The organism is Solidesulfovibrio aerotolerans (assembly GCF_009856865.1).
Taxonomy (GTDB): Bacteria; Desulfobacterota; Desulfovibrionia; order Desulfovibrionales; family Desulfovibrionaceae; genus Solidesulfovibrio; species Solidesulfovibrio aerotolerans.
Window position 1 is genome coordinate 1 of the sequence record NZ_WVUD01000028.1, and the last position, 57,671, is coordinate 57,671.

General features: G+C 61.8%; 42 protein-coding genes, 1 tRNA gene and 1 pseudogene (1 of these 44 running past the window's edge). 18 read left to right on the forward strand and 26 right to left on the reverse strand.

Annotated elements, in window-relative coordinates:
* Window positions 1–84: 84 nt before the first annotated feature.
* The 7 genes and pseudogenes from GTA51_RS21275 to GTA51_RS14100 all read left to right on the forward strand — a co-directional run.
* A pseudogene (locus tag GTA51_RS21275) lies at window positions 85–330 on the forward strand (transposase); the annotation flags it as partial.
* Window positions 331–419: 89 nt separating this feature from the next.
* On the forward strand, window positions 420–734 hold the full coding sequence (locus GTA51_RS21505) for a transposase (RefSeq protein ID WP_369334278.1): 315 nt from the start codon (window positions 420–422) through the stop codon (window positions 732–734).
* Between the two features lie 714 nt (window positions 735–1,448).
* Window positions 1,449–2,243, forward strand: coding sequence for a hypothetical protein (locus tag GTA51_RS14080; protein ID WP_160962112.1), 795 nt, complete (start codon window positions 1,449–1,451; stop codon window positions 2,241–2,243).
* Between the two features lie 164 nt (window positions 2,244–2,407).
* Complete coding sequence (locus tag GTA51_RS14085; protein WP_160962114.1) at window positions 2,408–3,922, forward strand: CHASE2 domain-containing protein; 1,515 nt, start codon at window positions 2,408–2,410, stop codon at window positions 3,920–3,922.
* On the forward strand, window positions 3,919–4,800 hold the full coding sequence (locus GTA51_RS14090; RefSeq protein WP_160962116.1) for a FecR family protein: 882 nt from the start codon (window positions 3,919–3,921) through the stop codon (window positions 4,798–4,800). Before GTA51_RS14085 ends, GTA51_RS14090 begins: the two co-directional genes overlap by 4 nt.
* Window positions 4,801–4,899: 99 nt before the next feature.
* The gene (locus GTA51_RS14095; protein WP_160962118.1) at window positions 4,900–8,706 is read left to right on the forward strand and encodes a CHAT domain-containing protein; all 3,807 of its coding nucleotides are present in this window, start codon (window positions 4,900–4,902) and stop codon (window positions 8,704–8,706) included.
* Window positions 8,707–9,517: 811 nt separating this feature from the next.
* Complete coding sequence (locus tag GTA51_RS14100) at window positions 9,518–10,948, forward strand: MFS transporter (protein ID WP_246198146.1); 1,431 nt, start codon at window positions 9,518–9,520, stop codon at window positions 10,946–10,948.
* 58 nt (window positions 10,949–11,006) lie between these two features.
* Here the strand turns inward: GTA51_RS14100 and GTA51_RS14105 are convergent, their stop codons facing one another.
* From GTA51_RS14105 to GTA51_RS14115, 3 genes are all read right to left on the reverse strand, one after another.
* Window positions 11,007–12,533, reverse strand: a complete 1,527-nt coding sequence (locus GTA51_RS14105) for a class I adenylate-forming enzyme family protein (protein WP_160962122.1) — start codon at window positions 12,531–12,533, stop codon at window positions 11,007–11,009.
* Window positions 12,534–12,612: 79 nt separating this feature from the next.
* The gene (locus GTA51_RS14110) at window positions 12,613–13,116 is read right to left on the reverse strand and encodes a hypothetical protein (RefSeq protein ID WP_160962124.1); all 504 of its coding nucleotides are present in this window, start codon (window positions 13,114–13,116) and stop codon (window positions 12,613–12,615) included.
* A 362-nt stretch (window positions 13,117–13,478) separates the two neighbouring features.
* Entirely contained in the window at window positions 13,479–14,816 is a 1,338-nt protein-coding gene (locus GTA51_RS14115; protein ID WP_160962126.1) for a B12-binding domain-containing radical SAM protein, read from the reverse strand.
* A 562-nt stretch (window positions 14,817–15,378) separates the two neighbouring features.
* On the opposite strand from GTA51_RS14115, the gene GTA51_RS14120 reads away from it, so the two are divergent.
* Entirely contained in the window at window positions 15,379–17,001 is a 1,623-nt protein-coding gene (locus tag GTA51_RS14120) for a peptide chain release factor 3 (protein ID WP_160962128.1), read from the forward strand.
* 267 nt (window positions 17,002–17,268) lie between these two features.
* Here the strand turns inward: GTA51_RS14120 and GTA51_RS14125 are convergent, their stop codons facing one another.
* Window positions 17,269–19,677: an FAD-dependent oxidoreductase gene (locus tag GTA51_RS14125; protein ID WP_160962130.1), complete on the reverse strand. Its 2,409-nt coding sequence runs from the start codon at window positions 19,675–19,677 to the stop codon at window positions 17,269–17,271.
* A 352-nt stretch (window positions 19,678–20,029) separates the two neighbouring features.
* Here GTA51_RS14125 and GTA51_RS14130 point away from each other — a divergent pair, with 352 nt between their 5' ends.
* Entirely contained in the window at window positions 20,030–20,431 is a 402-nt protein-coding gene (locus tag GTA51_RS14130) for a Ros/MucR family transcriptional regulator (protein ID WP_160962132.1), read from the forward strand.
* 465 nt (window positions 20,432–20,896) lie between these two features.
* Here GTA51_RS14130 and GTA51_RS14135 read toward each other — a convergent pair whose 3' ends face one another.
* The 9 genes from GTA51_RS14135 to GTA51_RS21415 all read right to left on the reverse strand — a co-directional run bounded on the left by GTA51_RS14135 (window position 20,897) and on the right by GTA51_RS21415 (window position 36,465).
* Window positions 20,897–21,088, reverse strand: coding sequence for a hypothetical protein (locus GTA51_RS14135; protein WP_160962134.1), 192 nt, complete (start codon window positions 21,086–21,088; stop codon window positions 20,897–20,899).
* Between the two features lie 230 nt (window positions 21,089–21,318).
* Window positions 21,319–21,492 carry a Flp family type IVb pilin gene (locus GTA51_RS14140; RefSeq protein ID WP_160962136.1) on the reverse strand — a complete coding sequence of 58 codons (174 nt, stop codon included), beginning with the start codon at window positions 21,490–21,492 and terminating at the stop codon, window positions 21,319–21,321.
* A 569-nt stretch (window positions 21,493–22,061) separates the two neighbouring features.
* Entirely contained in the window at window positions 22,062–22,643 is a 582-nt protein-coding gene (locus tag GTA51_RS14145) for a hypothetical protein (protein ID WP_160962138.1), read from the reverse strand.
* Between the two features lie 128 nt (window positions 22,644–22,771).
* On the reverse strand, window positions 22,772–24,787 hold the full coding sequence (locus GTA51_RS14150) for an O-linked N-acetylglucosamine transferase, SPINDLY family protein (RefSeq protein WP_160962140.1): 2,016 nt from the start codon (window positions 24,785–24,787) through the stop codon (window positions 22,772–22,774).
* Between the two features lie 110 nt (window positions 24,788–24,897).
* Window positions 24,898–33,075 carry a beta strand repeat-containing protein gene (locus tag GTA51_RS14155; RefSeq protein ID WP_160962142.1) on the reverse strand — a complete coding sequence of 2,726 codons (8,178 nt, stop codon included), beginning with the start codon at window positions 33,073–33,075 and terminating at the stop codon, window positions 24,898–24,900.
* Between the two features lie 446 nt (window positions 33,076–33,521).
* Window positions 33,522–33,884, reverse strand: coding sequence for a hypothetical protein (locus tag GTA51_RS14160; protein ID WP_160962144.1), 363 nt, complete (start codon window positions 33,882–33,884; stop codon window positions 33,522–33,524).
* 144 nt (window positions 33,885–34,028) lie between these two features.
* Window positions 34,029–34,337: a Dabb family protein gene (locus GTA51_RS14165; RefSeq protein ID WP_160962146.1), complete on the reverse strand. Its 309-nt coding sequence runs from the start codon at window positions 34,335–34,337 to the stop codon at window positions 34,029–34,031.
* Between the two features lie 81 nt (window positions 34,338–34,418).
* Window positions 34,419–35,738 (reverse strand): hypothetical protein, encoded by a 1,320-nt coding sequence (locus tag GTA51_RS14170; RefSeq protein WP_160962148.1) that lies wholly within the window; start codon window positions 35,736–35,738, stop codon window positions 34,419–34,421.
* 523 nt (window positions 35,739–36,261) lie between these two features.
* Window positions 36,262–36,465 carry a Fic family protein gene (locus GTA51_RS21415; protein ID WP_160962150.1) on the reverse strand — a complete coding sequence of 68 codons (204 nt, stop codon included), beginning with the start codon at window positions 36,463–36,465 and terminating at the stop codon, window positions 36,262–36,264.
* 92 nt (window positions 36,466–36,557) lie between these two features.
* On the opposite strand from GTA51_RS21415, the gene GTA51_RS14180 reads away from it, so the two are divergent.
* Window positions 36,558–36,863 carry a hypothetical protein gene (locus GTA51_RS14180; protein WP_160962152.1) on the forward strand — a complete coding sequence of 102 codons (306 nt, stop codon included), beginning with the start codon at window positions 36,558–36,560 and terminating at the stop codon, window positions 36,861–36,863.
* 232 nt (window positions 36,864–37,095) lie between these two features.
* Here GTA51_RS14180 and GTA51_RS14185 read toward each other — a convergent pair.
* Window positions 37,096–37,171 (reverse strand) — tRNA-Phe (locus GTA51_RS14185).
* Window positions 37,172–37,316: 145 nt separating this feature from the next.
* Between GTA51_RS14185 and GTA51_RS14190 the strand changes: the two genes are divergently transcribed.
* Window positions 37,317–37,751 (forward strand): hypothetical protein, encoded by a 435-nt coding sequence (locus GTA51_RS14190; RefSeq protein ID WP_160962154.1) that lies wholly within the window; start codon window positions 37,317–37,319, stop codon window positions 37,749–37,751.
* A 24-nt stretch (window positions 37,752–37,775) separates the two neighbouring features.
* On the opposite strand, the gene GTA51_RS14195 is transcribed toward GTA51_RS14190, so the two are convergent.
* From GTA51_RS14195 to GTA51_RS14240, 10 genes are all read right to left on the reverse strand, one after another.
* A complete protein-coding gene (locus GTA51_RS14195; RefSeq protein WP_160962156.1) occupies window positions 37,776–38,177 on the reverse strand; it encodes a YraN family protein in 402 nt (133 codons plus the stop codon).
* 228 nt (window positions 38,178–38,405) lie between these two features.
* Window positions 38,406–39,038, reverse strand: coding sequence for a ribonuclease HII (gene rnhB / locus GTA51_RS14200; protein ID WP_160962158.1), 633 nt, complete (start codon window positions 39,036–39,038; stop codon window positions 38,406–38,408).
* A 104-nt stretch (window positions 39,039–39,142) separates the two neighbouring features.
* Window positions 39,143–39,493, reverse strand: coding sequence for a 50S ribosomal protein L19 (gene rplS, locus GTA51_RS14205; RefSeq protein ID WP_160962160.1), 351 nt, complete (start codon window positions 39,491–39,493; stop codon window positions 39,143–39,145).
* Window positions 39,494–39,570: 77 nt separating this feature from the next.
* Complete coding sequence (gene trmD, locus GTA51_RS14210) at window positions 39,571–40,848, reverse strand: tRNA (guanosine(37)-N1)-methyltransferase TrmD (RefSeq protein WP_160962162.1); 1,278 nt, start codon at window positions 40,846–40,848, stop codon at window positions 39,571–39,573.
* 344 nt (window positions 40,849–41,192) lie between these two features.
* Complete coding sequence (gene rimM, locus GTA51_RS14215; protein ID WP_160962164.1) at window positions 41,193–41,750, reverse strand: ribosome maturation factor RimM; 558 nt, start codon at window positions 41,748–41,750, stop codon at window positions 41,193–41,195.
* Window positions 41,751–41,796: 46 nt separating this feature from the next.
* Window positions 41,797–42,030 (reverse strand): KH domain-containing protein, encoded by a 234-nt coding sequence (locus GTA51_RS14220; protein ID WP_160962166.1) that lies wholly within the window; start codon window positions 42,028–42,030, stop codon window positions 41,797–41,799.
* Between the two features lie 149 nt (window positions 42,031–42,179).
* A complete protein-coding gene (gene rpsP / locus GTA51_RS14225) occupies window positions 42,180–42,419 on the reverse strand; it encodes a 30S ribosomal protein S16 (RefSeq protein ID WP_160962168.1) in 240 nt (79 codons plus the stop codon).
* A 65-nt stretch (window positions 42,420–42,484) separates the two neighbouring features.
* Window positions 42,485–44,014, reverse strand: coding sequence for a signal recognition particle protein (ffh, locus tag GTA51_RS14230; protein WP_160962170.1), 1,530 nt, complete (start codon window positions 44,012–44,014; stop codon window positions 42,485–42,487).
* Window positions 44,015–44,251: 237 nt separating this feature from the next.
* Window positions 44,252–44,842, reverse strand: coding sequence for a YkgJ family cysteine cluster protein (locus tag GTA51_RS14235; protein ID WP_160962172.1), 591 nt, complete (start codon window positions 44,840–44,842; stop codon window positions 44,252–44,254).
* Between the two features lie 134 nt (window positions 44,843–44,976).
* Window positions 44,977–46,161 carry a pyridoxal phosphate-dependent aminotransferase gene (locus tag GTA51_RS14240; protein ID WP_160962174.1) on the reverse strand — a complete coding sequence of 395 codons (1,185 nt, stop codon included), beginning with the start codon at window positions 46,159–46,161 and terminating at the stop codon, window positions 44,977–44,979.
* A gap of 249 nt (window positions 46,162–46,410) precedes the next feature.
* On the opposite strand from GTA51_RS14240, the gene GTA51_RS14245 reads away from it, so the two are divergent.
* The 3 genes from GTA51_RS14245 (at window position 46,411) to GTA51_RS14255 (ending at window position 50,915) form a co-directional block, all read left to right on the forward strand.
* Window positions 46,411–48,393, forward strand: a complete 1,983-nt coding sequence (locus tag GTA51_RS14245; protein ID WP_160962176.1) for a peptidase U32 family protein — start codon at window positions 46,411–46,413, stop codon at window positions 48,391–48,393.
* Window positions 48,393–49,610 carry a bifunctional nucleoside/nucleotide kinase/histidine phosphatase family protein gene (locus GTA51_RS14250; protein WP_160962178.1) on the forward strand — a complete coding sequence of 406 codons (1,218 nt, stop codon included), beginning with the start codon at window positions 48,393–48,395 and terminating at the stop codon, window positions 49,608–49,610. Before GTA51_RS14245 ends, GTA51_RS14250 begins: the two co-directional genes overlap by 1 nt.
* A 375-nt stretch (window positions 49,611–49,985) precedes the next feature.
* Window positions 49,986–50,915 (forward strand): hypothetical protein, encoded by a 930-nt coding sequence (locus GTA51_RS14255; RefSeq protein WP_160962180.1) that lies wholly within the window; start codon window positions 49,986–49,988, stop codon window positions 50,913–50,915.
* 98 nt (window positions 50,916–51,013) lie between these two features.
* On the opposite strand, the gene GTA51_RS14260 is transcribed toward GTA51_RS14255, so the two are convergent.
* Window positions 51,014–51,262 carry a hypothetical protein gene (locus tag GTA51_RS14260; RefSeq protein ID WP_246198147.1) on the reverse strand — a complete coding sequence of 83 codons (249 nt, stop codon included), beginning with the start codon at window positions 51,260–51,262 and terminating at the stop codon, window positions 51,014–51,016.
* Window positions 51,263–51,611: 349 nt separating this feature from the next.
* Here GTA51_RS14260 and gatB point away from each other — a divergent pair, with 349 nt between their 5' ends.
* From gatB to der, 4 genes are all read left to right on the forward strand, one after another.
* Window positions 51,612–53,042, forward strand: a complete 1,431-nt coding sequence (gatB, locus tag GTA51_RS14265) for an Asp-tRNA(Asn)/Glu-tRNA(Gln) amidotransferase subunit GatB (RefSeq protein ID WP_160962184.1) — start codon at window positions 51,612–51,614, stop codon at window positions 53,040–53,042.
* A 114-nt stretch (window positions 53,043–53,156) separates the two neighbouring features.
* A complete protein-coding gene (mtnA, locus tag GTA51_RS14270) occupies window positions 53,157–54,200 on the forward strand; it encodes an S-methyl-5-thioribose-1-phosphate isomerase (protein WP_160962185.1) in 1,044 nt (347 codons plus the stop codon).
* 33 nt (window positions 54,201–54,233) lie between these two features.
* On the forward strand, window positions 54,234–55,025 hold the full coding sequence (locus GTA51_RS14275) for a sulfide-dependent adenosine diphosphate thiazole synthase (protein ID WP_160962187.1): 792 nt from the start codon (window positions 54,234–54,236) through the stop codon (window positions 55,023–55,025).
* 316 nt (window positions 55,026–55,341) lie between these two features.
* Entirely contained in the window at window positions 55,342–56,670 is a 1,329-nt protein-coding gene (gene der / locus GTA51_RS14280) for a ribosome biogenesis GTPase Der (RefSeq protein WP_160962189.1), read from the forward strand.
* A gap of 203 nt (window positions 56,671–56,873) precedes the next feature.
* Here der and GTA51_RS14285 read toward each other — a convergent pair whose 3' ends face one another.
* Window positions 56,874–57,671 carry the 3' portion of a C39 family peptidase gene (locus GTA51_RS14285; RefSeq protein WP_160962191.1) on the reverse strand. 336 nt of this gene lie beyond the right edge of the window, so the window shows 798 of its 1,134 coding nt (coding positions 337–1,134); the start codon falls outside the window, past its right edge; it ends in the stop codon at window positions 56,874–56,876.

A 57,671-nucleotide genomic window follows, 5' to 3' on the forward strand; every position in this document is an offset into this window, starting at 1 on the left:
GTCGTTCACAGGAAGCCTCCGTCTGTTTGAACTTTGAGCGGTTCAAGCGATGGAGGCTTCCGATTCCCGGAACTGTCAAACTTTGTGAGTCCCCCGGCAGAGCCGGGGGTTTACTCGTTATTATTACTTCGCAAGAAGCTCCAATGGGTTGTCAACGCCGTTGGCAATCCTGCGTACCCGCCTCTGCCCATGTTTAAAATTCTCCTGCTGCAGCGCTGGTACAACCTCAGTGACGTGGCTGCGGAAGAATCTTTGTACGACCGCCTGTCCTTTGTCCGTTTTGTGGGCCTTTCCCTCGATCACGACGAAGTCCCCGATTCCTCAACCATTTGACGGTTTCGGCAAAGCCTGCTCGAGAAAAATGTGCTCAAGCGCCTCCAACGCAGGAATTTATAGACCTTCTAGACGAAATCGACCCTGTGCCAGGAGGTTGCATCTATGCGGACAAGGGGTACAGCAGCCAGTTGAACCGGCATGTGCTCCAGGCCCGAGGGCTTGCGGACGGCATCATGCACAAGGCCGCCCGCAACCGAGCGCTCAGCGCCGACGAGAAAGCGGCAAACCGTCTCATCAGCAGTGTCCGGGCAAAGGTGGAACGTGCCTTCGGCACGCTCAAACGGGGATATGGATTCTTCAGGACGCGCTACATGGGAATCCCCAAGGTCGAGTTGGAATTTCTGCTCAATGCCATGGCCTTCAACCTGAAAAAAGCAGTCCTCATGGCGGGAAGCTAAGGACAGGTGCGCCTGAAAGGCGGTGTCAGCCGCCTTCGGCAGAGAAAGCGTCACTGTGTGCGCCCAATTGATGGCGGAAAACCCGTTTTTGAGCTTGAAAAAAGGCCAACCCACCGACCTAAGGAAATTGTGCAACGGTCTCAATATGATGAAATAATACTGAATTCTCGAAAACAGCAGATCAGGTTGCACCGTTCTGTTTGGCAGGATGCTGGTGTGGAGTCCCATCACACCAACCCGAGTTAGCAATCCCACTCCCACACTCAGAAGCAAGCAAGAACAAATCAACCCATCTCACTGATGGCTAGAAAAATTCGGTCATTAACCATGCACTTTTTTATCAGAGTTTCAGTAATCATACGGCCAAGGTATTATATAGACAATTTCTTATAAATAAGGCAAAATAATTCTGCATATGATAAATTTCTAGGCGACCCGCCGGACTCCTGGGAAAGACTTCAATTATTCGCACTGGAGAGAGGGTAAATTTCGATGCAGTTTATTTTTTCAACCTACCAATGTTTTGCTATTTTTTTTGTCAAAAACCTAATTAGCCCTCCGCCACGGCATCTTAGTGGCGACAAAAAAAAGATAATTACATCGACACAAACCAGAATACAGTGTTTACCAAGCAACGTTGGCTCAAAGTTTATTTTTATATGTGCACTTTTTTTAATATTTTGCTACTTGTTTTCAGTAAAATCTACGCATTGCATGAACATAAAAGACTATATAAAAAACAATAAGAACAGTGACATATATCTAAGCAACAACAAACTCGTATTTTATGGCCTCACGCTAGCGTCAGAAAAAACAGACGAACCGATTGGAATGCAAAACACTTTGAAGGCTATGTACAAGGGAAAGACTATAGTCGACGATGACCTCATTTCAGGAGGAGTCGAAGATGCCGACGTTGAAGTTAATTTTCCAGCACCAGGGATGACAACTTTAATTGTGACACAATGGAACGGTGGTGTCTGGTGTTGCTGGGGATATCAAGTCTTTGTGAAGAACGGAGACAGCCTTGTGCATACGATATTTTTCCAAGAAAGGATGTCAGATCGACCTTTCGTCCAGGAACATGGGCGTCTGCGACTCTTTGATCACCGACTATTGCATTTCAATGCCAGCAACAAGGACAATTCAGTTTCTTTCGCTCCGGCCTACGCGCCCTGGCTGCCTCGATATGCTATTTTTGAGAACAACGCGTGGAGGGTTAATAACGAGGGAGAACTCGCCACTGAATATAAAAAGATGGAAGATAGTTTTACCGACACTGCCTCACTGCCAAACCAAGATCCATTCTCTCTTAAGCATTCCAATGCCTATGACGCCATCATGCGGACATTTTATTGTCTCATGGAAGGTGGTCCAGACGAGCGGTGTCACGATGTCATGAAAAAAGTCCTCAATGAAGACAACCGCTCTCTATTTAAGCCCTTGTGGGCCGGTGTTGTCGAGAAAGTCATGTGCTACAGGCCTATCCAATTTTCTACAGTCTACTGAACATGCCGCTTACCGCGTCGATGGGGCAATCCTCCCTCGCAGCACTGCTGCGCCACATCGATCGGAGCAAGGAATTCTCTCAGGTTATAGGAAAAACTAGCGCGGGTTTTGGTTCTGGCGCAGCACAGGCGAATGATGCCGGCACACACTGAAGAGGCTGTGAAATGGGTTTTCGATTCAATACAATTTTCAGCCTCGCCGTAATTCAGTCTTGGGTTGACCAAATTGAGAAGTGGTGCCTGTTACATTTCTGGTACCACTTGGCGTGTCGGTATCTCGGGCGATTCGTCCCGAAATCGATCAAAAATCGATGGAATAAGCTGAAAAATTTTCCAAAACTTATCCTCAAAAATCTCACGATAGGACTGTTCATCGCTATTCTCCTGCATGGCCTTCATGCTGCCGGCTTCCTGCGCAACAATCTCCGATGGGCCTTGGACTGGACCATGACCATAAACGCCGGAACGAACTACGGCGCAGGCGTCACTGCCGACAGCGCAAAAAAATTGTATACCTTCGTGAACATTGACGAGTCACTCTTCCAGGAGTGGGGGGAGCCCCTGTTCACGCCTAGGGACAAAGTCGCTGAACTGCTCAGCAACATAGTAGAGGGTGGGGCTGGGCTCGTCATTGTGGACATCGACCTCACACGACCAAGTCCCGATCCGCGCCAAGACGCTGCGCTGAGCAAGTATCTGGCGGAACCGCTAACAGCAGCAGCGGGAGCCAGACCGCCAGTTATTCTCGTTAAGTCTATGCGCAGATCGGGCTGGGGCAATACCGATTTGCCGCAGTTTCGCGAAAGCTTCCTCGACTCCGTCGTCTCCCAGACTCCAAACCTGTATTGGGCGTCGCCTATGTTTGCCGTGGATGAGGATCAACTCATCCGTTACTGGCGTCTCGTCGAATGTTCCACCACGGCGAAGGGGCCACAGGCTTTGCCCTCGGCCCAACTGCTCACCTACGCCCTGCTTACGCCAGGTGAGGCTCCTGGATCGACCTTGTACGGAATTCTTGACGCCCAGTTGGATAAGGTTAAGGGACTGTGCGTAACGAATGACGGCCGGGAAACCGCAGCCAAGGCTCTCGCCGTCGGAGCCTTGACGTTTCCGCTGCTCGAAAAAACTGTGGAAAACAGGATACTGTATTCCTTAAAACCCGACACGCCCTCTCCTACGGTTTCTGTCAACGACGCGGTGAAACCTGTATTGCTGTCCATACCCGCCCGGACGTTGCTTGACCCAGGCAGCGGGCAGCGCCTCCGTGACCTCCTTAAAGGCAGAATCGTCATTCTGGGCGGCAGCTACGCTGATAGCTTTGATACACATGCGACACCGATTGGAACCATGCCCGGATCCATGATTATCCTTAACGCGATCCGGTCGCTTTTCCTCTACGGTATCGTGCATGAGCCGTCCTTGTGGACGACTATTGCCGTCGAGGCCATCCTCATCGTCGTCATGACTACCAGTTTCATGCTGTTTCGGACCTTCGTGGGCATGCTATTGTCCTGCGCGTTCATCTTTGTGCTCCTCGTTCCGATCAGCATGGCCGTGCTGCGTTACGGCGTATGGTTGGACTTCGCTATGCCGCTGATCGCGGTCCAGCTCCACCATATGGCGGAGGAATTCGAGAAGAAACACGAAGAATACGAAAAAAAACTATGGAGTTTGCCATGATCCGCAGGACCACCCTCGTTCTTGTGTCCTTTATTTTATATCTCGCGCCAACCTGGGGGCTCGCCGGGAACGGTCCCGCCGGGGTCGTCGCCGCCATTGACGGCCAAGCCAAAGCGGTCCAGGTCACTCAGGGAAACGAAACATACACCCCGGGCATGGGCTTTCTCCTTTATGCCGGCGATCGCTTGGTCGTAGATGCGCCCGGGACGCGGGTCCAGGTCAGCCTTTTCGACGGACGCGCGCCGCTTGAGATTAACAAAGACAACGCCGCTATCCAGGGCGTCATCACAGCTGGCCAGGAACCACCTACTCAGCTTGAGAATCTTCTGCACTGGCTGGCCAAGCGACTGCCCCGAAAAGAAAAAACAACAACAGCCATGCTTGCTATACGCGGCGACGGCGAACTAACCCTGGCCGCTACGGGGCCGGGGGAGCAGCAGATCGTGGCCGGGAAGCGGGACTGGGTAGTGGCCTGGCACGGCGGCGACAAACCGTACGGCGTACGACTTTTGCGCTTGGAGGACGGCAGGCTGTCAGTAGTGTCGCAGCTTTCCGGCTTGAATGAGACACGGGTTGTTCTTCCGGGCGTAGCCGCCCTTCCCGGCCAATACCGGCTGGAAGTCACGGACAAGATGCAGCAGACCAACTTCGCCCTCATCGTAGTACCGGAATCGCTATGCCCAGGACTGCCAAGTGAGATTGCCACCGCCGCATTCCCAGCCGAATTCAAGAACCTGCTGTACATCGCTTGGCTTCAGGCAAAACCAGGATGGAAATTCGAGGCGATGCAGCAGGCCGCTCAGGCTTCCAGGACCGATCCCAACGCAGCCAGGATTCTGCGAGCGATGGAAGCGGGAACTGGAGATTTTTTCAAATAGTGACTGGCAGCACGCATGGATACCCGTGTGGATAACCAGTATTGGCTAAAATTGCCGTACAGTATCCGATTTTACTCTTTACCGATCAGGCGGAACTTCATGTTACGTACATATCCTAAATTGGCATTCGTCCTTTGCTGCTGGCTCTTGCCGGGGGTCGTCCAGGCATCTTCATGCCCCGAGGCGGATGCCGAGAAGAATACCGATAAGAAAATTCAACTCTACACGAAATGCATCGAATCAGGGAAGCTTTCCCCTTATCAGGCCAGCGATGCCTACTGTGAGCGGGGCTTTGTATACGGTAATTCGAAAATTCTCCCTAAGGCAATTGATGATTTTACAATGTGCATCAAAATGAGGCCAACCAACCCAACCGGCTACCTCAGCAGAGCAAGGGCGTACATCGGGATGGGAACGCCGGAAAAGGCAATACCAGATATCGACCTTTTGATGCTCGCAGCAGCCAACTCACCGCAGGTCGTAAGTGTACGTGGCGACATGCACAAGGCAATGAAACGCTATGACGACGCGATAACAGACTATACAAGATCAATTAAATTACAAAAAAATTCGAAAAGTGCAGATAAAATAGAAATTGCCGACACCTACCGAAAGAGGAGCATTTGCCATTCTGAGAAAAAAGACTGGACGAGTGCTCAACAGGATATAGATATTGCTATTTCATTGCGGCCGAATGATTCAAAATATTACAATACACGGGGAGTACTCTATTCAAATCAGCAAAACAATGATAAGGCCAAAGAAGATTTTCAGCAAGCTGTAAGGCTTGATCCTAACAACAAATCAGCTCAAGAGAATTTAGCACAACTAAATAAAAGTAAACCAAGTGAGATGGACAAGTTGATACGTATCGAGAAGGAATCATATGACCTTGTCCACAAAGGAGAGTACTCGCAAGCCATAGAAAAGTTGAAGCTAGCTATGGCGGACAGCGAAAAATTCTTTGGCGATAACCTGATGGGGTACAGTCATATTGTCGAGCTCCTGGCCGGAATGTACGACATGACGAGCCAACCCAATGCGTCTCTGCCATTGTATAAGACCTTGTTGCAGTACTATTCGGAACTCTATGGTCCAAACTCCTCGAAGGCAGCCCCATATATTGCCTCCTTGGCCGGGGTTTACGATGAGATTGGCGACGCCGAACAAGCCAGCAAATTCCGTAAGCGCGTCGTGGAAATTGAGGAAAAGTCCCCCGACCCGAGTCTTCAAAACTTGGCCGGCGAACTGCATAACTTGGCCATGAGCGAACTCATGAACAATGAGTTCGAAGCGGCCAAGAAACATCTGGACAAAGCCTACGCCCTCAAAAAGCGCATACTCGGTGACGACGATCTGGCGACAATCATCACGCAACTGGGTTATGCGGCGTATCACAAAGCCCTTGGCCAAGACGACCAAGCCGAGATGATTTTTCAGCAGCAACTTATCTTACTCAAGCAGTTGGACCCACAGCACAACGAATACATTGCCGAAGTCTACACGGATCTTGCTGACATTCGGGAACGAGCCGGCGATACTGAAAGCGCTGAACGCTACCTAAACCAATCCCTCAAAATACAGCAGCACGGCCGAGGAACGTCATCAACCGCTGTAGCCTCCGCACAACAAATTCTGGCCAATTTCAGCGCTAGGCGCGGAGATTACAAGACTGCCCTCGATCTGCTGCTTCGCTCCCAACGCATCACTGATGCCTTCATCGATCGGGTCATGGGTTTCACGACGGAGAGGCAGCAACTTCTTTTTCTTGCGGAGGAGCAAAGGGTGATGCAGTCACTTTTTAGCCTCGTGGCCCAAAAATTTGCCACGGACAAAGCTGCCATTCGCCAATGCTTCGACATCTGGCTCCGGCTTAAGGGCTTGGTTCTTGAAACACAAAAGCAGTTTCAAAACGCCATCCTTTCGTCAAAAGATCCGAAAATATCTCATATTTTTGATGAATTGCGGACAGTTCGGGCCAATATTTCCTATTCCATCTTCGCCGGTCCCAGCCAAGACCAGTCAAACGAAGAGCATCAAAAAAACCTCGATAGCCTTGAAGCCCGCAAACAAGCGCTTGAAGCGGAAATTGCCCAAAAAAGTCCCTCTGGATCGGCTGGTCTGAACCAGATTGTTGCGCAAAGCGACGTGATCTCCCGCCTTTTGCCCAAGGGATCGGTCATGATCGAGTTTGTCCGGACCACCCTCCCGTCCTTTGAACTCAAAACGAAGACAGCGCCAAATGAACCGCCTGCCCACTACCTTGCCTTCATCCTGCCGGCTGGCAATCCAGCCGGCCTCACGCTGGTCGACCTTGGCGAAGCCGCCCGCATTGAAACGGCCCAGGCAGAACTCAGGCGCATCCTGAGCCACCCCAGGGAGGCCCACCCCGATGACCCCGACACCGCCGAAGTCGTGACCAAGGCATCAAACGCGCTCTACAAGCTTGTTTTCTCCCCTTTGCGCCAGACTCTGGGAGAGGCGCGAAAAGTCTTTTTGTCACCCGATGGCGCGCTGAACCTCCTGCCCTTCGAAGTTCTCTCCGACGACGCGGGGCGTTTTCTCATCGAAGATTTCAGTTTTACCTACCTCGCAGCTGGCAGAGATGTGCTGCGTTTCGGCCGAAAAGGCGACAAGGGCGCTAAAAACCTCGTCATCGGCAACCCAGATTTCGATCTGGACGCAAAAACAAAGCAGAGCGTATTGCAAGATCTCAAACTTACGCGCGGGGCCGGACCGACTGATATGATGGCCTCCCGTGAACGGCGCGGACTCCACTTTTCGCCCCTCCCGGGAACCAAGCAGGAAATCGAGGCGATTCAGCAGATCCTTGGTTCGGACAATTCGGAATTCTACACTGGCAAGGCCGCAGTGGAGGAACTATTGATGAGCCGGAAGGCTCCCAACATCCTACATCTGGCCACTCACGGCTTTTTCCTCCCGGACCAAGATATGCCGCGAGCCACATCCGAGACCCCTGCTGAAAAGAAATTGCTGAAGGAAAGGGGAACGATATTCGAAAATCCACTGGTCCGTTCGGGCATTGCCTTAGCCGGAGCCAACGGATCCCTGACGGCCGACAAGTCCATGGCCGGGGATGGGCTGGTGACTGCGGAGAAGGTGTTAGGGCTTAACCTCCAGGGAACCAAATTGGTCGTACTGTCAGCCTGTGAAAGTGGCGTCGGCGAAATCCGTTCCGGAGAAGGGGTGTTCGGGCTGCGCCGAGCGTTTATGCAGGCCGGGGCAAAGAGCCAGATCATGAGCATGTGGCCGGTTCCAGACGCCCAGACCAAGGACTTAATGACCAATTTCTATACCCGGCTGCGGACCGATGCCGTAAATCCTGCTGTCGCCTTACGTCAGGCCACTCTGGATATGATGGAAGCGACTCGTAAACAGTATGGTCATGCCAATCCCTTTTTCTGGGGTGCATTCGTCTTTCTGGGTGACGATGGCTCAATTACTGCGCCTGCGTCCAAGGACGTACAGCTTGCCGCACCGCAGTCCGATACGGCGAGGACCTCCGTCGCACGGCACGAAGAGATTCGGCGGTTCATGGAGGACTTTTTCCAGGCCCGAGCCCTCAACGGCTCGGACAGAGCCCTGGATTTTTATGCGGACCAAGTGGACTTCTTCAACGTAGGCAAGGCAAACAAATCTATCATTAAAAAAAGTCTAGATTATTATACAAACCGCTGGCCAATACGCAATAGCAGTATAATTTCCATGTCAATCGACTTCAATCAGCAGAATAACACCTATGAAATTAAGATTTCATACGATTATTCTACAAAAAATAGCACCTTGCAGAAGCAAGGGACCGCTCACGACGCCTTCATCATCAAACAAAATGGACATAAATTTGGCATTGTATCTGAAAAAAACATATCAACCGACAGAAAATAAATTATTAAGCGCATATTATACAAATGATTTTATCCTAGTTACAAGGCAGGTACTTATTCGGCGTGAGCTCTCATAACGAGCCCTTAGAACCAACCCCGAGTTTGATCTTCAGGAGATCGCGCCCTCAGACACACTCATCACTCAGCGCAGTCCCTTCCACATTCATTTTCCGCAGAGGATACACAAAATGCGTCCCTCGTGTCCCATCTATCCCTGGAGTGATGGCCAAATCCCTACCGGATAACGCTGAAATATGATTGTCCAGCCCGTATAACCTCCGGATCTGGATAACTTTTGGAGAATCGGGAATGTCCCAGGGAGGATCGATTTTGTCCGGCCAGGCTTATCCATCTGCACGAAATATCAAATCATTTCAAAGGATACAGCCGGCCAGTGCGCTTTTGGGAGCAGGATGCCGGGTGTTCAAATCACCTCGCCCCGACCAATATATTTCAAGGGGACAGACCGTATTCGGCCTGCCCCCTTTTCTTTTAATGAAGCCCGATACTATCAGATCGGCATACGCCTTCCTGTTTAGCAGGCTGCAAAGACTCGGTCCAACCGCCTCCGTTATCCGCAAAACCCCGGAATACGTCTGCATCTCTTGCTGCTGGCCAGAGGCTCTGCTACCTTGCCTCATGTTCAATGCGCCACGCCGCTGCCGGGTGTGTCCGGCCCGTCAATGAGCGACCCTCATAGACCACCCCGGCTGACGGCCCGGGAGTGGCTTGTTTGCGCCGTTGCCGCCTGGGGCTTTCTCTTTGATAGCTACGAACTGCTTATGCTTCCGCTCATCGTACGCCCGGCGCTCATGGAACTGGGCGGCATCCGTCCCGGCTCGCCTGACTTCACGTTCTGGTTCGGAATGCTGTTTTACATCCCTGCCATAGCCGGCGGTGCCTTCGGGCTTCTTGGCGGCTACCTCGCCGACCGCTTTGGCAGGCAACGCATACTGACGGCAAGCATCCTGCTGTATGCGATCTCCTCGTTCCTGACAGGGTTCGCGACGACCTTGACCATGCTGCTTGTCCTGCGTTGCCTCGTTTTTATCGGCGTATGCGTGGAATTCGTGGCCGCTGTTGCCTGGCTGGCGGAATTTTTCCCCGAACCGCGGCGACGCGAGGCCGTCCTTGGAACCACCCAAGCGTTTTCCTCCGTCGGGGGACTCCTGGTGGCCCTGGCAGGAGGCGTTGCCTCCGCCTGGGCGGGCGGGCGCCCCATGGAGATCTTGGGCTGGTTCACCGTACCGCCGATGGCCTTGCCGCCAATCGGCCTCCCGGATTTTGTGTCGTTTCTCGGACACATTGACAATCCTCACGCCGATTGGCGCTATACGCTCATGTCCGGCCTGCTTCCTGCCCTGCCGCTTCTTGTGGTGCGGCCTTTTCTGCCGGAATCCCCGCCCTGGCTGGAAAAACGCCGCACCGGCCGCCTTGGCCGACCGAGCGTAGCCGCCCTGTTCTCCCCGAAGCTTTGGCGCACCACCTGCATAGTCACCGCCATGTTCACGCTGAGTTTCGCCGCCGCCTTTGGAGCCTTGCTGCAAGCCCCACAGATCGCGCCTGGGCTGCCCGAGACCCAGGCCGCTGTGGCCCAAGCCCAGGGTGAACGCCTTTGCGCTGAAAAACAGGCGTCGCTTCGTGCCCAGTGGATGGAAGCGGGATACCCCGAGGGGGAAATCGCGCAAAAGATACGCGCCGAAATGCGCCGCATCGCCGGCCCGGTGGAACAGGGAGTCGCGGCGCGCGTGACCACATTTCAGGAGATAGGGGGACTGAGCGGTCGGTGCGCCCTGGCAGTGCTGGCGGTATGGATCGTCAGCCGCAGGAGGCTGCTGCGGTTTTTCCTGATTCCGGCGACGGTTATTTTGCCGTTGACCTTCGCCTGGGCCGGGACCACAAGCCTGCCCGCCTTTGAAAGCGGTCTGTTTCTGGCAGGATTTTTTATTATCGGCCAGTTCAGCTTCTGGGGGAATTACCTCCCCCGTGTCTATCCACTGCACTTGCGGGGCACAGGGGAAAGCTTCGCGGCCAATGTCGGCGGACGCATGCTCGGATCGTGCTTCGCCGCCCTGACCCAATGGCTCGCCGCCGTCCTGCCCGTCGCCGCCGCCCATCCCGCCCGGGTCGCCTACGCCGCTGCCGCAGTCGCCTTCCTGGTCACCCTCGGCAATCTGATTGCCTCGCGCTGGCTGCCCGAGCCCGCCTCAGGGCTCCTGCCCGAGGACGCTCAAGATCTTTGAGGACGCGGCGACAGTCTCTCTGCATAAAACGCGAGAGCATACCTTGGCCGGCCCCGGCTCACCCCTCCCCGCGCACCCGACCAAGGTATGCCACAGCCAACGCCGTCAGCTTGGGCCGGTCGGTCTTGCCCCGGGGCGTCACCGGCCACTGCGCGATGGGCAGGCAAGCCACGGGCACCGACAGGGCATCCACCCTGTCGGCGAGGTACCGGAGCAGTGCTTCGGCCCCGGGATCGGGGCCGGTCGTTCGATAAAAGGCCACAGGAACCTGCCCGGCCTCGGCATCGGGCACCCCCACCACCACGGCCTCGGCCAGGCCCGGATACCCGGCCAGGACGTCGGCCACCAGGGCGGCGGCCACCTGGACGGCATGGCGCACGATGACGTCTACGCTGCGCCCCAGAAACCAGTAGTTGCCCTCGGCGTCGCGGCGCACGCAATCGCCCGTATCGTACCAGCCGGTTCCGATGGCCCGATGCGTGGCCATGGTGTCGTTGAAATAACCGGCCATCATGTTCGCCGAGGTGACGAGGAGGCGTCCGGGACTGCCCTCGGCAACGTCGCGCCCGGTGTCGTCCACAAGCCGCATGATCACATCGCCGACGGGCCTGCCCACACAGCCGGGCTTGTCCGTTTCGCTTGGCGCGACCACGGCCACAAGGCCTGTTTCGGTCAGGCCATACAGGTTGCAATATGGCCGCCCGGTGATTCGCCGGGCCGCTTCGTAGAGAGCTTGTCCCGGTGTGTCGCCGCCGCTGAGCCAAAACCGCAGCCGCGAATGGTCAACCATGGCGGCTCCCGGATCGGCAAAGAGCTTTCGGGCGTAACTGGGCATCACAAGGCAATACCCGGGGCGAACCTCCCCATAGAGATGCCAGAACGCGGCCGGGGCAGGCTGCTCGGCCAGCACGACGGTTCCGCCCTGGCGCAGCATGGCCAGCACCTGGAACACCAGGACCACCGGCCGGTCTGCAGGAAATACGGCCAAGGTCGTATCCTCGGCCGTGACGCCCAGGGTGCGGACAAAGGCTTCCACCCGTCGCGCCAGCCGCTCCTGGGTGTGGGCGACGGCCTTGGGCCTGCCGGTTGAGCCGGAGGTGTAAACGAGCAGACAGATCGGGTCCGGCACGGTGCTTCGGGGTGCAGGGAGGGTGGAACCATGGGCGAGAAAGGCGTCGTAGCCGACGGTTCCCGGTTCGGGCCGACCGAGGCAGACCGTGACGGCTAGCCGCTCCCGCGTCTCGGCCGGGATGGCGGCCCCCAGATCGGCGGCCATAACAAGGCCCCTGGCCCCAGTTTGCGCAATGATCGCAGCCTGCCGGGCCGGCGGCGCGTCCTGGGCAAGAGGCACAAGGACGAGTTCAGCCCGGCAGGCGGCCAGGATGACCGTGACAAGCTCGACGGAGTTCGGGAGCAGCACGGCAAGCCGGTCGCCCGGGGCAAGGCCGAGGCTTGAGAGCCAGGCGGCCAGCCTGCCGGCGTCTGCAACCAGTCGGGCATAGGTGACGTGACGCGGCCCGCAACACAGGGCCACGGCCTCGGGTCGCTGCGCTGCCGTGGCGGCGACCATGCGAAAAAGGGGCATGCAACACTCCCCGGCATGTTTCCATGCCCATCTGCCGCCGTCTCACCACAGAAGCCCTGACGACGCATGCACCGAAAGGCTACTTCGCCGGCAACTCCGCAGGATCGGCCTGGCCGCTTTTCCCTATAGTTTTGCGCAAGGTCTTGCTGTACGCAGCAGTCCTGGCTTCGCCGGTCTTGTTGTTGTATTTGAACTTGAACTCGATGTCGTTTGGCAAATCACACGTATACAGACTGGAATCGCCATCTTCTTTCACAACAATGGGAGTGCAAAAATTTGCCTTCATATCAGAAATGATTTCATTTTTATCCCTGCCGACAGCGCGAATAATCCTGGCGTAATATTTCCCATCGATAAAAGCATAGGCGATGGAGGGCGATGCCTTCTTATGCACCGGAAGGCGGCAGGTCCCAACATAATTATAGTAGGAAACGCCTTCTTTTTCCCCGTAAAATACGAAGTTTCCATCGTCGATATCGCTCAATTTCGCTCCGAAATCAAGTTTTCCACACTCAAAGGCTTGAGCGTTTGAGGAACACAGCGTAGCAAGAATAAAGAATGCAACAAAAATGAATGAACGCATAACCCCTCCACTGTTTGTTGGACTGGATACAGTTCACAACTCCGCGACATAACTACCACTCACCGACCAATATCCATTCAAAACTGGCCCAGTACAATATCCATACAAACATCTCAGCGTGGGAAGCATGACTCCAAACAAAGCCACAGCGTTCATGCCGCCGCATCGCTGGCAAAAAAAGAAGATACGATAACCGTATTTAAAAACATCGCATGGCTTGCGGTGACAGTCAACACAAGGGAGTGGCGCGCCAAGGATTGGGACGCAATCGACAAAGGTGGACACTTTTTCTCAGACGCCACGCAGCGATTGTCCGCGCTCGCTTTTACGGGGCCTGCTTTCGCCCGGGCGCAGACGCCGGATCAGACGACCCAGCGCGCCCACAAGGCACCCAACGCCCTGCTGCGCCGCCGCACTTTCAAGCCCAGGCGGGCGCGCCGGGTCAGCCAGAGCAATTCCCGGGAAGGCAATTCGCTCACGGGATACGGCGACCGGGCCACGTCGTAGGACGCCCAATCGACCTGCTCCAGTTGGTGGTGCCCGGCCCATTGCGCGTAGACCTCGGAGCCGGGCAGCGGGAAGCACGGGGTGAAGGTCAACTGATCTGCCGGCAGGGCATAGGCCCGGCGAACGGTTTCCCGCATGGCGGCCCGGCTCTCCCCCGGGAATCCGAGAATGAACCAGCCGGTGGCACCCATGCCTGCGCGCCGGGCTTCCCGCATCACGCGTTCATAGTCCAGGAAATCGGCTTTTTTGTTGATCATGCGCCGGGTTTCGGCGGCCGCGCTTTCCACGCCCATGTGCAGGCGGACGCACCCGGCGCTTCGCATCAAGGCGAGATGGGCCGCATCCAGATTATCCAGGCGCTCGAAGCTGTTGCAGTCCCATTCGATCTTGAGGCCGCGACGCATGATCTCCTGGCAAAACGCCTCGAGGTGCCTGGCGTCGGAGGTAAAACAGTTGTCCATGACGTGGAAGAGGGTGACCGCATACTCCTTGGCCAGACGCTCCATCTCATCAACCACCCGGCCGGGGCTTCGGCGGCGGATAATGCGGCCGTTGACGCGGTAGGCGCTGCAAAAGGTGCAACGCCCCGGGCAGCCCCGGGTCGTGACGATTGGGGCCGCCGCCCGCCAGCCGGTTGCGCGTCCCGGCCCGGCCGGGGCATACGCGCGCGGGTCGATCAACGCCCAGGCCGGATCGGGCAAGGCGTCCAGGTCCTTTATAAAAGTCGGCTCGTTGCACCGCACGCCCCCGCCCTCGCGCCAGATCAATCCCGGCGCGCCGGAACGTGCGCCGTCCGGCAGCGCATCCAGAAAATCAGACAGGACATGCTCCACCTCCCCGCGAAAGGCGTAGTCGCATTCTGGAAACTGCGACATGAGCTCGTCCGGCCGAGAGCAGGAAGGATGCGGCCCGCCCAGGATGACAACCGTTTCGGGCAGAATCCGGCGAATCAGCGCAATGGTTTTGCGGGCCGCCGCGACATCCTTGGTGAAGACCTTAAGCCCGCAAACGTCCGGCGAAAAATCCCGCAGCATCGCCGTGAACGCCCCTTCCCCCTCGCGCCTGTTCCAATCCCAGACGCGCGCGTCATGCCGCCCCGAGAGCGCCGACGCGATATGGCCCAGCCCAAGATCCGGCATACACGGCGCTTGTAACACATACGCCGCCAGCGGCTGGCTCAGGAAAACCTTCATGAAAGCACCTCCGCTCCCTTTGCCGCGTACTGTACATGAACCGGGATGATTTTCAACGGGGCACGAAGTGGTATCTTCTTTGCCCCCCGTCAACAGAGTGCGTGCCGCTCAAAAACGGCAGTTCGGGAGGCCAGGATTGGGGCACAGGCGATGTCCTGGCCGGGATCCGTTGCGGTGTGTCAATGCGCGGCTGCCGTCATCCGGCGTCTCTTGCGCGGTGTCTGGTATTGGCCCTGTTTTGACTGGGCCTGGACAGAGGCTTTGCTGTGGGCTAAGAGGCCACTTGTCGCATCCGAATGAAGATGCCGCGCGTCTGTTGACCCGCGGCATCTTCGCTGTGTTTGCCGTTGCGCCCAAGACCTCCGCTTTCCCCAGCTTGAGTTCCTGATGCCGGGCAACATGGCCACTCGCGCCTGCGAGCGTGCCGTATCGGCTGCACTGCGGCCCATATAGGTGCCCACTGCCGGCTAGCGGTGCTCCTTTGCGGCAGTCACCCAAATACTCGTGCCCTGAATGCGCCGACCCAAGGAGCAATGCCAGGGCAGTTCAAGGCAATTCCATTATGCAAAATGCACCTTTTCTGGCGGAAATAAAGCGGGAAACGGCCCGACGCCGCACCTTTGCCATCATCAGCCACCCCGACGCCGGCAAGACGACGCTCACGGAAAAGCTCCTGCTCTTTGGCGGGGCCATCGACATGGCCGGGGCCATCAAAGCCAAAAAAGACGGTCGGCACGCCACCTCGGACTGGATGGCCATTGAACGCGAGCGCGGCATTTCCGTGACCTCCTCGGTCATGAATTTCGACTTCAACGGCTATGCCATAAACCTGCTGGACACCCCGGGCCACCAGGACTTTTCCGAAGACACCTATCGCGTCCTCACCGCCGCAGACTCGGCCCTTATGGTCATCGACAGCGCCAAGGGCGTTGAGGTGCAGACCAAAAAGCTCATGGATGTCTGCCGGCTGCGCGACACGCCGATCATCACCTTTATCAACAAGCTCGACCGCGACGGCCGTTCTCCCCTGGAGCTTTTGGACGACATCGAACAAAGCCTGGGTATTGAAGCCGCGCCCTTGTCCTGGCCTATCGGCATGGGCAAGGAATTCAAGGGCGTTTACGATCTGCGCCAAGCCCATCTGCGTTTTTTTGATCCCCAAGCCGGCAAGGGCACCCGGCCCCGGGAGACCGTGGTCATCCAGGGCCTGGAAGACCCGTCGCTGGCTGAGCTTTTGGGAAATGACAGCGCCGCTGATCTGCGCCGCGACGTGGAACTGCTGGACGGGGCCGGCTACCCCTTTGTGATGGAGCACTACCTGACCGGGAAACAGACGCCTGTGTTTTTCGGCAGCGCCATCAACAATTTCGGCGTCAAGGAACTGCTGGAAGCTGTCGTTGACCTGGCCCCCGGGCCGCGTCCCCGCACCGCCAATCTGCGGGAAGTCTCCCCGCTGGAGGAGCAGTTCTCCGGTCTGGTCTTTAAGATTCAAGCCAATATGGACGCCGCCCACCGCGACCGGATAGCCTTTGTCCGTATCTGCTCCGGCCAGTTTAACCGGGGCATGAAGCTACGACATCATCGCCTGGGCAAGGACATAAAGACTTCCAGTGCCATCCTGTTTATGGCCCAGGAGCGCTGCGGCGTCGAGGAAGCCTGGCCCGGGGACATCATCGGCCTGCCCAACCACGGCACCCTCAATGTGGGCGACACGCTGACCACGGGCGAGCCCCTCCGGTTTCTCGGCATCCCGCACTTTGCGCCGGAACATTTTCGCCGGGTGTATCTGAAAAACCCGTTCAAAGCCAAGCAGTTGGAAAAAGGCCTGACGCAACTCTCCGAGGAAGGGGCCATCCAATTCTTCCGGCCCGTCAACGGGGGGGCCATGCTCCTTGGGGCTGTCGGGGCCTTGCAGTTCGAAGTGATCGCCCAGCGCCTGGCTTCGGAATATGCGGTGGACATTGACCTTCTCGGGACAACGTTTAACGCAGCCCGCTGGTTGTTTGCCGAGAGCAAAGAGCAGTTGGACAAGCTGACACGCGAGCATTCCGATGCCCTGGTCACCGACGCCGCCGGCCATCTGGTCATGCTGTTTACCAGCGCCTGGATGATGGAGCGCACCATCGAACTGTGGAAAGCCATCCGTTTCGAAGCCACCCGGGAGTGCGCGGAAACGACGGAGTAAGCCTTTCAAGCGAAACGCTGGCGGTTCATACCGCTCGCCGTCCAACTTGCCCGCCAAAACCACAAACCCTTGAAAAACTTCTCCCCTTCAGGGGGTCCGGGGGGATGATCCCCCCCGGCCGCCGGAGGCACTCTTCTGCCTTCCCTTCTCTTGCCCCTTCCACCGCCGCAGCAACGCCGTCCCCCTTTACCCCCTGCCTCCAGGTGGGATTCCAAAGGGCTCAGCCCTTTGGCCGCCGGAGGCTTCTTCTGCCTTCTCTTCGCTCCGTCACGCGCCGCGCGTGACGGGGCAGCGGCCGCACAGGATGCCGGCCCGCAGATCGTGGCGCGAGGGATCGGCCAGCAGCGCCCGGGCGGCCTGATATTTCTCGTTGTTCCAGAGTTGCGGCAAGGGGGTGGTGAAGACGTTGCCGAAATCCACCGACGGGTCGCGGGGATCGCGGCAGCAGGGGATCAACCCGCCGTCCCAGTTGATGTAGGCGGAGCGGTAGAGCCAGGAACAGCCCGGCGAGGCTTCGTGGTCGTGGGTCAGGGTCTGGCGCGGGAACATGGTGGAAAACCATTCGTCGGGCGCAGTGGCCGGGAAAAAGGGCCGGATAAAGCGCACCTGATCGACTCCAAGCGCGGTTGCCTTGGCCCGGGCGGCCTCAATTTCATGCTCGTTAAAGCCGGTCACGCAGTACTGCCAGTCGATAAAGGGCGTTTTGGAGCCGGCGGCTTGGCGGGCCGCGATGAGCGCCTTGAGATTTTCAAAGGCCAGATCGGCGTTGCCGCCGCGCATGAACCGTCCCGACGTATCAAAGGACACGCCGTGGCAGGAGAAAATAAGCACTTCCAGCCCCGAGGCCACGATACGCCGGGGCAGGTCCGGGTCACGGTGGTTTAAGTTGGAGGAGACGCCCACACCAATGTTTTGGTCTGTGGCGTAGCGGATCATCTCCAGCGTCTCGGGGAAAAGGAACGGTTCGCCGAAACCGTACATATTGATTTTAAACAGCGCATCGCCGCAGGAGTCGATAATCCCCCGAAACTGGTCAAAGGTCATGCGGCCAAAGGGTCGTTCGGTTGGCAACGGGGTGCGGCGGTCATCGTAGCAGTAGGCGCAGCGCAGATTGCAGATGTTGGTGGTCTCGATTTTAAGGATATAGGGTAGCGAATCAAGGACCGTGCGCTTTTGCAGACGATTTCGCTCGGCCTTGTAAAAATTGTACAGGCGCTTAAGCGTGGCGTGGCGCACAAAGGCCTGGGCGTGGCGTTTGAGGATTTTGAGCCGTTCGGTGGCGCCGGCTCCCTTGGTGGCCAGTCCGGTGTCGAGCAGGCCCGGTTTCCTGGTCGCCGGGGCGGCTTCGGGGCGGGGAACACCCAGAAGATGGTCGGCCATTTTAAGGCCCTGGGCGGCTGCGGCCGGGGTCAGGCAGAAATAGAACCCACCCTGCCGCCCGACGGCATGGAGATTGGCAATGGCGCGCACCGGGGCCACGGCCGCTTCCAACCGGGCTTCGTAGTCCAGCGGATAGACCGGCAACGCGGCCGGCAGGGTGACGACCATGGAGGCACGCAGGGCGCTGGCCGGATACAGTCCCAGCCGGGCCACATCGGCCACGGCCCGGGCAAGGGTCGTTTCTTCGGATTCGGACGCATCTTCCAGATTGATTTCCAGACACAGCCCTTCCCGGTCGGCCGGACCGCGCTCGCGAAAGATCGACTCGGGATAATAGATGCGGTTGGCTTCGATGGCCGGGTCCGGGTGGTAGGTATAGACAAAGGGGCGCGGCGTGCGCCCGGCCTGTGGGTTGCGGGCGTAGGTGAGCATGACCATGCGCATGGTCACGGTGGGAAGCGTTGGCGCCTTTGTACCCAGCGCGGTGGTCAAGGCGTTTAAGGGCGCGGTCCAGACGACATGGTCTGGCGTTAGAACGCGGTCGTCGGCCGTCAAAGTGGTTATGCGGCCGTTTTCCAGGGTCAGGGCAATGTGGCCCACGCCGGTTGCAATTTGCCCGCCGGCGGCTTCCAGGCGCTGGCGCAGGCTGGCCGGCACATCGCCCAGGCCCCCGGCCGGGTACCAGTAGCGCTGGCGCAGCTTGGCGATGGCCGAGAGCACCGCCGCCGCCTTGCCCCGGCGCTGGAAAGGCTCCTGGCGGTTGTCCACGGTGCGGTCCACCCGGGCCAGCCAGTGATGGTGTAACCCGGCCGGGGAGATAAGCGCCTTTTTGCTGAACAACTGGCGAAACAGCAGATCGTACAGGGCCGGCCCGCACTTTTCCGACAGCTCCAGTTCGGCCGATATAGGTTCCGGCGGCGGCGCGCCCCGACGCTTGAGTCCGGCCCGAAGGGCTTCAAACTTGTAGCGCCAGGGATAGCGGAAAAAGTCGAGATGATTGGGAAACTGCCACATCCGCCCGCCTGCGGCCACGGCAAAGGCAAAGGGGCGGCGGATGACCGGCCGGCCGGCGAGCAGGCCGCGCAAAAAGGTTTCGCCGGCACCGGGCGCGTCAAGAAAAAGGACATGCGGCCCAAGATCAAAGACCACGCCGTCAAGGGCCACCGAGCGCAAAAGGCCGCCGATTTCGGGTTCGCGCTCCAGCACCAGACAGGCCCGGCCGGCTTCGGCCAGCCGCACGGCGCAGGTCAACCCGGCGACGCCGCCGCCGACAATGACGATGGGGGTATTGCTCATGACGGTTATTCCTTGTGGCTAAGGAAATCTGAGCCATGGTGTCCCTGGCGTCGCGTTAAAAATGCGCTTTCCTGATCTCCCAGCAGGCCTTGCATCTACGGAAACGGCAGGCTCAAGTCAATCACCGCCACGGCTGCTCCCCGCCGCCAATGGGCGGCAACGCCCTTCATTGCCAGCGAAAACCCCACTCGCCGTCTCTACTGGCTCCCTGCTTTGGGGCTGGCGTTTAGAGGCACCGCATTGCCGGATTGTTTCTGGACTGTTTTGCAGGATGTGGTATAATAGCACTTGATTCCTACCGCGATAGTAGGTATAGTGCCAACTTCAATTTGATTTCATCACGAGGAAAACTATGGAAGATTATTTGCAGAGCGCCCTGGAAATTGTGAAGGCACAAGCCGGCTCGCGCCCCATGACCGAGGACGAGATTTTAAGCATGGTCAAATCCGTGGCCAGCGGCATTGCAGCCCTGACCACCGGCCAGCCCCTGCCCGGAAAAGAAGAGACTGCCGCTCCGATCATGGACCCCAAAAAGGCCATTAAGGAAGCATCCATCACTTGTCTTGAATGCGGCAAGTCCTTTAAGGTCATCACCCGGAAACATCTTGCTTCCCATGGGCTGACTGCCGAAGAATACCGGGCCAAGTACGGCTTTAAAAAGACCCAGGCCCTGGCTTGCAAGTCGCTGGCCAGAGAGCGCCGCGCCAAAATGAAGGATATGAAACTGTGGGAGCGCCGCAAAAAGGCTGAATAGCCCGTTGCGCTTCGACCATTGTGGCGTCGCGGCCTTTCGGGACCGACCCGGGCCGCCGCCACTGCCTGCGTTGAGCGCCTAGCCTGCGTCGCGTCCAAATCGCCGCAGCTGGTGCCGGACACCACCACTATCCCTTTTGTGTGCCCCTGCCGGCGGTCGTCTGCGCCGTTGCATCTTGCACCGGCCAGCCCCTGTCGACGCTGCCTTCGCTTGGGGTTCCTCCCCCAGGGCCGAGGCGCGGGGTGCATTCTTGGGCCGGTTATTTTCCCTGCAAAGGACCAGCGCGCCATGCCGACGCCTGGTCCTTTTTCCTTGGGTCCAGCCGTCCCGCGCCGCCGGACCCTGGCTGCGCCCAAGCAGATAGCACCAGCCTGTCGCCGGACCGTAAGTCGAATTGTGGGAGAATCTGGGAGAAAGAGGCCGGATTGCAGCCAACGGCCCCAGGAGAGAAGGGCATTAATGGCGCTAATCGATGTGAATTTCGACGTGTTTGAGCACTTCCTGCACGGCATAGGCGTCGTATGCGGTATCGGTCAAAAGCGCATTGAGCTCCATTGCCTCGGAATACTTTCCGTTTGCAATGAGAGCATCCAATGCGGCAGCGACAAACTGCTCAAAGGCGATGCCAACCTTGACATGCACCAGCGGTTTTTCCATGGCAGTGAGAGTACCACATTTTATAACCGCTGCAAGCAATCTTCCCCGGCCCGTTCGCCTGCGTAGCACTGTCAGGCAGGACACCGCCAGCCCCGACACGCGTGCGAACCCGCCGACTCTCCAAAATCTCTCCCGCCCGCCGATCACCCCTGCCCTGCCGGCACCGCATTCCTTATCAGGCCGCCACCCCGCCCGGAGACGGCCTGATGGACTCGCGACGCCGCATAGCGTCAGGAGGCGACGGTCAGCTTGGAGGCAACGTTTTCAAAAACAGTCTTCAGGTTGGCACCGATGCTGGTGACGGCGGCGATGATGACGGCAGCGATCAGTGCGGCCATAAGCCCGTATTCAACGGCCGTGGCACCTTCTTCGTCCCTGATAAACGTGGCGATGGTGGTCAACATGGTCTTTCTCTCCGGTGGCTAAATTTGTTGTGTGTCGCGTGCAGCCTCTTGCGGACTGTATTAGCAGCGACTGTGCCAAATCAGTTGGAGCCGATACTGCGCTTAAATAACAAGACAAAAAAGAATCACAGTCTTTGAGGGTTCCACAAATTGTGGTGTCCGTTGCGCGACAGTTCCATAGAATATCCGAAGCCAGTGCCACGGTTTTTGTCCAGTGGCCATTCCGGCGAGAACCGGGGCGGCCAGGCTCTTCGGACATGCCGTCCTGGCCCTGGGGATTGCGGTGGTCCCAGCAGGACCATGGTGGTGTGCGGTGGGGTGTCCGGTTGGACAGGTTCGCCCCGACGGATTGCTTGCACCACTGGTCAGGGCGCAGTGCGGCGGGTGCGGTGGGCGTGTCCGGTTGGACAGGTTCGTCCCGGCGGATCGCTTGCACCTCTGGCCAGGGTGCAGTGCGGCGGGTGTGGCGGGTGCGTTCGGTTGGACAGGTTCGCGGCGCAGCGAAGCGCTTCTCCGGTATCGGCCCGGCCGCCGTCGAGGCCCGTTTGAGCTGGCTTGCGCCTCGCTGCTCACTCTTTGCAGGCAAGGGAATCGACGAAGCGCTCTTCCTTAAAAATTTGCTTGCGACGCATATCGTGCAGCATGGATCGAACGAGCATCTTAAAAACGAGTCGTAAATCAGAACTTTCATACAACGTTGTTGCACCGCGTCGCAGCAACAGGCGATGTTCCCGTGACTTTTTCCATTGAAAGAAACGAACCCGTTTTGACTTCTCCTCACAAACAATCATGACATAATAAATTTCATCGTCAATGCGGATTTCCAGGCAATTTCGCTCGCCATCAGCCGCAACGAGCAAATTTATTTCCTCGTCTAGATACGTTGCCATTTCCTGGATTTTTTTGCGAAACACTGCAAGCTTTCGGGCTCCCGTCTGCGCCGGCAGCACGCAGGCCTGACTGGTTACGCAGCGCAGCCTGCGCATCTCTTCTGCGATCAGCCCCTTCACGTCGAATCGGAACGAATGTTTGAGCGCCGCCCGTTTTTCCTTGAATTCCGCAACACGCTCACTGCGCAAGTGGCGAAAAATATACCAATAAAAGACGATGCAGAGCGCAACAAAGGCACTGGCTTCAACAAGCTTTGTCATGCGCACCATCTGCTCCCCGGGGCCTCGTGTTGCGTCCCTTAAAAAATACGATAGTATTTATTAATAAAAATCCATGATTTTAGTATGTTTCCGACGAAACGCTCTGTGCTCTTTTCAAGGTCACGACACTAGGCGAACAAGGCCGGATCGGTGGCCAGACGGCGGTCCGGCGGGAAGGGACGCAGCCGATGGCGCGCGGCCAGCCGCTCAAGCCACCAGCCGTGGTAGTCCGCCCGGCCCTGCACTTCGCTCCCCTCGTGATCGGCCTGATTGCCGATTTCCAGATAGACGTCGAGATTGGCCAGATCCGGGCGCGGCAGCTCGCCCTGTTTACAGGCACGCCACATGTCCTGATACAGGGCCTCAAGGCCGCGCACAAGCTGCGGCATATCGAACAGAAGGCAGGACTCCCGCCCGCTGCGCAGTCGTTCCCGCAACGGTGCCAGGGACGCCCGGTCCTTGCCAAAAGCCACCGCCCGCTCCACGTATTCCTGCGCCGTTGCGCAGATCAGTTCTTCCAGCCCGGCCGCCCGCACCAGACTGCCGCACACCCGCGAGGCAAAGGACCGCCCGGAAAGCGTCAGGACCGGCACGCCGGACCACAAGGCATCCGAAGCCGTGGTGTGGGCGCCGTAGGGGGTCGTGTCCAGGAACAGATCCGCCAGGGGGTACCGGGCCAGATGGACCGGGTTGGCGGCTTTTTCCGCGAAAACAAGCCGCTGCGGATCGATCCCCTGCTGGGCGGCGTATTCGCGCAGACGCTTGGCGGTGGATTCGGCACTGGCCAACAGCCACAGGACACTGCCCGGGACGCTGGCGAGAATCTTTAACCACCGGTCAAAGGTGAAGCGGTGAATCTTGTGGCTGCCGTTAAAACAGCAATACACCATCCCCTCTTCGGGCAATCCCGCTTCGCTGCGGCTTGGCCGGTCGGCAGCAACGCTGCGGGTGCGATTGCTTGGCTGGTAGCATGGCAGGCGCACGACCTTTTCCGAATAATACACTTCATGGGTCTGCGGGATGATCCAGTCGTCGGCAATGAGATAGTGGTGGTAGGGGCTGGCCATGGTTCCGGGATAGCCCAGCCAGTTGACGATGACCGGCGCGGGGTGCAAGGCCACGAGCTGCAAGCGGGCGTCGCGGGTGTAGCCGTTGAGATCAACCAGTATCTGGATGCCGTCCTGGGCGATGCGCCGGGCTGCGGCCGCGTCGTCAAGGCCGCTTATGGCCACCCAGTGATCGGCCGTCTGCTGGAAATGCTGCTGGAGCGCATCCTGGGCTTCTATGCCGCAGTAATAGACAAAAACCTCGACCTGGCTGCGCTCGTGCAGTCCCAAAATCTCGGTCATGAGATAGCCCACGGCATGTTCGCGCAGATCCGAGGACAGATAGCCGATCCGCAGCGGGCCGTTATGGTCCCGGGCCAGCGGCCAGTCCGTCAGGGCCTCGGCCGGCGTACCGACGTCGCATTTGTTGTAATGATCCGCCAGGGCCAGCTGCCACAGCGGATCATCGGTATAGGCGGCGGCGGACAAAGGGGACATGCCCTTGAGCAAAACGCTGCGGTCCACGCGCTCCGAGGCCACCAACACCGGCCATTCGCCTTGCCGCTGGCGCAGGGCAACCAGGTGCTGCACGACTTCCCGTTGCGACCGGTCGAGTTCCAGGCTCTCGCGCAGCATGGCTTCGGCTGTCTCGTCCTGGTTGACAGCTTCAAGGGTCCGGGCGCTTTGGTTAAGCGCCGTGGTCTTGTGGGCCACGGCCGTGCCGGTGATTGCCGCCATTTTCGCCAGGGCCGCAGACCACTGGACAATGGCCGGGCCGATCTTGCCCTGGCGCTCGTAGATGCGTCCCAGATTGATATAGGCCGGCATGAAGTCCGGGGCCAACCCCACGGCCTGTTCCAGACACTGCTGGGCCGCCTCGAGCTTGCCGGCATCGGAAAGCACGACGGAATAATTAAATAAGACCGCGTACAGCAGGCCGTCCGCAGGATTGGCCCCGATCCAGGCCGCATAGGCCGCTTCGACGGAAGCCGCCTGCCCGCTGTTTTTAAATGTCTCCGCTGCCCGGATAAGATCCGGGACGCTCATATGCCCCACCATGGCCTGAATCAAGGCCGGCGACAAAACATCATTGGACATGGCGTCTCTTGCGTCCTTGCGGGTCTGTATCGGAACCGTGCGTCCCGGGTATTGTACTGCCGTGCGAGCGGCGTTTTGGCCGCCTGCTGTTTGTCACCGCTGCCAGCCTACTAGGCCAGGGCGCTGGCCAGCGCAGCCAGTTGTTGCGGAGTCATACCGGCCAATTGCGTCGTTGTAAACGCGTCGATCTGGCGACCGGTCAGGGCCTCAAGGCCTGTCGTGGACAGCGCGGCGATGCCGGTGGCGGCCAGGGCGGCAATGGTCGTTGTGGTCAGGCCGCCGAACTGGTTGGCCGTCAGCGCCGCCATCTGCGTTTGGCCCATGATTCCGATCTGGGTGGCGGTCAGGGCCCCGATCTGGGTGGAACCAAGGGCGCGCAACTGGGTGGAGGTCAGGCTCGTCAGCTCCGTGCCGGTCAGGCTGGCCACCTGGTCGGCGCTTAAGGAGGCAAGCTGGGTGGTGGTCAGGGCCATGGTCTGGGCGGCGTCAAGGGCGCGAATCTGCATCCGGCCCAGGCCGTCGATCTGGGTGGTGGTCAGAGCCGCCACCTGGGTGGTGGACAAGCTGGCAATAGCGGTGGTGGTCAGCGCGCCGACTTGACTTTCGGTCAACCCGGCAAACTGGGTGGCGGTCATCCGGTCGATCTGGCTGACGCTTAAGCCCGCGATGCCGTCTGCCGAGAGTGCGCCGATCTGGGCGGACGAAAGGGTGTCGAACTGGCTGGCGGTCAGGGAGGCTACCTGGGCGGCGGTCAAGCCGCTCATGGCCGTGGTCGTCAACAGCTTGACCTGGGCCGTGGTGAGGCTGGCAAGCTGGGTGGCGGACAGGCCGGCGATGCCGGTGGCCGAGAGGCTGGCAAACTGGGTGGTCGTCAGCGCCGCCAGCGCGGTGGTGGTCAGGCCGGCCACGGCGGCCGGGGAAAGGGCGGCAATTTCACTACTGGTCAGGGATGCCAGTTGGGTGGCGGCCAACGAGGCCATCTGGGTCGCGGTCAGACCAGCCACGGCGGTGGTGGACAGGGCCGTTATCTGGGTGGTCGACAGGGCGGCCAGCTGGCTGGCGGTCAAGGCCGCAGCCTGGCCGGAGGTCAGGCCGCCGAGTTCCGTGGCGGTCAGGGCCGCCACCTGGGTCGTGGCCAGCGCGACAACCTGATCGGAGGTCAGGCCGGCAATACCAGTGGCAGACAGACTCGCCACCTGGGTGGTGGTCAGAGCGGCCAACTGGGCCAAGGTCAGGGCACCGACTGCCGTAGCGGTCAGGCCGGCCATCTGGGTCTGGGTCAGGCGGGCCAACTGCGTCGTGGTCAGGCCGGCCACCTGGGTGGTGGTCAGGGCACCGATCTGGCTGGCGGTCAGGGCGGCCGACTGCTTGCTGGTCAGGGCGGCAAATTCCGTCGGCGTCAGACCCGTCACCGCCGTGGTCGCGAGATTGGAGATCTGGGTCGGGGTCAGGGCCGCCAACTGGGTTTCGGCCAACCCGGCAAGCTGGGTCGCGGTCAGGCCGCCGAGCTGGGCAGCGGTCAGGGCGGCCATCCGGGTCGCGGTCAGCGCGCCCATCTGGGTGGCGTCAAGGCTGCCGATCTGGGTGGCGGTCAGGCCGGCCCACTGGGTGGCGGTCAACCCGGCCAGGCGCGTGGCCCCAAGGGCTGCCACCTGGGTGGTGGTCAGCGCGCCCAGTTCGGCGGCGGTCAGGGTGGCGAACTGGGTCGGCGTCAGGGCGGCCAGCTGGGTTTCCGTCAGCCCCGGCACGGCGCTGGCCGACAGGGCCGCCATCTGGGTGGCCGAGAGCGCGGCCAGCTGGGTGGTGGACAGGGCGGCGAGCTGGGTGGCGGTCAGGCCGCCCAGTTCCGTGGTGGTCAGGACGCCCATCTGGGTGACGGTAAGGCCGGCCAGCTGGGTGGTGGTCAGCGCTGCGGCCTGGGTGGCGGTCAGGGCCGCCAACTGCCGGGTGGTCAGGCTGGATAATTGCGTGTCGGTCAGGCCGGCCACGGCAGCCGTACCCAGGGAGGCGATCTGGGTGCTGGAGAGCGCCCCGAGCTGGGTGGTGGCCAGCGCGGCCACGGCGGTGCCGGTCAGGCCGCCCAGTTGGTCGGCGGTCAGGGCGGCCAACTGGGTCTGGCTCAAGGCATTGATCTGGGCCGGGGTCAGGGCGGCCAGTTCGGTGGTGGTCAGCCCCTGGACCTGGGCCGGGGTCAGGCTGGCAATCTGGCCGGCCGAAAGCGCCCCGAGCTGGGTGGCGGACAGGGCACCGATCTGGCGGCTGGTGAGCTGGCGCACCTGGGTGGTGGACAAGGCGGCCAACTGGGTGGCGGTCAGGCCTTCGACGGCCGTGGTGGACAAAGCGGCCATCTGGGTGGCGTTAAAGGCCGCCAGTTGCTCCTGCCCAAGGACCGCGACCTGCGTTTCGGTCAGGCCGGAAATCTCCGTGGTGGTCAGCTGGCCGATCTGCTGCGTGGTCAGGGAACCAAGCTGGGTGGCCGAGAGCGCCCCGAACTGGGTAATGGTCAGGGCGGCCAGTTGCCGGGTGGTCAGCTGGGCCAATTCGGTGGTGGTCAGGCTGGCCACGGCCGTGGTGGACAGGGACGCGATCTGGGTGGTGGAAAGGGCCGCCAGCTGGCTGGCAGACAGGGACGCAATGGCCGTACCGGAGAGCGCGCCGACCTGGGTGGTGGACAGGGCCGCCAACTGGGTGGCGCTCAGGCTCCCGACCTGGGTCGTGGTCAGGGCCGCCAGACTGGTGGCGCTTAAGGCATTAAGCTGGGTGGCGGCCAGGCTGTCGATCTGGGCCGGGGTCAGGGCCGCCGTCTGGCTGGCGCTTAAGCTGCCAAGCTGGGTGGCGGTCAGGGCCGCGATCTGGGTCGGGGTCAGGCCGGCGATGCTGGTCGGCGTGAAGCCGTCCAGGCCCGCCACCGACAGGGCTGCCAACTGGCCGGGGGTCAGGGCGGCAAGCTGGGTCGCAGACAGGGCCGCCACCTGGGTGTCAGCCAGGCCGCTCATCTGATCGCTGCGCAAAGCCGCCATCTGGGTGGTGCTCAGGGCGGCCATCTGCCCTTCTGTCAAAGCCCCCATCTGGGTGGCGGTCAGCGCGCCAAACTGGGCGCTTGTCAGCGCCGCCAGCTCGGTCACGGTCAGGCCGGCCACGGCCGTGGCCGAGAGGGCTGCAATCTGCCCCGTGGTCAGGGCGGCAAACTGGCTTTCGCCCAGGGCGGCCATCTGGGTGGCGGTCAGCGAGGCCACGGCCGTGGTGGGCAGAGCCGCAATCTGGCTGGCGGACAGGGCCGCTATGGCCGTGCTCGTAAGCCCGGCCAGGGCCGTCCCGGACAGGGCCGCCATCTGGGTGGTGGACAGCGCGGCCAGCTGGGTGGCGGTTAGGGCCGCGGCCTGGCTCTCGGTCAGGCCCCGAATCTGCCCGGCGGTCAGGGCGGCCCACTGGGTCGTGCCCAGGGACGCGATCTGGCCGGTGGACAGGGCGCTTATCTGGCTGGCGGTCAGGGCGGCCAACTGCTGGGTGGACAGGCCGGCCAGGGCCGTGGCCGTCAGGCCGCTTATGGCCGTGGTGGACAGGGCGGCCAGTTGGGTCGTGGACAAGGCGGCGATCCGGGTCGCCGGCATGGCGGCGAGTTGGGTCGCGGTCAGGCTGGCGGCCTCGGCAGCGGACAGCGCGGCCAACTGGGTGGCAGACAGGGCCGCCAACTGGGTGGCGGAAAGGTCGCCGATCTGGGTGGCGCTCAAGCTTTTGATCTGGGTCGGGGTCAGGGCCGCCAACTGGGTCGTGGTCAGGACCGCGATCTGGCTGTCGGAGAGGGCACCAATTTCCGTGGTGGTCAAGGCTGCCACCTGGCTCGGGGACAGCGCCGCCGTCTGGCTGGTGGTCAACCCGGCCACGGCCGTGGCGGTCAGGGCCGCGATCTGGGTTGTGGCAAGACTTGCCAACTGGGTCAGGGACAAGGCTCCGATCTGGGCTCCGTCGAGGCCGGCCAGGGCCGTGACGGTCAGGGCGGCCAGTTGGCTAGCGCCAAGGGCCGACACCTGGCTGGGGGCCAGACCGCCCAGTTGCGTGGCTTGCAGGCTCGCGAGCTGGCTGGTGGACAAACCGGCCATCTGGGTCGCCGTCAATCCGCGCAGCGCCGTGGCAGACAGCGCCGCCATCTGCGTCTGGGTCAGGGCAGCCAACTGGGTCGGGGCCAACAGGCCGATTTCCGTGGCGCTTAAGCCCGCCACGGCCGTGGCGGTCAGGGAGGAAATCTGGCTGGCGCTTAAAGCGGCCAACTGGGTTTCGGACAGGGCGGCCACCACCGTGCTGGTCAGGCCCTTGACCTGGGTGGTGGTCAGGACGGCCAGTTGCTCCGGTGTCATCCCGGCCAGGGCCGTGGCGGTCAGGGCGGCAAACTGGACAGCGGTCAGGGAGGCCAGTTCGGTCACGGCCAGCTCAGCCATGTCCTCGCCGGTCAGGCCCCGTATCTGGGCGGCGGTCAGGGCGGCCAACTGGCCGGTGGAGAGCGCCCCCATCTGGGTTGCGTTCAGGGCGCTTATACCCGTGCTGCTGATGCTGCGGATCTGCGTGGTATTGAGGGCCGCAATCTGCGTCGTCTCCAGGGCGGCCAGGGCCGTGGCGGAAAGAGCGCCCACCTGGGCGGTGGTCAGGCCGCGCAACTGGGCGGCGGAAAGGCTGGCCAACTGCGTGGCCTCCAGGCCCGTCATGGCCGTGGCCGAGATGGTCGCGAGCTGGGTCGGGGTCAGGGCGGCCAGCTGGGTGGTGGAAAGCGCGCCAAGGGCGGTTGCCGTCAGGCTTTTTAATGCCGTGGCGGAAAGTGCGGCCACCTGGGCGGCGGAAAGGGCCGCAATCTGGCTGGCGTCAAGGCTGCCGGCCGCCGTGGTGCCGATTCCCCGCAACTGGGTGGCGGTCAGCGCGGCCAGTTGCTGGGCAGAGAGGCCATCCAGAGCCGTGGCGGTCAGGGCACCCACCTGGGTGGAGGTCAGCGCCGCCAGCTCCGTCAGGGTCAGTTCCGCGACGTCGGTGCTGGTCAGGCCGGAAATCTGGGTGTTGGTCAGCGCGGCCAGTTGCGTGGCGCTCAGAGCGGCCATCTGGGTCATGGTCAGGGCGCTTACCGCCGTGCTGGACAGGCTTTTCATCTGCCGCGTGGTCAGGGCGGCCAACTGGGTGACGGCCAGGGCCTCGGCGGCGGTGGCGGTCAGGTTCGCCAGCTGGGCGGCCGAAAGCCCGGCCAACTGGGCAACGCTTAAACCGGCCAGCAGCGTCGGGCTGGCGTCGTTTAACGCGGTGGTGTTTAACGCCGCAATCTGGTTGGCCGACAGCGCCGCCAACTGGGTGTCGGACAAGGCGGCCAGGGCTGTTGCCCCCAGGCCGGCCAGGGCAGTGGCGGTCAGGGCGGCGATTTGGCCTGTGCCCAGAGCTGCCAGGGCCGTAGTGGTCAGGGCGGCGGCCTGGGCAGCGGTCAGGCCCTGGAGCTGGGTGACGCTCAGGCTGGCGACCTGGGTGGCGGTCAGGGCAGCCACGGCCGTGCTGCCAAGGCCCGCGAGCTGGGTCTTGGAAAAAGCGGCCAGTTCGGTTGTGCTCAATTCACTGATGTCGTCTTCGGTCAGGCCCCGCAGTTGGGCGGCGGTCAGGGCGGCCAACTGGGTGGCGGACAGGGCGGCCATCTGGGTGGCGGCCAGGGCGCTTACCGCCGTGCTGGACAACCCCCGAATCTGGGTGGCGGAGAGGGCCGCCAGTTGTTCGGTGCTAAGGGCAGCCACGGCCGTGCCCGACAGCGCGCCGATCTGGGCCGCCGTCAGACGGGCAACCTGGGTGGCGGCGAGGCAGGCGGCCTGGGTTTCGCTCAAGGTGCGCAGCTGCGTGACGGTCAAAGCCGAAATTTGCGTGGTGGACAGCACAGCCAACTGGCTCGGAGTCAGGGCGGCGATCTGGACAGGGGAAAGCCCGGCGATGGCTGTTGCGGACAGCGACGGCAAAACCCCGAGAACCAGGGCGGCAAGCTGGGTCTCGCTTAACGCCCCGATGGCGGCGCTGCCCAGAGCCCGCATCTGCGTGGTGGTCAGGGCTGCCAACTGCTCTTCGGTCAATCCCTGGGCACCCGTGGCGGTCAGGGCGGCAATCTGGGTCGCTGTCAGGGCACCGAGCATGGTCACGGTCAGTTCACTGACGTCTGCACTGCCAAGGCCCCTGATCTGGGTGGTGGTCAGGGCCGCCAACTGGGTGGTGGACAGGGCGGAGAGCTGGGTGACGGTCAACTGGCTCAGGGCCGCGCTGCCAAGGCCCCGTATCTGGGTGATGGTCAGGGCGGCCAACTGGTCAGGGCGCAACGCCTCGACGGCGGTCAGGTTGAGCCCCGCGAGCTGGGTGGCGGTCAGGGCGCGCTGCTGGGTGGCGGTCAGGGCCGCAATCTGGGTTTCGTTGATGCCGGCCACCTGGGCGGCGGTGAGGGAAGCCATCTGGGTGGCGGTCAGGGCCGCAAACTGGGTGGCGGTCAGGCCGCTTATGCTGGCACTGGACAGCCCCTGGATCTGGGTGGGGGTCAAGGCGGCAAGCTGGTCGGCCGTCAGCGCCCCGAGCTGGGTGTCGGCCAGGGCGGCCACGGCGGCCTTGGTCAAGCCCTTGAGCTGACCGGCGGTCAGGGCGGCAAGCTGGGTTTCGGTGAAGCCGGCCACGGACGCAGCAGACAGGGCGGAAAGCTGCGTCGAGGTCAAGGCGGCCAGTCCGGCCAGCGACAGGTCGCCAAGGTCGGTGCTGGTCAGGCTCTTGAGCTGGGTGGTGGTCAGGGCGGCGACCTGGGCGGTGGTCAGTCCGTTAAACTGGGTGGCGCTGAGCTGGCTGACCGAGGCGGCATTGAGCCCTTTGATCTGGGTGGTGGTCAAAACGGCCAGTTCCGTGGCGGTCAGGGCGGCAACGGCCGTCGTGGTCAGGGCGCTGAGCTGGCTTGCGGACAGGGCCGCGACCTGGGTCGTGGCCAAGAGCGGCATCTGGTCTGCCGTCAATCCCTTGATCTGGGCAACGGTCAGACACTTGATCTGGTTGGTGGTCAGGGCCGCCAATTGGGTCTGGCTGAGGGAGCCGATGCTCGCGGCGGTCAACCCGGTCAGGGCGGTGGTGGTCAAGGCGGCCATCTGCGTAGGGGACAGTGCTGCGACCTGGGTCGCCGTCAGGGCCTGGGTGATGGCAATGGTCAACCCGGCAACCTGGGTGGTGGTCAGGGCGGCGAGCTGGTCCTCGCTAAAGCCCTTGGCGGCGGCGAAAGTCAGCGCCGCGATTTGCGTTGCGGCCAGGACCGCCAACCCGGTCAGGGTGATATCGCCGACATCCGCCGCGGTCAGGCCCTTTATCTGGGCAATGGTCAACGCCGCCACTTGCTCCGTCGTCAGGGCGGCAGTCTGGGCCTGGCCCAGACTGCTGATCCAGGTCGCGCCGACCGCCTGGATCTGGGTGGTGGAAAGCGAAGTAAGCTGCTCGGCGCTCAGGGCGCTTAAGGCCGCAACGGTCAGCGCCCCGAGTTGCGTCCCGGACAGGCTGGCGAGCTGGGTGGTGGTCAGCCCCGGAATCTGATCGCCCGTCAGGCCCCGCATCTGGGCGGTGGACAGCGCCGCCAACTGGGTGGCGGCCAGGCTGGCCAACTGGCTCTCGGTCAGGGCGCTGATCGAGGCGACGTTTAACCCCTTCATCTGGGCAACGGTCAGAGCGGATATCTGGGTCGGCTGGAGTTGCTTCACCTGGGTCGCGCTCAAGCCGCTGATCTGGGCGGCGCTTAAGGCCGCAAGTTGCGTCAGGCCCAGGCTGGCAAGCTGCTCCTCGCTCAATCCTTTGATCTGGGCGACGGTTAAAGCCGCCATCTGCGTCGGCGCAAGGGCGGCCGTCTGCTCGCTGGAAAAAGCCGCTATCCTGGCGCTGGGAATACCTCTGATCTGGGCGGCGCTCAGGGCGCCTATCTGCGTCGGAGCCAGGGCGGCGAGCTGCTCGCTGGAAAAAGCCGCCATATGGGCAATGGTCAGGCCTTGGATCTGGGTGGTGGACAACGCCTGGATCTGGGTCGTGGTCAGGTTGGCAATCTGCGCTTGCGTCAGTTCGCCGATGTCGGCGCTGGTCAGGCCGGCCAGTTGGGTGGTGCTCAAGGCGGCAATTTCGTCCGCACTGAAAACCGCGATCTGGGTCTTGGTCAGGGCGGAAAACTGGGCCGCGCTGAAATAGACGAGCTGATCAATGGTCAAAGCGGCGGCCTGGGCCGTTGTCAGGGCTGCCACCTGGGTCGTGGCCAGGGCCTGGACCTGTGACCCCATCAGTGTCGCAAAGTCTGCCGCCTGCAAGCTGCGAAGGGCAGTGGTCGTCAGGCTCGCAAGAGCTTCCGGGCTGTATGATGCAACTGTGGCGGCAAGCACGATGGCGACCCCCTTGCGGCTTATGTGGCGGTAATCTCGCGCTTCCCCGACCGATCCGGCAGCCGGCCGGGGTGTCTCCAGGCCTTTTCTCGGCGGCCTGCCCGGTCGGGACGAACAGGAAAAAATTTCCCCATTCGCTCCGCGCTACCGTGATAAGGCAATATGTACGCCAACATTCGCCAGTCATTGGGGGAAAGTGGAATAATCATAACAATCCGGCCGAGGGGACGAAAAGAAAAGCCGCGCCCCGGCCCGGTCGGGCCGGCAGGCGCGGCAATGGCGTCACAGACGGGGGGGCAGGGCGTGGCCGGCGGCGTGTTACCGCCCGCTGCCCTCCCCCGCTGCGTTTAAATCGACGTGTCGGCCCGCGCCACCGCTTCCAACCAGCGCAACAGCATCTGCCCCAGGCGGTCGAACAGCCAGGCAAGGGCGCAAAGGATGCCCGTAAACGCAAGCAGCGGGAGCCTTATACAAAAAATATAGACGGTGTTGAGCACGATGTAGTGCGGCGGCAGCAGATATTCGTAGGCACCCGGGTACAGCCCGGCGAGGCTGCTGTCCGGCAGCGCGCCGTGGCGGATGAGTCCATACAGCGAGAAGCCGACGCACAGGATGAGGGCGAGCCCGAGCCCGCCCAGGAGGCACACCCTGGCGGCAAGAAGCAGTGTCCCGAGGACGGCGCTGGTGAAGCGGAGCATGGAGCGCAGCATAACGGCAAATGCCGGCCAGGGCCAGGGGGACGCTGGCGCAAAGACGGTGGCGCCGTGACGCTGGCGCGGCCGAAACGGCGCACGCCAGCGGTCGGCACCGGGCGCGTATCCCCTCGCCCGATGCCGCCGAAAGGACCACCCGGCCTAGGACTCGAAATCCACCACCCGGCGTTCTGACACAATCTTCTTCACAAATTCAACGACTTCGAGGTGCAAGGGATGGCCGGCGTAGGCGCTTAGGTCTTCCTTGGAGGCAAAGGTCGTGTAGAGCACGATGTCGGTCGGCGGCACGGAGGCGAACAGTTCCTGGCCAACGGCGACCCGCATGTCCAGCACCTGCGGCAGCTTGGCCGGCAGGGCCAGGAGGCGGGCCTTCATTTCCGCCGCATTGGCGGCCTTGTCGTTGCCTTCGGCCGTGTCTTTGAGGGTCCACATGACGATATGCGTGATCATACCAGTCTCTCCTTGTTCGTTTGCGCCATCCTAGCCGGATTGCGGCCGGGAAGCCAGGGCTGCCGGCCGGGGCCGCTGCCCTTATTGGTTGCCGGGGAGCAGGCGCAGCCGGATAGAGTCCCGCAAGAGGCGTTGCTCGTCCGGCTCAATGTCCGCCGGGAGCCGGGCCTTTTCGCAATAAACCCCGGCTGCGCCGCACTGTCCGGCCAGATCCAGCCGGTCCACGGGACGGGCGCTCACAAGTTGCGCCGCCCAGGACTCCTGAGGGTCCCATTGCAGCTCGCGCACCTGGGGCTGCCAGAAATCCCCGGGCGTGAGCACCAGGGCCTGGGCAACAACCAGGACCAGACTGACGGCCAGGGCGGCCCGGCCAGCCCACCCCCAGCCCACCCGTTTGAGCCAGACCAGCCCGCAGGCCACCAAACACAGCACCAGGGGGAAATAATACCAGGAGAATCGGGCCTCTTCACATTGATAAAAAAAGAGCAGCCCGACCAAAAGCCCTGTTGCGGCCGCCAGAAAGCGGCTGGCTGGAGAAAACACCCGGCAGCGCCATCGCAGCGCGGCCGTAGCCAGGACCAGAAACACCGGCCCCAGGGAGCCGAAATACCAGGCCCAGACGTTGGCGTAAAAGCCGGCCATGTCCAGGGAGAGGCGCAACAACGGAAATTGGACGGGCACATGTTCGTGGGGGATGGCCCCATGCCACAGGGCCAGGAGGAGCCCGCCCAAACCGATCACGACGGTTGTGCAAAAGACCCGCGACCAGCCGGATCGGCCGGCCAGCCGGTCATGCACCCACGACAGGCAGGCTCCGGTTAAAAACGGCAGGATGCCATAGAGTTGCGTCAGGCCAGCCAGCAGCCCTGCCGCTGCGCCAGCCCGAAACCAGCGTTCGTCGTCCGTGAGAAACCATTCGAGCAAGAGCCGCGTGGAGACAAGCATGGCGGCAATGGCCACGGGATCGGCCAGGATGATACTCTGGAAAAAGACGTAGGGCGACACAGCGGCCAGGACAAAAAGGGCCGCCTGGCCTGCGCCCGAAAGGCCGAGCCGCCGCCAGATGGACACTAACATGGCCAAAGACACGCCCTGGGCCAGACACAGTACCCCCACCACCACCAGGCCGCTGGACCCAAGGCAGGCGTCCAGGGCCGTCACCAGCACGAAGACCGGTGATCGCAAACAGAGCAAGGGCGGGCCAGCCACGCCCTGCACCAGGGCGCGCAGATAGAGGCCTTCGAGAACCCAGTCAAAACCGTCGTACTCGATGCCTGGATAGCTCGACACCAGCCCCGGCCCGATGAGCCGGGCCAGGAGCAGAAACTGGATGAGGGCGGCCACCGCCGCCGCAGCCAGGCCAAGGCGGCGGGCGGTGAAAATGGTCCTGGGGGCAAGCAAGCGTTATTCTCCCGAAACGGCATCGAGACCGGTGCCGGACGATGGGCGGCATCCTGCCATCGGCCTGGCCGCTCGAGCAAGCGTCCAGGTGCAGCCAATACGCCGGTGTGCAGAATTTTATACCAGCCACGGTCCACGGCTTGGGCGGCGGCCCGGGCCTGGGGACCATTTCGGGGCAGCCAGGGCCAGCCCCACACGGCAAAATGTGGCGGAATCGCTCAATCGCCGGCAGAGCAAGCCCCACCAAAATGAAAAAGGCTTTCTGGGAGCCACCCAAAAAGCCTTTTTGCAAAATGTTCGTTCGGAGGAAGGTAATTTCTAGTAAAGCAGGAGTCGTGCCAAAGGTCGGACTGCTCGGGCAGAATAAAATTATCAAACCAATATAATATGTTAGCCCAGGCTTGCCAGCCCTTCCCTTCAAGAAAGCCCCTGCCCCTCGTACAGAATCCTGTACCCATCCGGAAAAGCGCCAAAACCCGGGGCAAGAATTTGTACCCGCCCGGCAGACCTTGGGATGGAGCGGCTATCCGTGTGCTCGCAGCCAACCAGCAAGGGCATCCTGCGTCACCTCACCGTTGCCCAGGCGCTCGAACAGGATGACCCGCTCCGGTCCCGGAGCAGTCATTCTGACGCCGGTGAGCCGCAGAAAAAGCCTGCACACGACGTAGGCCGTCCGCTTGTTGCCGTCCACGAACGGGTGGGCGGGTGGCTGCTTCTTGCGCCGCACGGGTGCCGGGCACGGCCCTCAGATTGTGGCAGAGGTCCGGCGGGAGGGCACGGCAAGGAAGGAACGCGGTCGTACTGGCTGGCGATTAAACGATGGAATCAACCGCCCTTCTTGGTCGCTGCGGGCGCATCGAAGCCGTAGCCGCATACTCCACCGCACCGGGCCACGTCGTTTATATCTTTCTGATCGATAGGGAAAACCCGGCAGGCCTTGGGCCGGCATTTGCCATACACCCGGCACAAATGGTCCCGGGTCAGCATGGGGCAGGCGAGGCTGAAATGACAGCACGTCCCGCACTGCAGGCAATCTCCCTGGCGGACACGCAATTGCCGGGCCACGTAGCCTTTACGAAAATGGACCGCGAAAAGTCGCCTGACCTTACCTATAAAAATGCGTGATTCGTGTCTGATCGTTGCCATTGTCGTTCCTTAAAATTCCGAACAAATTCCCTGTCGTTTTGCTGTGGGTTGGTGGCTCTCTGCCATGCATGCCGGGCGAACCGCCCTTTCCTTCTCTGGGGGCATGGGCTATTTTCGCAGGGATTCATACACCACAATCGCTGCCAAGGGGAGCAAATGAAGCGAAAGAAAAAAGGCCTACAGGGTTTAATCTGTAAGCCTTTGATTTCTATGGTGCCGAGGGACAGAATTGAACTGCCGACACGGGGATTTTCAGTCCCCTGCTCTACCGACTGAGCTACCTCGGCGGCGGCGAGACACGGTAATTATCCAAACCCGCCCCGCTTGGCAACAACTTTTTTGAGGAAATCATGAAAAGAAGCGATTTTGTTTTCTGCCTGATCGGGCTATCAAGCTATCTGCTCGTGCTGTTCTACCTCTAGGAGACCCGCTATGACTGAACTTGCCGCCTTCATTGAATCCTGGACCGATGACCCCAACGGAGTCAAAAGCGCCTTTCTGCGCCTCAAATCCATCCTTGAAAGCCTCCAGGGGGCCACGGTCAACTTCGTTCCCAGGCCGCCCGCCAGCTACAGTCTGCGGGCCGAACCCCATCGCGGCCGCCCCGTCATCGCCATGGTCGATGTGGCCACCCTCGACGGCGAACGCTTCCTGTCCGTGTGCTTTTACGCCGACACCATCACCGACCCCGAAGAGCGCGGCGACCTCATCCCCGGGGGTCTGCTCTCCCAGGACGGCTATTGCTTCGACCTCGACTCCGGCGACGCCGACGGCGTCAGCTACGTCGAAGCCCGCATCCTCGAAGCGGCCAACGCCTTTTCCCTGCCCGAAGACGGCCTGGACACCGAAGTCGACGAAGACGACTAGCCCGCCCGGACGCGCCGCCGCCCGCTACCACGGCTGATACAGGCCGCTGCCCGGGCCCGCGTCCTCCACCGAAAACGCATCCGGCATATGGGTGGCCGTCAGGCGTCCCGTAAGACGCACGACGGCCACCACATCGAAACGGCACGGCTGGTCCCACAGACCGCCTTCAGACAGATACGCCGAGGCCGCCTTAATGATCTTGCGGCGCTTGGCCGGTGTCACGGCCTCGTCGGGCCGGGCCAGACTGCCGGCCTGGCGCGCCTTGACCTCGACAAAGACCAGCACCCCGCCATCGCGGCAGATCAAATCCACTTCACCACCGCGCGTGCGGTAGTTGCGGGCAAGGATCACAAAGCCCTTGGCCGCCAGCAGGGCTTCGGCGCAGGCCTCGCCCTCCTGACCAAATTCCAAATGTTTGGCAGCCACACGCAATCCCTGCTAGTTGGTTCGTCTCCTGCCCCGGGACAGCCGCCGGAGCAGCGGTGGTTCGCGTCAAGCGCAACCGCTGGCTGTCCAGACTAGTAGCCAGCCAGTTTACCCGCCAACGTCCATAACCCCTTGAAAAACTTCTCCCGTTGGGGGGTCCGGGGGGATCATCCCCCCGGCCGCCGGAGGCACTCTTCTGCCTTCTCTCCTGCGTCCCTTACGCCCAACCTACACCCCGGGCAGGCCGAGTTGGCGGGGGGTTTTGTCGGGCAGCACACCCCGAAAGGTCAAGCGGTGGATAGGGCATGGTCCCAGGGCGCGAAGGGCCGCCAGATGGGCGGCCACGCCGTAGCCTTTGTGGGCGGCGAAGCCGTAGCCGGGATAGCGGCGGTCGTAGACGTCCAAGAGGCGGTCGCGGCTGGTCTTGGCCAGGATGGACGCGGCCGAGATGGCCGGCACGGTCAGATCGCCGCCAATGATGGCTTCCTGGTCCAGGACGCCGACGAGCCGGCCCAGGCGGGCGTCGGGGATGATCTTGTTGCCGTCGATGCGGGCCAGGGCCGGCTGTCGGGCCAAATGGGCCAGGGCCTTGGCCATGGCGGCGAAGGTGGCTTGCAAAATATTGATGCGATCAATTTCGCCCGGCCAGACCATGGCCACGGCCCAGGCTATGGCCTGGGTTTTGATGGCCGCAGCCAGGACGGCGCGACGGGGGGCGGTAAGTTTTTTGGAATCGGTCAGACCCGGCAGATCGAAGGCCTCGGGCAGGATGACCGCCCCGGCCACGACCGGTCCGGCCAGACAGCCCCGGCCGGCCTCGTCCACGCCGGCAACGAGCGGCAATGCGGTGGGCAATGTCATGGCGGCACGCCTAAAAAGCCGCGCCTGTCCACGTCCCTAAGGACGCCGGACAGGCCACGGCCACAAAATGAAACCGAACGCGGTTCACGGCGAAGCGCCGCGACCTAATCCCAGGCGGTCTTGGTCTTGATACGGGCAGCCTTGCCGCGCAGGGCGCGCAGGTAGTACAGACGGCTGCGGCGGACCTTGCCCTGGGACACCACTTCCACCCGCTCGATAAACGGCGAGTGCATGGGGAACACGCGCTCGACGCCGACGCCGTCGGACACCTTGCGCACGGTGAAGGTGGAGTTGACGCCACCCTTGCGCAGCCGCAGAACGGCACCCTGGAAGACCTGGATGCGTTCTTTTTCACCTTCGATGATGCGCAGATGCACCTTGATGGTGTCGCCGGGACGGAAAACCGGCAGGTCCATACGCAGCTGTTCGCGTTCAATTTTCTCGATCACGTTCATGACGCTTTCTCCTCGGATAAAGCCGCCGGACGCCCTGCGCCCCCGGCCTTGGAATGTCGTTGTCGCAGCCCGCGCGCCTACATGGCGTCGCCAAGCAGCCTGTCGGTGAGGATGCCGGCAGCAGCCCGCACCGAAAGATGGTTGTAGTCCGAAAACGGCCGGATCGCCGGCAAAACCCCGTCGGCCCGCGCCAGCACTGCATCGGCCAGCCCGTGCCCGGTGCCCAGGACCAGCAGCGCCGGACGCGCCGCAATCAATTCCCGCGCCGCCGCAAAGGACAGCGTGGCCGGTCCCTTGGCACTGGTGGCGATCAGGGCAGCCGGGCACCCATGATCGGCCGAAACAGCCGCCAGAGCCGCATCCAGGCTCTCGTGGAGCCGCACCAGGGACAGGGCCTCGGCCCGGTCCGGGTTGGACCGCGAGCCCGGTCCGGTGCACCAATGGTCCACGATGCGCCCGGCCAGGGTCAACTGGTCGCGCAGTGGGGACACCACTTCAAACCCACCCAGACCATAGGTACGGGAAACGCGCGCTATATCGTGTACGTCGAGGTTTGTCAAAGACACTGTGCCCACAGAGCCGTCCTTGAGCAGCACCGGCCCGTGCACCAACCCCAGATGGAGATTGCGGCCCGGCCGGGTGCGCGGGGCGGCCCGCAAAAAAGCGGCGTCATCGGGCGACAGCGGTGTCGTATCAAACAAATCCGGCCGTCGGGCCAGGGTTGTTTCCAGGGCGCGCTGCCGCCGCCAGGCCGCTATGGTGGCGTGGTTGCCGCCGAGCAGCACCGGCGGCACGGGCAGTCCCTCAAAAACTTCCGGCCGGGTGAAATGCGGATATTCAAGCAGTCCGGCAGAAAAGCTTTCTTCGTCGGCCGAGGCGTCCTTGCCCATAAAGCCCGGCACCAGCCGGGCCACGGCCTCCATGAGGCAGGCAGCGGCGGATTCCCCGCCCGAAAGCACAAAATCGCCCACCGACACCGGGGTGATGTCGAAAAGATCGAACAGCCGGGCGTCGATGCCTTCGTAGCGGCCGCATAAGAGTGTCACGGCTTCTTCGCCGGCCAATTCGGCTGCCATGCGCTGATCAAGAGGCCGGCCGGCCGGCGAGAGCATGCAGATCTTTCCCGGACGCGGCAGACTGCGCAGAGCCGCTGTCATCGACGGCAGCCCCATGACCATGCCCGGCCCGCCGCCGTAGGGCCGATCATCCACGGTATGGTGGCGGTCGGTGGCGAAATCGCGCGGGTTAACCCGGGAAACAGCCACGACACCCGCCTCCACGGCCTTGGCCATAAGCCCGCAGGAGAGGAAGGAATCGAAGAATTCCGGGAAGATGGTCACCACGGTAAACTGCATGCTGATCCTGTCGAAAAAACGTCACGCGCCCGGTCTGTCGGTACAGCGGCACGCGCTTTTGGCGCTTTGACGCGCGTTCGCGCCGAGCACGAAAAAACTGTGGTCAACGCTCCCAACATATGAGGGGCCGGGCAATCGCGCGGGTTGCCCCCGTCGTCGCCCTGTCCCCGTGCAGAAAATCCAGCCCGGCTCCTGGACAGCGGCCAACTGCCCCACCCCACCCCCAAGCGGGGGGTCCGGGGGGATCATCCCCCCGGCGGGTCCAGGGCAGAGCCCTGGCGGGGTCCGGGGCAGCGCCCCGGCGGGTGCAGGGCAGCGCCCTGCCGGGGCAGCGCCCCGGGTCTTTATTCTTCGTCCACGAGATAGAGGTCGAGGAGGCCTGGGGGTGGGTCGATGACCACCAGCCCGGCGTCGAGGTCGATATCGGGTACGAATTCGTCGATGGCGGGGAAAAGGATTTCGCGGCCTTTGGGATCGCGGATGACCCAGATTTCCGGGCCGCCGTAATCGCGCACGTCGTCGATGACGCCGAGATCGGGGTCGGTTGGGGCGCTTTCGACCAGCCGCACGCGCAGCCCGAAGAGTTGCTGGAGAAAGACCTCGTCCGGGGCCGGCGGATCGAGTCGTTCCACGGGCACGCACACGGCCAGTCCCCGCAGGGTTTCGGCGGCGTTGCGGTCGGCGATGGAATCCAGGGTGAGCAGGATGCGTTCCTGGTGCGGCCGGGCGGCGCGCACGACGTAGTCCCTGCCGCGCCCGGGATCCGACGGCGGCGACAGGCGCAGGGTCGAACCACGGGCGAAGTAGGTCGGGGAATCGGCGTGGCTGTCCACGATCAGTTCCCCACGGATGCCGTGGGGGCGCGCAATGGCCCCCACGATGATGTATTTGCTTGCGGCCATGGACCTTATGCCTTGGTTGCAGCGCGGGCCGTTCGCGCGGCCGGCCTTATTCGAGGATTTCCAGGACGGAGCGTTTGCGGGCCTTGGTCGAAGCCGCGCCGAGGATGGTACGCATGGCTCGGGCGGTGCGGCCCTGTTTGCCGATGACTTTGCCGAGATCTTCCTTGGCCACCTTGAGTTCAAGGACCGAGGTCTGCTCGCCTTCTATCTCCGACACATGCACCTGATCCGGATTATCCACCAAAGACTTCGCCACATATTCGATCAAGTCCTTCAACATACGCACCTCCTGAGGGTAACCGTAAGAGCAAGCGAAGGACTTTCGCCTCCGATTCCGCACTGCCCCGGACGGTTCCGGGGGGACGCGGCGGCGTCGCGGCATCCGTTTTTTTGGATCGATCCTGCCGAGCGATTCCCTGCCGGATGCGTCTAGATGCCCGCCTTGTGGAGCAGCGCGCGCACGGTATCCGTGGGCTCGGCACCGCGTGCCAACCAGGCCCGTACTTTTTCACCATCCACCTTTATCTCGGCCGGGTCAACCATGGGGTTGTAATAGCCCAGGTATTCCAGGGCACGGCCATCGCGGCGGGTCTCGGAATTCATGGCAACGATGCGGTAAAACGGGCGCTTCTTGGAACCCATGCGGGTCAGGCGCAATTTCATAGCCATAACGGTGTCTCCCTTTTATCTGGTGGACGATTACTGTTGTGGAAGCCCGCAACCCCTTTTCAGGACTAGCGTTTTTTCCGTTTTTTCCGTTGTTCTTTCTTCTTCTTGGCGGCGGCCCGGGCGCTTTCGATGGCCGCCCGGCTCGGCGTGCCGCCCATTCCGGGAGGCATGCCGCCCATCCCTTCCATGCCGGGAGGCATTCCCGGCATACCGCCCATGCCACCCATACCGCCCATGCCGGGAGGCATACCGGGCATCTTCATGCCCGGCGGCATCTTGGGCATGGCCGGCATGCCCTTGCCGCCCATCATGCGCTGCATCATCTTTTGCATCTGGGTGAAATTTTTCAGCAACTGGCTGACCTCAAGGACGGTCGTGCCAGAACCCTTGGCGATGCGCTCGCGCCGGCTGGTGTTGATCAGCTTGGGCGTTTCCCGCTCGGCCTTGGTCATGGAGTTGATGATGGCCTCGACCCGGTCCATCTCCTTTTCCGGCATCTGGACTTCGCCCAGCTGCTTTCTGACCTGGGACATGCCCGGAATGAGCTTTAATAGCCCTTCCAGGGAGCCGAGTTTCTTGATGCGGCGCATTTGGGTGCGAAAGTCTTCCAGGGTGAACTGGGCCTTTCGCAGTTTGCGCTCCATCTCCGCCGCTTCCTCGGCGTTGACGTCGGTCTGGGCTTTTTCGATGAGCGTTAAAATGTCGCCCATGCCGAGAATGCGCGAGGCTGCCCGGTCGGGATAAAAAAGCTCCAGATCCGAGACTTTTTCGCCCGTGCCCACGAGCTTGATGGGCTTGCCCGTGACCTGGCGCACGGACAAGGCCGCGCCGCCCCGGGCGTCGCCGTCCATTTTGGTCAGCACAACACCGGTGATGTCCAAACGTTCGTTAAAGGCGGCGGCCACGGTGACGGCGTCCTGGCCGGTCATGGCGTCGGCCACGAACAAAATTTCGCCGGGCTGGCAACCGGCTTTGATGGCCGCCAACTCGTCCATGAGGACTTCGTCGATGTGCAGCCGGCCGGCGGTGTCGAGCAGCACCACATCGTGGCCGGTGCGCTTGGCTTCGGCCAGGGCGGCGGCGCAGATGTCCACGGGATTCTGGTCCGGGGTGGACGGATAGGCTTCGAGATCGAGCTGGGCGGCAAGCTTGTGGAGCTGGTCGATGGCGGCGGGACGGTAGACGTCGGCCGGGACCAGATAGGGCTTGCGTTTGAACTCGCGCCGCAGCTTGAGCGCCAGTTTGGCGCAGGTGGTTGTTTTGCCCGACCCCTGCAACCCCACGACCATGATGACGGCCGGGTTGCCGGACAGGTCGAGGTCGGTGGCCTGGCCGCCGAGGATCTCAATGAGTTCCTCGTGGACGATTTTGACCACCTGCTGCCCCGGGGTGAGGCTTTTCAGGACATCCTGGCCGGAAGCGCGCTCGCGCACGCGTTCGACAAAGTCCTTCACGACCTTGAAGTTGACGTCGGCCTCAAGCAAGGCCAGACGCACTTCACGCAGGGCGGTCTGGACGTTTTCCTCGGTCAGGCGGGTCTGCCCCCTGATCTTGCGAAAGACGTCTTCGAGTCTGTCTGTAAGGCTGTCGAACATGATCCTGGCGCACCTCGGTAAAGGGCAAAGTTTGACTTGATAACCGCACGCAGTCCAAACGTCAAGAGGCCACCGTGGCTGCTCGGCCGGATCGGCGGCTCAAAAAGCCCCTTCCAACGGTCGGACGGGGCCAGGACGTCACGGGGACTATGCCGGCCCGCCACCGCTGTCAACGGTTATTTCCCCAGCAGCGCGCCAAAGAGGCGGCCCTGGCGGCAATCGGCCGTGCCAATGGTGTTATTTGCCGAGCAGCGCGTGGGAAAGGCCCGACCAGTCGAGATCCCGCAGCAGGTGGGTGTCGGAAAGCACCAGCCGCCCGGTGAGTGCCCGTTCCCGGGCCGATGCGTCCGTCACGCCATAGTGTGGCAGCAGCAGGGCAAAGGCTTGGCGCTGGGCCGCCGCCGCCAGCTCCAGCACATCCTGGGGCCGGGTGACTACAGGCGACTCGCCGAGAGTACACGGGCGGGCGAAAACCACAAACTCCCGACAGGCCATGGGACGCAGCGCATAGGCGGCGCAGCTCCCGTCCACCAGAAAAGGACAGTTCGGGTCTTCCCGATTGCACAGGGCCTGCCCGACCAGCCGGCCGGTGCGCACAGGCAATTGGGTCAGCACAAACCAGCGCAGTCCCTGGACTTCCAGGCCGCAAGCCGGAATGGACTGGCAGCAGCAGGCAGCACAGCCGGCCTGACAGGCCGGCTGCCGGCCCGTGGCCGCAACGGCCTGGGCGATGCCGGCGTCAAGGACGGCATAGGCTTTGCGCAGGGCCGCCAGCCACGGCAGCTTGGCAGCAGCTGCGTCAAGTGGCGGTGGGGCCCGGCTGACCATCAGCACACCTCCCTCCCTCGCCCCAGGGCACTGGCAAGCGCACTCGCTGGCGCGCCCGTGGGGCGCACCCTGGTCGCGACAAGCAGGCACGGGGACGGCGGGCCGCCTGGAAAAATCGGCCCGCCGTCCGGCGCTTAGCCGCGCCGCGCCCGGACGAACCCGGCCTCGCTCCGGTTGATGACGGCCTCGTCCACGCAAAAGGCCAGCCGGAAATAGCCGGGCAGGCCAAAGCCCCGGCCCGGCACGGCCAGCACCCGCTCGGCGCTCAGGCGGTCCAGGAAGACCAGTTCGTCGGGGTCAGGCGATTTGGGGAAAAAATAAAACGCCCCGCGCGGCATGGTAAACTCGTACCCGGCCCGGGTCAGCACCCCGGCCATGGCCTCCCGGCGGCGCGCATAAACCGTGCGGTCCACCGCATGGCCCAAGGCGCGCAGCAGCAAGGCCTGCCCAACCGCCGGGGCGTTGACGAACCCCAGGATGCGGTTGGCAATGACCATGGCCGCCACAAGCTGCTCCCGGCCCTCCATGAGCGGCGAAACCACCACATAGCCCACCCGCTCGCCGGGCAGGGACAGGTTTTTGGAAAAAGAGCCAATGACCACCGCATACGGATACAAAGGCAATACCGGCGGCACCTCGATGCCGTCGTAGGCCAGAAAACGATACGGCTCGTCGGCAAGCAGAAAAATGGGCCGCTCGCGGCCGGCCGAAGCGCGGGTCAGCATGGCGGCCAGTTCGCGAAGGGTGGCCTCGCTATAGACCTGACCGGTGGGGTTGTTGGGCGAATTGATCATCACCACCCGGGTGCGCGGGGTGATGGCCGCCTCAATGGCCGCGATATCCAGCTCGAAGGTCTCGGGCTTGGTGGCCACAGGCTTGAGCACGCCGCCGAAATTGCCGGCATAGAAGCTGTATTCGACAAAATAGGGGATGGGGCAGATGACCTCGTCGCCCGGGGTGAGGACCGACCGGAAAAAGACGTTGATGCCGCCGGCCGCGCCGCAGGTCAACAGCAGATCGTCGGCGGCCACGGCACAGTTTTGCTCTGTGGCGAGATGGCCGGCCAGGGCGGCGCGCACGGCCGGATAGCCGGGATTGGGCATATAGCCGAAGGCAAAAGGCTTATCGGCCTGCCCGGCCAGATCGGCCAGACACTCGCCCACCACCGCCGGCGGCGGCAGATCGGGGTTCCCCAGGGAAAAATCGCACACGGCGTCCTCACCGTACTGCTTTTTCAGTTCCAGGCCATACTCGAAAATGCGACGAATCCAGGCGCCGCCCGCCAAAAATTGCTCCATCTGCTCGGTGACCAGCTTCACGGCCCGCCCTCCCAAAAAAAACGTATCCGCAACCCATGGCACCAAAACCCAAGCGACGCAATATGGTAACGGTCTTGGCAAGGAACGGGGTATTGCGGCCCGCCTGCAAGACCGGGGCGAGCCCGGGTGCCGGGCCTGCTGGGCCTGCCGGGCCGGGCGCAAAAAAATAGTTCCCTCCAGGCCAAGATTGTCCTATGATACGCGCCTCACGGCGTTCCCCGCCGCTAATCCCTTCACCACGAGATCCCCATGACCGAGGCGAAAAAGCCTGAAATCCTTGCCCCAGCGGGCGATCCTTATTCCTTTATGGCAGCCGTGGCCGCCGGTGCCGACGCCGTGTACTGCGGCCTCAAACATTTTTCCGCCCGCATGCTGGCCCGCAACTTCTCCACCTCGGAACTGGCCGCCCTGGCCGAGATGGCCCGCGCCAGAAACGTGCGCACCTATGTGGCCATAAACACCCTGCTCAAGCCCGATGAGGCCGACAAGGCCGGACGGCTCATCGAGCGGCTGACCAGCGACGTCGGCCCCGATGCGCTCATCATCCAGGATCTGGGCGTGGCCGCCGTGGCCCGCCAAGCCGGCTACAAGGGCGAACTGCATCTCTCCACCCTGGCCAACGTCAGCAGCCCCACAGGGCTTGCCGCCCTGCCCCGCTATTCCGTTTGCCGGGTGGTTTTGCCGCGGGAACTGTCCGTGGACGAAATGCGCGAAATGGCCGATGCCGCGCCCGAAGGCCTGACCCTGGAAGCCTTTGTCCACGGCGCGCTGTGCTTTAACGTCTCGGGACGGTGCTACTGGAGCAGCTACCTGGGCGGCAAATCCGGGCTGCGCGGCCGTTGTGTGCAGCCCTGCCGGCGCATCTACGACCACCGGGGCCAGAAAGGCCGCTATTTCTCCTGCCAGGATTTAAGCCTCGACGTCCTGACCAAGGCCCTTTTGACCATGCCGCAAGTAACGGCCTGGAAGATCGAAGGCCGCAAAAAAGGCCCGCATTACGTCTATCATACCGTGGCAGCTTATAAGCTGCTGCGCGACGCCGCCGACGACGCCTCGGCCAAGAAAATGGCCGCCAGCTTCCTGGAGCAGGCGCTGGGCCGCCCCGGCACCAACTACAATTTCCTGCCCCAGCGGCCCAAAAATCCCATCGACACCAAGGAGCGCACCGGCTCGGGCATGCCCGCCGGCAAGCTCTCCCGGGGCATCAAGTTCGGCCAGTGGAACCTGTCGGCCCGGGTGGCACTCATGTCCGGCGACCTCTTGCGCGTGGGCCACGAGGACGAGCCCGGCCACCGCATCGTCAAGGTGACGCGCAACGTGCCCAAGGGCGGCCGCCTGACGCTGACCTTTGACACCGCGGAAAACCGCCCCGAATCCGGTATCCCGGTCTTTCTCATCGATCGCCGCGACCCGGCGCTCATGGCCAAGATCGGCCCCCTGGAAGCGGCTGTCGCAAAAATTGCGCCCCGGGAAGCCAAGGCCTCGGAATTTGTGGCCACGCTCCCCCGGCCCATAAAGCCGGCCAACATCGAGCCGCTGTCGCTGTCCGTGTGGCGCCATCCCGATGTGCGCAAGGAAAAGGGGCCGTTTGGCGTCTGGGTTTCCACCAACCGCGCCCACAATCTGCCGCTGGGCCGGGCGGCCACCGTGTGGTGGTGGCTGCCGCCGGTCATCTGGCCGGATGAGGAAAGCGAATTTGTCAGCCTCATCGCCGCCATCGTGGCCCGGGGCGGCAAACGCTTTGTCTTGGGCGCGCCCTGGCAGACGGCGCTCTTTCCCAAGGACGTCAAAGGCGTTGATTTCTGGGCCGGCCCCTTTTGCAACATCGCCAATCCCCTGGCCCTGGGCGAACTGGCCCGCACCGGCTTTTACGGCGCCTTTGTCTCGCCGGAGCTGTCCGGCGAGGATCTGATCAATCTGCCCCGGGTTTCGCCGCTGCCGCTGGGTATCGTCGCCAAGGGTGCCTGGCCGCTGGGGCTTTCCCGGGTGCTTTCCGGCGAGGTCAAAACCTGCCTGCCGGTGGTCAGCCCCAAGGACGAGGCCCTGTGGGCCGTCAAGTACGACCGCACCTACTGGCTCTACGCCAACTGGGAGGTTGATCTGTACAAGCACCGCGAAGCCCTGACCCGGGCCGGCTATCTGGTCTTTGCCGATCTGCGCGAACCGCTGCCCAAGGATATCATCCGACGCGACCGCACCAGTCATTTCAACTGGGAAGTGGGGCTGCTCTAATGGCCCGGCCGGCCAAGCTCTACATCGCCATGGTGGGGCTGCCGGCCATGGGCAAGTCTACGGTTGCGGCCAAGCTTAAGGAAAACCTGGAAAAAGACGACATCAAGGTCGGCATTTTCAACAACGGCGACGTGCGCCGCCGCATGGTCCCCGGCAACACCTCCGAGGCCGGCTTTTACGATCCCGACAACGCCGCCTCGGCCGGGCTGCGGGAACGCATCGCCGCCGTCAACATTGCCGAAGCCAAGGCCTTTCTCTCGGCCGAAGGCCACGTCGCCATCCTCGACGCCACCAACGTCTCCTGTAAACGGCGGGAGACGTTGCGGCACAGCTTAAACAACCACCCGATCCTCTTTGTCGAATGCATCAACGACGATCCCGAGTTGCTGGCCCTGTCCGTGGCCCGCAAGACCCGGCTGCCGGAATTCGCCCATCTGGACACGGCCGCGGCCACCAAAAGCTTTCTCAAGCGCATCGGCTACTACCGCCACATTTACGCCCCGGCCGATGAAGTGGAAAACGTGGTGCGCCTGGATACGCTTAATAACCGTATCATCGCCGAACGCATCCACAGCGGCGTGCCCTACTACGGGCGCATCCGCGATCTGCTCATGTCGGACTGGATCAAAAATCTCTTTCTCGTGCGCCATGCCGAAAGCGAATACAACCTGGAAAACCGGGTCGGCGGCGATTCAGGGCTGACGGAAAAGGGCCGCAAAATGGCCTGGGCACTGTCGCGCCATTTCATCGGCACGCCCCTGCCCTACGTCTTTACCAGCAACTTAACGCGCACCCGGGAAATGGCCGAGCCACTGCTGGAAACCCGCAAAGGCCTGACCATCCACCATGCCTTCAAGGAATTCGACGAGATCGACGTAGGCACCTGCGATGGCCTCAGCTACGCCGAGATGGAACAGGCCCAACCGGAACTCTTTGCCGCGCGCGCCCGCAACAAATACAACTTCGTCTACCCCGGCGGCGAAGGCTATGCCACCATGGCCGGCCGGGTCTATCGGGGCGTGAAAAAGGCTTTATATTTAAGCGGCAACTCCGAATACATGATGATTATCGGCCATCAGGCCGTCAATCGCATGATTCTTTCGGATTTCCTTTTCCGCCGGGCCGAAGACGTGCCTTATATCTTTATCCCCCAGGACAAGTACTTCCATATCGTGTCGACCCAGACGAAAAAACTCTTTGAACTGCGCAAGTTCTAGGGTGTAGAAAAAGAATGCCTCCGGCGGCCGGGGGATGAAGACAGAAGAGTGCCTCCGGCGGCCAAAGGGCTGAGCCCTTTGGAATCCCACCTGGAGGCAAGGGGTTAAGGGGGGCGGCGTTGCCGCGAAGGGTAGTGGAGCAAAAAGGCACTTCCGTCGGGCGGGCTCGTGCCGTAGGGCACGCTTGACGGGAACCACCGTTGCTGCGGCGGCCGGGCTTGTTTGGGGCCTTTGCGACGGTACGAGGCGGATGCCGCAACGTAGGGGGAACCACCGGTCCTGCGGGGCCGAAAGAGTGGTCCTCCCGACTCCAACCAAGGGAACATTGTGCCCGTGTTGTCTGCTCGGCATCGGGCAATCTTGTAAGGACGACCAATGGAAACTGAAAACGCAGAACAAAACTCTTTAAAAGTCGATGTCGCCATCAACGCACTCGGCCGCCCCTACCAAACGCTGCTCACGATCCTGTCGCTTTTAAAGCACAATAGTGCACATATCGACAAATTTTACGTCATCATTGATGCCGACACGCCGCCAGCGTATCATAAAAAATTTGAACTTATTAAACACATTAAAAACACAGCCATCGAATTCTTCTACCCGACCATAAGCTACAACTACTACGACAACGTCACGGGCGTCTACGATGACTATGACGCCAGAATGGGCATCCGCTACCAATACGCCTGGGAAAAGACCGATAAAAAATATCTTTTCATTTCACACAACGATTGCGTCTACACGGGAAGCATCATCCCGGCCATGCTTGGCCAAATCAATGACCACATCATTATCGGCCATCTCGGCGTCTGCTGGAATTGCCCGGCCTCTTGGGCCGGTTGCTGCCAACGCGGGAAATATCAAGACTACAAGCCGAATTACCAAGAGATTTTTGATCTCTTCCAACAGGCCCAGGTCCCGGACGAACGGCTTTTTGAATTTCGGTGCGACAAGACCGATTTCAACGAAAAATACAGGCAACACCCCTGGCCGCTTCCGGCCTGCCGGGTCAACGAATGGGCCTGTCTGGTCAATATTGGGACAGCGCGCGGCGTTACCGTGCCCCATGGTCCCGCTGTTCCCTTTGGGGCCACGACCTACATCGGCGACATCCTGGTCGATACCGCGTGCGAGTGGTTTCATGATGTGAATGTTTTAGGCTATACCGGCGCGGACTTTCCTGTCGAAAACTACGTCCAGCACCACTTCGGCTTACGCTCGATGTATGCGCGGGACCAATACCTCAAGCGCGAATCCCAAGCCCTGGCCGCCATTGAACAGGGCGGCTATCTTGCCGATCTTTGATATCCCCCGACGCCACTGCGGCCACGGCAAAAAAAAGCGGCCACCCCGGCAACGTCACCGTCCCGGAAATGGCCGCTTTGGCGAAAAAACCACCCCGTCTACCGGGTTTTGTACTCGCGGCGCTTGGTCTCGTAGAGTTCTTCCAGGTAGTCGGCCTCAACCTTAAGCTGCTCGGCCTTGTGCAACACCCGGGCCAGTGCGGCGTCCGCCTCGGCCAGGGCCGCGTCGGTGGCTCCGGCCGCCTTGCGGGCCAGACGCTCGTTCTCGGCCGCCCGCACCTCTTCCATCACCTTGCGGTATTCGGTCTCGGCCTTGCGCACTTCCTTGGAAAGCTGCTCCGGCATCATGGACTCGACCCCCTGCGCCGCCGCCCCCCCGGGGCAGGCCAACGCCACAACCGTCCACACCGCCAACACCCAAAAAATACCGGCAACGCGGCCCCCGCGTCCAATAACCAAATCATAACAGCTCATGGCATGCCCCGCTTTTTCTATGGTATGGCGTCCTCCCCCTTGCGCGGGCGGACGCCGAGACTGTTGGTGTTGTAGGCCCGCCGCCCCAAAAATACAACCGCTTAGAGGCCCCTTTTGCGCCTCGCCCCACGCCATTGACCGGCTTACCGGAAGCGGGGTACACCCCCGACCGAAATTGAGCGCCGTTCCCGAGCCCGGGCACGGCCGCCGCAAGGAGCGCTTCATGGCCAGATACGAAACGGTCATCGGCGTCGAAGTACACGCCCAATTAAAGACCGAGAGCAAGATTTTCTGCGGCTGCTCCACCCGCTTCGGCGTCGCCCCCAACGAAAACGTCTGCCCGGTCTGTTCGGGCATGCCCGGCGTTCTGCCGGTGTTAAACGCCACGGTCGTGGAATACGCCGCCAAGATGGGCCTGGCTACCGGCTGCACGGTCAATCCCATATCGGTCTTCGCCCGCAAAAACTACTTTTATCCCGACCTGCCCAAGGGCTACCAGACCTCCCAGTTCGAGCAGCCCATCTGCGAGCACGGGCATGTGGACATCGTGGTGGACGGCACAGCCAAACGCATCGGCATCACCCGCATCCACATGGAAGAGGACGCCGGAAAAAACATCCACTCTGCCGCCGACAACGCAAGCTACGTTGATCTCAACCGGGCCTGCGTGCCGCTCATTGAAATCGTCTCCGAGCCGGATATGCGCAGCCCCGAGGAAGTGGTGGCGTATTTAAAAGCCCTGCGCGCCATCCTGGTCTATCTCGATATCTGCGACGGCAACATGGAGGAAGGCTCCTTTCGCTGCGATGCCAACGTCAGCCTGCGGCCGGTGGGGCAAAGGCAATTCGGCACCCGGGCCGAGATAAAAAACATCAACAGCTTCCGCCATGTCTTAAAGGCCATCGAATACGAAGTGGAACGGCAAGCCGACCGCCTCGACGACGGACTGCCGGTGATTCAGGAAACCCGCCTCTACGACGCCACCAAAAACAGCACCGCCTCCATGCGCGGCAAGGAAGAAGCCCACGACTACCGCTACTTCCCGGACCCCGATCTCGTGCCCGTGCGCCTGGACGCCGCCACCCTGGCCCGCTGGGAAAGCGAACTGCCGGAATTGCCCGAGGCCCGGCGCGCCCGGTTCGTGCGCCAGTACGGCCTGTCTGACTACGACGCCGAGGTGCTGACCGCCGAGCGCGACATGGCCGCGTATTTTGAGGCCTGCGCTGCGGCCGGGGCCGATCCCAAAACGGCTTCCAACTGGATGCAAAGCGAGCTTTTGCGCGAACTCAACCAAGCCGCCATACCCATCAGCCAGACGAGGCTCAGCGCCGCCAATCTGGCCGGGTTGATCAAGCTCATCGACGCCGGGGAGATCTCCGGCAAGATTGCCAAGCAGATTTTCCCGGAGCTCTTTGCCCAGGGCCTTGACCCGGCCGCCTACGTGCGCCAAAAAGGCCTGTCGCAGATTTCCGACTCCAACGCTCTTGAATCTGCCGTCGAGGCCGTGCTGGCCGCCAACCCGGCCGAAGTGGAAGCCTTTCGGGGCGGCAAGACCAAGCTTATGGGCTTTTTTGTGGGCCAGATCATGAAGGCCACCAAAGGGCAGGCCAACCCGGGACTGGTCAACGAGTTGTTGCGCCAAAAGCTTGGTTAGGCCGACGAAGCGCCCGCAATCGTGCGTTAAGGACGCCCTGCAAGGGGCCTGCCCCGCCGGCAAACCGCCGGTGCCGGCCGTGTATTGGACCACCACCCTGGATAAAACGACGCCATGACCGACCATATCGCCTTTTCTGTCGACAAGCAGGCCCTGCTGCTGCTTGACCAGCGTTTCCTGCCCGACCGCGAGGAATGCTTCGTGTGCCGCAACACCGCCGACATGATCTACGCCCTGCAGACCATGGTGGTGCGCGGCGCGCCGGCCATCGGCGTCACCGCCGCCTACGGCTGCTACCTGGCGGCCCGGGAATCGGCCGAGGCCGGCCCGGCCTGGAAGGACCGCCTGAACACGCTTTTGACCGAACTGGAGCAGGCCCGCCCCACCGCTGTCAATCTGCGCTGGGCCGTGGAACGCATGCGCGCCCAATGGGCCGCTCTGCCCGCCGCCTCCTTGGACGAGCTGCTCTCGACCTGGCTCGGGCTGGCCCAGGACATGCACAGCGAGGACATCGAGATCTGCAAAGCCATCGGCCGCCATGGCGCAGACCTTATCGCCGACGGCGACACCATCCTCACCCACTGCAACGCCGGGGCCTTGGCCACGGCCGGCTACGGCACCGCCCTGGGCGTCATCCGGGCGGCCTTTGAGCAGGGCAAGCGCATCCAGGTCATTGCCGACGAAACCCGCCCCTTTCTCCAGGGAGCGCGGCTGACCGCCTACGAACTGGCCAAAGAGGGCATCCCGGTCACCGTCGCCTGCGACAACGCCGTGGGGCATCTCATGAAGCGCGGCATGGTGCAAAAGGTCGTGGTCGGCGCGGACCGCATCGCCGCCAACGGCGACGCCGCCAACAAGATCGGCACCTACACCGTGGCCCTGGCCGCCAAGGCCCACGGCGTGCCGTTTTACGTCGCGGCCCCGGCCTCCACCTTCGATCTGCGCATCGCCTCGGGCGACGAGATTCCCATTGAGGACCGCACCCCGCGCGAAGTCACCCACATTGGCGAGCACCGCATCACCCCGGAAAACGTGCCGGTCTACAACTACGCCTTCGACGTGACCCCGGCCGAGCTCATCGCCGGCATCGTCACCGAACGCGGTGTCCTGACCGCGCCCTACGTCGCGTCCATTCGCGCCATCATTGGCGGGAAGTAGTATTAACGTCTCGCCGTAAAGGGGACCGGATTCATGTCTTTGGACGAACGCATCATCACCCAGGCCATTTTGGAAGGCTATTTCGAGAAGTTCAAATCGAGCCTGGATCTCGACGTGGCCATAGTCGGCGGCGGCCCCTCAGGGCTTACCGCCGCCCGTCTGCTGGCAGCCGACGGCTTTAACGTCGCCCTGTTTGAACGCAAGCTGTCCCTTGGCGGCGGCATGTGGGGCGGCGGCATGACGTTTAATATCATCGTGGTCCAGGAAGAAAGCGTGCATCTGCTCACCGACGTGGGCATTCCGGTTGCCCACTACAAGGACAACTACTATACCGCCGACGCCGTGGCCGCCACCACGACCCTGGCTTCCGCCGCCTGTCTGGCCGGGGCCAAGGTGTTTAACTGCATGAGCGTCGAAGACGTGGTGCTGCGCGAGCAGGACGGGGTCAAACGGGTGACCGGCATCGTCATCAACTCCTCTCCGGTGGAGATGGCCGGCCTGCATGTGGACCCGGTGGTGCTCGGCTCGAAATATCTGATCGAAGCCACCGGCCATGCCGTGGAAGTGCTCCAGACCCTGGTGCGCAAAAACGACGTGCGCCTCAATACCCCCTCCGGCAAGATCGAGGGCGAACAGTCCATGTGGGCTGAGGTGGCCGAGACCAATACCGTCATCAATACCCGGGAAATCTTTCCGGGCCTGTACGTGGCCGGCATGGCCGCCAACGCCAGCTACGGCTCCTACCGCATGGGACCGATCTTTGGCGGCATGCTGCTCTCGGGCGAAAAAGTCGCCGCTGACATCGCAGCCAAGCTGCGGGGTTAGAGAGCGCAGAAAAGAGATAAGAGCCTCCGGCGGCCGGGGGGGATCATCCCCCCCGGACCCCCTGGCCGGGAAATTACTACGAGTTGCTGGCTTCGATTTGTCCTTCGCCGCCTTGACCATTGCGGGGGCATCCTCTATTAGCAGTTGACATGTCCCGCAAAGCATGATGAAGGGACAGGTTCGCTTCGGCGCGGGCCGTTGCTTCCGCCGCGCCCTGGCTCCGTGCCAGATGGCGGGCCGGTCAGTGTCCCCGGTTTCGGGACCGCCACCGCCCCCAGTCCTGGCGACGCCTCTCCCATCCCCGCAAGGAGTCCTCATGCCCCCCATCGTGGCCATCGTTGGCCGGCCCAACGTCGGCAAATCCACGCTTTTCAACCGGTTGGCCAGAGACCACCGGGCTATTACCCACGACCGCCCCGGCATCACCCGTGACCGCCTGGAGGCCACCGCCGATCTCAACGGCCGTTTTGTCACCCTGGTCGATACCGGCGGCATGGACTATGAGGCCGAGGAAGAAATCGCCCGCCAGATCGTGGTCCAAGCCGAAATGGCCCTGACCCTGGCTGATGTGGTGCTGTTTCTGGTTGACGGCAAGGCCGGGCGCACCAGCCTCGACGACGACATGGCCGAACGCCTGCGCCGCACCGGCAAGCCGGTGGTGGTGGCCGTGAACAAGGTCGACGGGCAGGAACGCATTGCGGCCATGACCAGCGATTTCCACGCCTGGGGCTTTCCGCTGTTCCCGCTTTCCGCCGCCCACGGCCATGGCCTGGGCGAGGTCGTAACGGCCCTGGCCGATCTGCTGCCCGAAGCGGGTGACGAACCGGAAGTGCAGCACCTGCGCACCGTGCTGCGTCTGGCCGTGCTCGGCCGGCCCAATGCCGGCAAATCGTCGATTTTAAACGCCCTGCTGGGCGAAGAGCGCCTGATCGTCAGCGACATCGCCGGCACCACCCGCGACGCCGTGGATGTGGCCGTTATACGCGGCGAGAAACGCTACCAGTTCGTGGACACGGCCGGCGTTCGCAAGCGCACCCGCATCACCGACGGCGTGGAGCAATACAGCGTGGGCAAGGCCCTCTCCAGCGCCAAGCGGGCCGATGTAGCCATTGTGGTCATTGATGCCACCGGCGGCATAGGCGTCCAGGACAAGCGGCTGATCAACTTTCTGGACGGCGAGCGCAAGCCGTTTTTGATCGCGGTCAACAAGACCGACCTTGTGCCCCAAAAAGACATGCAGGATCTGCGCAAGGACATTGCCGAGGAACTGCGCATGTGTTCCCACGTGCCGGTGCTCTACATGTCGGCGGCCAAAAACAAGGGTGTCGGCAAGTTGTTGCCGCAAGCCGAAGCCATTTGGGCCGAATGCCAGATCCGCGTCGGCACGGGCGAGCTCAACCGGGCCATGCGCACGGTCATGGACAAGCACCAGCCGCCCCTGGTCAACAACCGCCGGGCCAAGTTCTATTACCTGACCCAGGCGGCCGAAGCGCCGCCCACCTTCGTCTTTTTCGTCAGCGACCCGGAACGGGTGCGCGACTCCTACGTCAAATACCTGGAAAACAGCCTGCGCAAACTGTTTGGCATCGCCATGGCCCCGGTCAAGGTCGTGTGCCGGGGCAGCCACAAGCCCAAGGAAGAATAAGGCGGCGGGGGACGCTCCCCCGCCCCATGCCAGGACGCAGCAAAACGCCTCCCCCTGTCTCTCGCGACACGGGGAGGCGTTTTGCATGGTCGCCGGCCCGGGGACGCCCCAGGACCGGCAACAGGGCAGGTGGCACGCGATCAGACTGCCCGCTGTGACGGCGGCCTCATGCAGAAGATGGCGCGCCCGCTGGCAGCAGTCTTTTACTGGTTCGCTGAGAAAAGCAGCCCAAGCCAGGGAGCCGGCGTTGTAGTGGTCGTTGGCGCTCCAGAGATATTCACGATGCTCACCGAAAGCATTGTCATCCCGGAGTAACTTCCACCCCACGCCATAGAATGCGTATTATAGTCCCAGGTGTCGTGAAGATAAACTGTGTTTGTCGCACTGTCATAACCAACTCCAACCATAGTATGTCCGGTCACATTAATCATGACCGGCCTGCCAGCATCTATCTCAGCTTTATATTGGGAGAATGAAAATCCTCCAGACACAGTGTTGTCTGTTTTTTGATTATAACAATCCGTAACAGTATAACCTCTTGCCTGATAAAACAATTTCCTTCCATATGTTCCATCGTTAGTCAAATTTTGCGTTACCATCTGATCGCAAGTCAGTCGAGTCGAAGACGATGTATAATTCCAGAACGTGGTCGAACCATCTGTATTTGAGTATGCGGACTGACTTGTTTTCATATAATCACCAATCGCATCACTCCACGTGTGTTGTGTCCAGCCTCCGGTGATGTACGGGTCACTGGCCGAGCTATTGTACTTGACCCAATAGTCGTCGATGGACCCCTTGCTGGCGCGGCCATCCACACCCTGGTGGGAGGCAGCCAGGGGTAAATTGGGGTAGGTTGCGTACCCATCTGACCAGGTTGGCCAGGAGCTGTTGTCCAGGGGCATGACGCCCCCGTTGGTCGGTCCGGTATAGATATTCGGGTAGCCATTACGGTCATAATAGCCGGCGATCATGGCCGCCGAAACCGAGGAGCAGCCAAA

What these genes read in the sequence shown, in the direction of transcription:
- GTA51_RS14095 (WP_160962118.1), top strand. Translation starts at nt 4,900, where the DNA reads ATGTTACGTACATATCCTAAATTGGCATTCGTCCTTTGCTGCTGGCTC.
- GTA51_RS14220 (WP_160962166.1), bottom strand. Translation starts at nt 42,030, where the DNA reads ATGTTGAAGGACTTGATCGAATATGTGGCGAAGTCTTTGGTGGATAAT.
- GTA51_RS14275 (WP_160962187.1), top strand. Translation starts at nt 54,234, where the DNA reads ATGTCTTTGGACGAACGCATCATCACCCAGGCCATTTTGGAAGGCTAT.
- rimM (WP_160962164.1), bottom strand. Translation starts at nt 41,750, where the DNA reads ATGGCCGCAAGCAAATACATCATCGTGGGGGCCATTGCGCGCCCCCAC.
- ffh (WP_160962170.1), bottom strand. Translation starts at nt 44,014, where the DNA reads ATGTTCGACAGCCTTACAGACAGACTCGAAGACGTCTTTCGCAAGATC.
- GTA51_RS14080 (WP_160962112.1), top strand. Translation starts at nt 1,449, where the DNA reads ATGAACATAAAAGACTATATAAAAAACAATAAGAACAGTGACATATAT.
- GTA51_RS14250 (WP_160962178.1), top strand. Translation starts at nt 48,393, where the DNA reads ATGGCCCGGCCGGCCAAGCTCTACATCGCCATGGTGGGGCTGCCGGCC.
- GTA51_RS14125 (WP_160962130.1), bottom strand. Translation starts at nt 19,677, where the DNA reads ATGAGCAATACCCCCATCGTCATTGTCGGCGGCGGCGTCGCCGGGTTG.
- GTA51_RS14145 (WP_160962138.1), bottom strand. Translation starts at nt 22,643, where the DNA reads ATGACAAAGCTTGTTGAAGCCAGTGCCTTTGTTGCGCTCTGCATCGTC.
- GTA51_RS14110 (WP_160962124.1), bottom strand. Translation starts at nt 13,116, where the DNA reads ATGCGTTCATTCATTTTTGTTGCATTCTTTATTCTTGCTACGCTGTGT.
- rplS (WP_160962160.1), bottom strand. Translation starts at nt 39,493, where the DNA reads ATGAACGTGATCGAGAAAATTGAACGCGAACAGCTGCGTATGGACCTG.
- mtnA (WP_160962185.1), top strand. Translation starts at nt 53,157, where the DNA reads ATGACCGACCATATCGCCTTTTCTGTCGACAAGCAGGCCCTGCTGCTG.
- GTA51_RS14235 (WP_160962172.1), bottom strand. Translation starts at nt 44,842, where the DNA reads ATGGTCAGCCGGGCCCCACCGCCACTTGACGCAGCTGCTGCCAAGCTG.
- GTA51_RS14190 (WP_160962154.1), top strand. Translation starts at nt 37,317, where the DNA reads ATGACTGAACTTGCCGCCTTCATTGAATCCTGGACCGATGACCCCAAC.
- GTA51_RS14255 (WP_160962180.1), top strand. Translation starts at nt 49,986, where the DNA reads ATGGAAACTGAAAACGCAGAACAAAACTCTTTAAAAGTCGATGTCGCC.
- GTA51_RS14120 (WP_160962128.1), top strand. Translation starts at nt 15,379, where the DNA reads ATGCAAAATGCACCTTTTCTGGCGGAAATAAAGCGGGAAACGGCCCGA.
- GTA51_RS14090 (WP_160962116.1), top strand. Translation starts at nt 3,919, where the DNA reads ATGATCCGCAGGACCACCCTCGTTCTTGTGTCCTTTATTTTATATCTC.
- rpsP (WP_160962168.1), bottom strand. Translation starts at nt 42,419, where the DNA reads ATGGCTATGAAATTGCGCCTGACCCGCATGGGTTCCAAGAAGCGCCCG.
- rnhB (WP_160962158.1), bottom strand. Translation starts at nt 39,038, where the DNA reads ATGACATTGCCCACCGCATTGCCGCTCGTTGCCGGCGTGGACGAGGCC.
- trmD (WP_160962162.1), bottom strand. Translation starts at nt 40,848, where the DNA reads ATGCAGTTTACCGTGGTGACCATCTTCCCGGAATTCTTCGATTCCTTC.
- der (WP_160962189.1), top strand. Translation starts at nt 55,342, where the DNA reads ATGCCCCCCATCGTGGCCATCGTTGGCCGGCCCAACGTCGGCAAATCC.
- GTA51_RS14115 (WP_160962126.1), bottom strand. Translation starts at nt 14,816, where the DNA reads ATGAAGGTTTTCCTGAGCCAGCCGCTGGCGGCGTATGTGTTACAAGCG.
- GTA51_RS14100 (WP_246198146.1), top strand. Translation starts at nt 9,518, where the DNA reads ATGGAACTGGGCGGCATCCGTCCCGGCTCGCCTGACTTCACGTTCTGG.
- GTA51_RS14150 (WP_160962140.1), bottom strand. Translation starts at nt 24,787, where the DNA reads ATGTCCAATGATGTTTTGTCGCCGGCCTTGATTCAGGCCATGGTGGGG.
- GTA51_RS14140 (WP_160962136.1), bottom strand. Translation starts at nt 21,492, where the DNA reads ATGTTGACCACCATCGCCACGTTTATCAGGGACGAAGAAGGTGCCACG.
- gatB (WP_160962184.1), top strand. Translation starts at nt 51,612, where the DNA reads ATGGCCAGATACGAAACGGTCATCGGCGTCGAAGTACACGCCCAATTA.
- GTA51_RS14160 (WP_160962144.1), bottom strand. Translation starts at nt 33,884, where the DNA reads ATGCTGCGCTCCATGCTCCGCTTCACCAGCGCCGTCCTCGGGACACTG.
- GTA51_RS14135 (WP_160962134.1), bottom strand. Translation starts at nt 21,088, where the DNA reads ATGGAAAAACCGCTGGTGCATGTCAAGGTTGGCATCGCCTTTGAGCAG.
- GTA51_RS14085 (WP_160962114.1), top strand. Translation starts at nt 2,408, where the DNA reads ATGGGTTTTCGATTCAATACAATTTTCAGCCTCGCCGTAATTCAGTCT.
- GTA51_RS14180 (WP_160962152.1), top strand. Translation starts at nt 36,558, where the DNA reads ATGGAATCAACCGCCCTTCTTGGTCGCTGCGGGCGCATCGAAGCCGTA.
- GTA51_RS14165 (WP_160962146.1), bottom strand. Translation starts at nt 34,337, where the DNA reads ATGATCACGCATATCGTCATGTGGACCCTCAAAGACACGGCCGAAGGC.
- GTA51_RS14130 (WP_160962132.1), top strand. Translation starts at nt 20,030, where the DNA reads ATGGAAGATTATTTGCAGAGCGCCCTGGAAATTGTGAAGGCACAAGCC.
- GTA51_RS14245 (WP_160962176.1), top strand. Translation starts at nt 46,411, where the DNA reads ATGACCGAGGCGAAAAAGCCTGAAATCCTTGCCCCAGCGGGCGATCCT.
- GTA51_RS14105 (WP_160962122.1), bottom strand. Translation starts at nt 12,533, where the DNA reads ATGCCCCTTTTTCGCATGGTCGCCGCCACGGCAGCGCAGCGACCCGAG.
- GTA51_RS14155 (WP_160962142.1), bottom strand. Translation starts at nt 33,075, where the DNA reads ATGGGGTCACAGGTCCAGGCCCTGGCCACGACCCAGGTGGCAGCCCTG.
- GTA51_RS14260 (WP_246198147.1), bottom strand. Translation starts at nt 51,262, where the DNA reads ATGATGCCGGAGCAGCTTTCCAAGGAAGTGCGCAAGGCCGAGACCGAA.